This is a genomic window from Geobacter sp. FeAm09 (genome assembly GCF_008330225.1).
Classification (GTDB): Bacteria; Desulfobacterota; Desulfuromonadia; order Geobacterales; family Pseudopelobacteraceae; genus Oryzomonas.
Genome location: NZ_CP042466.1, coordinates 2350001 through 2407671 on the forward strand (window position 1 = coordinate 2350001; position 57671 = coordinate 2407671).

At 60.0% G+C, this 57671-nt stretch carries 49 protein-coding genes and 2 riboswitches (2 of these 51 running past the window's edge); of the genes, 3 read left to right on the forward strand and 46 right to left on the reverse strand.

The features are described 5' to 3' along the window. From FO488_RS10965 to FO488_RS11015, 11 genes are all read right to left on the reverse strand, one after another. Positions 1 to 497: the 5' end (the start) of a phenylacetate--CoA ligase gene (locus tag FO488_RS10965; RefSeq protein ID WP_149210596.1), read on the reverse strand. 799 nt of this gene lie to the left of the window's left edge; 497 of the gene's 1296 nt are visible here — the first part of the coding sequence; the start codon lies at positions 495 to 497; the stop codon falls past the left edge of the window. A gap of 42 nt (positions 498 to 539) precedes the next feature. Further along, on the reverse strand, positions 540 to 1061 hold the full coding sequence (locus FO488_RS10970) for an indolepyruvate oxidoreductase subunit beta (protein ID WP_149210597.1): 522 nt from the start codon (positions 1059 to 1061) through the stop codon (positions 540 to 542). Next, the gene (locus FO488_RS10975; protein ID WP_240732268.1) at positions 1058 to 2845 is read right to left on the reverse strand and encodes a thiamine pyrophosphate-dependent enzyme; all 1788 of its coding nucleotides are present in this window, start codon (positions 2843 to 2845) and stop codon (positions 1058 to 1060) included. Before FO488_RS10975 ends, FO488_RS10970 begins: the two co-directional genes overlap by 4 nt. A 180-nt stretch (positions 2846 to 3025) precedes the next feature. Continuing rightward, positions 3026 to 4474 carry a pyruvate kinase gene (pyk, locus tag FO488_RS10980; protein ID WP_149210599.1) on the reverse strand — a complete coding sequence of 483 codons (1449 nt, stop codon included), beginning with the start codon at positions 4472 to 4474 and terminating at the stop codon, positions 3026 to 3028. A 43-nt stretch (positions 4475 to 4517) separates the two neighbouring features. Continuing rightward, complete coding sequence (locus tag FO488_RS10985; protein WP_149210600.1) at positions 4518 to 6455, reverse strand: aconitate hydratase; 1938 nt, start codon at positions 6453 to 6455, stop codon at positions 4518 to 4520. A 294-nt stretch (positions 6456 to 6749) separates the two neighbouring features. Beyond that, positions 6750 to 8210 carry a dihydrolipoyl dehydrogenase gene (lpdA, locus tag FO488_RS10990; RefSeq protein ID WP_149210601.1) on the reverse strand — a complete coding sequence of 487 codons (1461 nt, stop codon included), beginning with the start codon at positions 8208 to 8210 and terminating at the stop codon, positions 6750 to 6752. Between the two features lie 216 nt (positions 8211 to 8426). Then, complete coding sequence (odhB, locus tag FO488_RS10995) at positions 8427 to 9731, reverse strand: 2-oxoglutarate dehydrogenase complex dihydrolipoyllysine-residue succinyltransferase (protein WP_149210602.1); 1305 nt, start codon at positions 9729 to 9731, stop codon at positions 8427 to 8429. A gap of 326 nt (positions 9732 to 10057) precedes the next feature. Next, the gene (locus FO488_RS11000; protein ID WP_149210603.1) at positions 10058 to 11014 is read right to left on the reverse strand and encodes a metal ABC transporter substrate-binding protein; all 957 of its coding nucleotides are present in this window, start codon (positions 11012 to 11014) and stop codon (positions 10058 to 10060) included. A 258-nt stretch (positions 11015 to 11272) separates the two neighbouring features. Continuing rightward, a complete protein-coding gene (gene nifS, locus FO488_RS11005; RefSeq protein ID WP_149210604.1) occupies positions 11273 to 12445 on the reverse strand; it encodes a cysteine desulfurase NifS in 1173 nt (390 codons plus the stop codon). After that, complete coding sequence (nifU, locus tag FO488_RS11010; RefSeq protein ID WP_149210605.1) at positions 12442 to 13317, reverse strand: Fe-S cluster assembly protein NifU; 876 nt, start codon at positions 13315 to 13317, stop codon at positions 12442 to 12444. Before nifU ends, nifS begins: the two co-directional genes overlap by 4 nt. A 130-nt stretch (positions 13318 to 13447) precedes the next feature. Next, complete coding sequence (locus FO488_RS11015) at positions 13448 to 14866, reverse strand: phosphoglucomutase/phosphomannomutase family protein (protein ID WP_149212160.1); 1419 nt, start codon at positions 14864 to 14866, stop codon at positions 13448 to 13450. Positions 14867 to 15032: 166 nt separating this feature from the next. Here FO488_RS11015 and FO488_RS11020 point away from each other — a divergent pair, with 166 nt between their 5' ends. Both FO488_RS11020 and FO488_RS11025 read left to right on the forward strand, forming a co-directional pair. Next, positions 15033 to 15323 carry a PxxKW family cysteine-rich protein gene (locus tag FO488_RS11020; protein ID WP_149210606.1) on the forward strand — a complete coding sequence of 97 codons (291 nt, stop codon included), beginning with the start codon at positions 15033 to 15035 and terminating at the stop codon, positions 15321 to 15323. Positions 15324 to 15433: 110 nt separating this feature from the next. Beyond that, positions 15434 to 15883, forward strand: coding sequence for an NUDIX hydrolase (locus FO488_RS11025; protein ID WP_149210607.1), 450 nt, complete (start codon positions 15434 to 15436; stop codon positions 15881 to 15883). Between the two features lie 88 nt (positions 15884 to 15971). Here FO488_RS11025 and FO488_RS11030 read toward each other — a convergent pair whose 3' ends face one another. The 19 genes from FO488_RS11030 to FO488_RS11120 all read right to left on the reverse strand — a co-directional run bounded on the left by FO488_RS11030 (position 15972) and on the right by FO488_RS11120 (position 36157). Next, positions 15972 to 16793, reverse strand: a complete 822-nt coding sequence (locus tag FO488_RS11030; RefSeq protein ID WP_370514276.1) for a menaquinone biosynthetic enzyme MqnA/MqnD family protein — start codon at positions 16791 to 16793, stop codon at positions 15972 to 15974. After that, entirely contained in the window at positions 16793 to 18292 is a 1500-nt protein-coding gene (locus tag FO488_RS11035; RefSeq protein WP_240731861.1) for a TolC family protein, read from the reverse strand. The genes FO488_RS11030 and FO488_RS11035 overlap by 1 nt, the downstream gene beginning before the upstream one ends. A gap of 75 nt (positions 18293 to 18367) precedes the next feature. After that, positions 18368 to 18754, reverse strand: coding sequence for a glycine cleavage system protein GcvH (gcvH, locus tag FO488_RS11040; protein ID WP_149210608.1), 387 nt, complete (start codon positions 18752 to 18754; stop codon positions 18368 to 18370). A gap of 4 nt (positions 18755 to 18758) precedes the next feature. After that, complete coding sequence (accC, locus tag FO488_RS11045) at positions 18759 to 20099, reverse strand: acetyl-CoA carboxylase biotin carboxylase subunit (protein WP_149210609.1); 1341 nt, start codon at positions 20097 to 20099, stop codon at positions 18759 to 18761. Between the two features lie 30 nt (positions 20100 to 20129). Further along, positions 20130 to 20603, reverse strand: a complete 474-nt coding sequence (accB, locus tag FO488_RS11050) for an acetyl-CoA carboxylase biotin carboxyl carrier protein (protein WP_149210610.1) — start codon at positions 20601 to 20603, stop codon at positions 20130 to 20132. Between the two features lie 66 nt (positions 20604 to 20669). Next, positions 20670 to 21737, reverse strand: a complete 1068-nt coding sequence (locus FO488_RS11055; RefSeq protein WP_149210611.1) for a Xaa-Pro peptidase family protein — start codon at positions 21735 to 21737, stop codon at positions 20670 to 20672. Positions 21738 to 21821: 84 nt separating this feature from the next. Beyond that, positions 21822 to 22259, reverse strand: a complete 438-nt coding sequence (gene aroQ / locus FO488_RS11060) for a type II 3-dehydroquinate dehydratase (protein WP_149210612.1) — start codon at positions 22257 to 22259, stop codon at positions 21822 to 21824. A gap of 2 nt (positions 22260 to 22261) precedes the next feature. Further along, on the reverse strand, positions 22262 to 22624 hold the full coding sequence (locus tag FO488_RS11065; RefSeq protein WP_149210613.1) for a roadblock/LC7 domain-containing protein: 363 nt from the start codon (positions 22622 to 22624) through the stop codon (positions 22262 to 22264). Next, positions 22615 to 23592, reverse strand: coding sequence for a lipopolysaccharide assembly protein LapB (locus FO488_RS11070; RefSeq protein WP_149210614.1), 978 nt, complete (start codon positions 23590 to 23592; stop codon positions 22615 to 22617). The genes FO488_RS11065 and FO488_RS11070 overlap by 10 nt, the downstream gene beginning before the upstream one ends. 2 nt (positions 23593 to 23594) lie before the next feature. Continuing rightward, entirely contained in the window at positions 23595 to 24674 is a 1080-nt protein-coding gene (aroB, locus tag FO488_RS11075) for a 3-dehydroquinate synthase (RefSeq protein ID WP_149210615.1), read from the reverse strand. Then, the gene (locus tag FO488_RS11080) at positions 24671 to 25189 is read right to left on the reverse strand and encodes a shikimate kinase (RefSeq protein WP_240731863.1); all 519 of its coding nucleotides are present in this window, start codon (positions 25187 to 25189) and stop codon (positions 24671 to 24673) included. Before FO488_RS11080 ends, aroB begins: the two co-directional genes overlap by 4 nt. Further along, positions 25182 to 26363 carry a chorismate synthase gene (aroC, locus tag FO488_RS11085; RefSeq protein WP_149212163.1) on the reverse strand — a complete coding sequence of 394 codons (1182 nt, stop codon included), beginning with the start codon at positions 26361 to 26363 and terminating at the stop codon, positions 25182 to 25184. The genes FO488_RS11080 and aroC overlap by 8 nt, the downstream gene beginning before the upstream one ends. A 269-nt stretch (positions 26364 to 26632) precedes the next feature. Beyond that, positions 26633 to 27328 carry a CAAX prenyl protease-related protein gene (locus FO488_RS11090; RefSeq protein WP_240731865.1) on the reverse strand — a complete coding sequence of 232 codons (696 nt, stop codon included), beginning with the start codon at positions 27326 to 27328 and terminating at the stop codon, positions 26633 to 26635. Then, complete coding sequence (gene prsR / locus FO488_RS11095; RefSeq protein ID WP_149210617.1) at positions 27325 to 28728, reverse strand: PEP-CTERM-box response regulator transcription factor; 1404 nt, start codon at positions 28726 to 28728, stop codon at positions 27325 to 27327. The genes FO488_RS11090 and prsR overlap by 4 nt, the downstream gene beginning before the upstream one ends. Before the next feature lie 13 nt (positions 28729 to 28741). Beyond that, positions 28742 to 30784 carry an XrtA/PEP-CTERM system histidine kinase PrsK gene (prsK, locus tag FO488_RS11100; RefSeq protein ID WP_205743261.1) on the reverse strand — a complete coding sequence of 681 codons (2043 nt, stop codon included), beginning with the start codon at positions 30782 to 30784 and terminating at the stop codon, positions 28742 to 28744. A 284-nt stretch (positions 30785 to 31068) separates the two neighbouring features. Beyond that, a complete protein-coding gene (locus FO488_RS11105) occupies positions 31069 to 31764 on the reverse strand; it encodes a PEP-CTERM sorting domain-containing protein (protein WP_149210619.1) in 696 nt (231 codons plus the stop codon). Between the two features lie 496 nt (positions 31765 to 32260). After that, a complete protein-coding gene (locus tag FO488_RS11110) occupies positions 32261 to 33547 on the reverse strand; it encodes a nucleotide sugar dehydrogenase (protein ID WP_149210620.1) in 1287 nt (428 codons plus the stop codon). Between the two features lie 37 nt (positions 33548 to 33584). Then, on the reverse strand, positions 33585 to 35114 hold the full coding sequence (xrtA, locus tag FO488_RS20000) for an exosortase A (protein WP_240731867.1): 1530 nt from the start codon (positions 35112 to 35114) through the stop codon (positions 33585 to 33587). A gap of 59 nt (positions 35115 to 35173) precedes the next feature. Then, entirely contained in the window at positions 35174 to 36157 is a 984-nt protein-coding gene (locus FO488_RS11120; protein WP_168205988.1) for an endonuclease/exonuclease/phosphatase family protein, read from the reverse strand. A 379-nt stretch (positions 36158 to 36536) separates the two neighbouring features. On the opposite strand from FO488_RS11120, the gene FO488_RS11125 reads away from it, so the two are divergent. Beyond that, the gene (locus FO488_RS11125; protein ID WP_149210622.1) at positions 36537 to 37247 is read left to right on the forward strand and encodes a Crp/Fnr family transcriptional regulator; all 711 of its coding nucleotides are present in this window, start codon (positions 36537 to 36539) and stop codon (positions 37245 to 37247) included. A 603-nt stretch (positions 37248 to 37850) separates the two neighbouring features. Here the strand turns inward: FO488_RS11125 and FO488_RS11130 are convergent. The 16 genes from FO488_RS11130 to FO488_RS11200 form a co-directional block, all read right to left on the reverse strand. Continuing rightward, positions 37851 to 41231, reverse strand: coding sequence for an Ig-like domain-containing protein (locus tag FO488_RS11130; RefSeq protein WP_149210623.1), 3381 nt, complete (start codon positions 41229 to 41231; stop codon positions 37851 to 37853). Positions 41232 to 41291: 60 nt separating this feature from the next. After that, a riboswitch (cyclic di-GMP riboswitch) is annotated at positions 41292 to 41372 on the reverse strand. Between the two features lie 65 nt (positions 41373 to 41437). Further along, positions 41438 to 41521: riboswitch (cyclic di-GMP riboswitch) on the reverse strand. A gap of 84 nt (positions 41522 to 41605) precedes the next feature. After that, positions 41606 to 42961: a phenylacetate--CoA ligase family protein gene (locus tag FO488_RS11135; protein ID WP_149210624.1), complete on the reverse strand. Its 1356-nt coding sequence runs from the start codon at positions 42959 to 42961 to the stop codon at positions 41606 to 41608. A 35-nt stretch (positions 42962 to 42996) separates the two neighbouring features. After that, positions 42997 to 45024, reverse strand: a complete 2028-nt coding sequence (locus tag FO488_RS11140) for a hypothetical protein (RefSeq protein WP_149210625.1) — start codon at positions 45022 to 45024, stop codon at positions 42997 to 42999. A gap of 42 nt (positions 45025 to 45066) precedes the next feature. Next, positions 45067 to 46587, reverse strand: coding sequence for a lipopolysaccharide biosynthesis protein (locus tag FO488_RS11145; protein ID WP_149210626.1), 1521 nt, complete (start codon positions 46585 to 46587; stop codon positions 45067 to 45069). Between the two features lie 25 nt (positions 46588 to 46612). Beyond that, the gene (locus FO488_RS11150) at positions 46613 to 47734 is read right to left on the reverse strand and encodes a glycosyltransferase family 4 protein (protein WP_168205989.1); all 1122 of its coding nucleotides are present in this window, start codon (positions 47732 to 47734) and stop codon (positions 46613 to 46615) included. After that, positions 47734 to 48639 (reverse strand): glycosyltransferase, encoded by a 906-nt coding sequence (locus FO488_RS11155; protein ID WP_149210628.1) that lies wholly within the window; start codon positions 48637 to 48639, stop codon positions 47734 to 47736. The genes FO488_RS11150 and FO488_RS11155 overlap by 1 nt, the downstream gene beginning before the upstream one ends. 21 nt (positions 48640 to 48660) lie before the next feature. Continuing rightward, on the reverse strand, positions 48661 to 49947 hold the full coding sequence (locus FO488_RS11160) for an O-antigen ligase (protein WP_149210629.1): 1287 nt from the start codon (positions 49945 to 49947) through the stop codon (positions 48661 to 48663). 91 nt (positions 49948 to 50038) lie between these two features. Then, entirely contained in the window at positions 50039 to 51277 is a 1239-nt protein-coding gene (locus FO488_RS11165) for a DUF6716 putative glycosyltransferase (protein ID WP_149210630.1), read from the reverse strand. A 17-nt stretch (positions 51278 to 51294) separates the two neighbouring features. Continuing rightward, the gene (locus FO488_RS19425; protein ID WP_205743262.1) at positions 51295 to 51918 is read right to left on the reverse strand and encodes a GNAT family N-acetyltransferase; all 624 of its coding nucleotides are present in this window, start codon (positions 51916 to 51918) and stop codon (positions 51295 to 51297) included. A gap of 2 nt (positions 51919 to 51920) precedes the next feature. After that, complete coding sequence (locus FO488_RS19430) at positions 51921 to 52466, reverse strand: hypothetical protein (protein WP_168205991.1); 546 nt, start codon at positions 52464 to 52466, stop codon at positions 51921 to 51923. A gap of 62 nt (positions 52467 to 52528) precedes the next feature. Beyond that, positions 52529 to 53083 (reverse strand): serine O-acetyltransferase, encoded by a 555-nt coding sequence (locus FO488_RS11175; RefSeq protein WP_149210632.1) that lies wholly within the window; start codon positions 53081 to 53083, stop codon positions 52529 to 52531. After that, complete coding sequence (gene pelF / locus FO488_RS11180) at positions 53083 to 54201, reverse strand: GT4 family glycosyltransferase PelF (protein ID WP_168205992.1); 1119 nt, start codon at positions 54199 to 54201, stop codon at positions 53083 to 53085. Before pelF ends, FO488_RS11175 begins: the two co-directional genes overlap by 1 nt. A gap of 65 nt (positions 54202 to 54266) precedes the next feature. Beyond that, positions 54267 to 55325: a glycosyltransferase family 2 protein gene (locus tag FO488_RS11185; RefSeq protein ID WP_149210634.1), complete on the reverse strand. Its 1059-nt coding sequence runs from the start codon at positions 55323 to 55325 to the stop codon at positions 54267 to 54269. Further along, the gene (locus FO488_RS11190) at positions 55319 to 56458 is read right to left on the reverse strand and encodes a glycosyltransferase (RefSeq protein ID WP_149210635.1); all 1140 of its coding nucleotides are present in this window, start codon (positions 56456 to 56458) and stop codon (positions 55319 to 55321) included. Before FO488_RS11190 ends, FO488_RS11185 begins: the two co-directional genes overlap by 7 nt. Further along, the gene (locus FO488_RS11195; protein WP_149210636.1) at positions 56430 to 57620 is read right to left on the reverse strand and encodes a glycosyltransferase; all 1191 of its coding nucleotides are present in this window, start codon (positions 57618 to 57620) and stop codon (positions 56430 to 56432) included. The genes FO488_RS11190 and FO488_RS11195 overlap by 29 nt, the downstream gene beginning before the upstream one ends. Continuing rightward, on the reverse strand, positions 57617 to 57671 hold the 3' end of the coding sequence (locus tag FO488_RS11200; RefSeq protein ID WP_149210637.1) for an XrtA system polysaccharide deacetylase. The gene runs 833 nt beyond the window's last position; 55 of the gene's 888 nt are visible here — the last part of the coding sequence; its start codon lies off the right edge, out of view; the stop codon is at positions 57617 to 57619. The genes FO488_RS11195 and FO488_RS11200 overlap by 4 nt, the downstream gene beginning before the upstream one ends.

A 57671-nucleotide genomic window follows, 5' to 3' on the forward strand; every position in this document is an offset into this window, starting at 1 on the left:
TGCAGTTCCAGGTTGCCGGGGCCCACCGGCACCGCCAGGGCACCGAAACGTTCGCAGGCCTGCTGAAAACCGATACCGGCGGTCCAGAGGCCGTAGCCCACCGCAATCTGCACCCGGTCCTGACGCGTTAGGCCGGCCAGTTCGTAGCAGCGGGCAAACATGGTCTGCCAGTCTTCCACATCCTTGCGGGTATAGCAGAGAACCTTACGTTTGCCGGTGGTGCCGGACGAGGCGTGGATGCGCACCAGGTCGCTGAAATCGGCGGCGCGCAGGGCAAAGGGATAGCCGGCGGCCAGGTCGTCCGCCGTGGTGAAGGGGAGACGGCGCAGGTCGTCCAGGCTGGTGATGCCGTCCGGCCCGATCCCGGCGGCCGAGAGACGTTCATGGTAGAAGGCGGAATGTTCGAAGGCGTGCCGCACCGTCCATTGCAGGCCGCGCAGTTGGTGGGCAGGGAGTTCTTCGCCGGTGGCGATCTTCGGGGGAAAATGAATCAACATGGCAGGTATCGACTCCGAGAATAGTCTATGACACGCTTGGTATCAGGCTGCGCCGCTTCCGGCGCCAAGGGCCGCCAGGGCCCCCTCCAGCACGGCGGGTTTTGCGTGCAACTTCCGCCGAATGGCTCTATCCAACTCATCAATCGTACAAAAAAGACGCCCGGTGGCCAGGGCGCGGCCGAGAACGATCAGGTTGACCGCCTGGGGATTGCCCAACCGCAAGGCAATGGCATCGGCATCGATGGTCGCAGCTTCGGCCAGGGAGTCAGAAGCTCCGGCGTTGGCCGCAATCCAGCCGTCCGGCCGCAGAAACGGGCGATGGAGCGGCACATTCCCCGGCTTGAGGGCGATCAGGCCGTCGGCCTGCCCCGGACGCACCAGGGGACTGGAGAAATCGCCCACCTTGAGATGGGAGATGACGATGCCGCCCCGCTGGGCCATGCCGTGGGTCTCGGAGGTCAACACCGGCAGCCCCATGGCAATGGCCGTCTCCGCCAGAAGCCGGGTGATGAAGAGAATCCCCTGCCCCCCCACCCCGGAGATGATCAGTTGTTGTGAGATCATGGCCGTCCCCCTTCCCTGCGGATCGCTTTCACCGGGCAGACCGCCAGGCACACCCCGCAGCCGCTGCAGATCATGACGTCAACCACCACCTTGCGGCTGGCCTCATCGTAGACCAGGGCCGGGCACTCGAACTGGGCGGTGCAGTACCGGCATCCGGTGCAGGCGGCATCGACAACCGCCTGGGGACGCTTGGCGTGCCGCGCGCTTTTGTCCACCAGGCACGGGCTCTTGGCGATCACCACCGCCACCCCCCGATCACGGGAAAAGACCAGCGCCTCCTTGACCAGGGCGGTGAAGGCCGGCAGATCCAGCGGGTCGGCGCTGCGGCAGAATTCCACGCCGCAGCCGGCCACAATCGCGGCGATGTCCACCGCTTGGCCTGCGGGGGTGCCGTGGGCCGGGGTCGGCTGGTTGCCGGTCATGGCAGTGGTGCTGTTGTCCAGGATCACCAGGACGAAGCGGGCGCCCTGCACCACGGCGTCGATCAGGGGGGGGATGCCGGCATGGAAAAAGGTGGAGTCGCCGATGGTGGCCACGATGTCGCGCGGTTGACCGGTCACCCGGTAGGAGTGATAGAATCCGGCAGCCTGGCCGATGGCGGCCCCCATGCACAGGACCGTGTCCACGCCGCCCAGATTGACCCCCAGGGTATAACAGCCGATGTCACTGGGGTAGATCCCCGTGGGGGCGGCTTCCTTGATGGCATAAAAGCTGGCCCGGTGCGGACACCCGGGGCAGAGGGTCGGGCGTTTGCCCGCCGCCGGAACCGCTTCGGGCAGCTCCGGCAGCGGCCTGCCGGCAAACCGGCTCAGAAGCCGTTCGATCATCTCGGGCAGCAGCTCTCCCGCCTCGGGAACGAAACCGGAGAGCTTGCCCTGCACCTGCCGGTAGTCGCGAAGCTGCATCTCCATCACCCCGGCGGTTTCCTCCAGCACCAGCACCTCGTTGTAGGCGGTGCGAATCTCCTCCACAAAGGCACTGTGCAACGGATAGGGCTGAACCACCTGGTAGAAGGCGAATGAATCCCAGAGGCCGGAAGCAGTGGCCACCTCCCGCGCATGGGCGGCCGATACGCCGGAAGCGACTACGGCGCGACGGGTTCCGGTGGGGCGATTCAGGCAACGGGGCGCGGTCGCCCCATGGGCGGCGAGCCGTGACAGGGTTTCGTTGAGCTTGACGTGCAACTCGTAACGGAATTTGGGAGTGGCTGCCCAGCGCTTGGGGTCTTTGCGGAAATCGGCCTTCCGCTGCAGATCCTGAACGGGGCGGGGAGCGATGTCCTGGCAGGCGTGGCAGACCCGGGTGGTGGGGCGCAGCATGACCGGCACCCCGAACTCCTCGGACAGTTGGAAGGCCAGGCCGGCCAACTCCCGGGCCTCGGCCGGGGAAGAGGGGTCCAGGACCGGGACCTTGGCCTGCATGGCCATGAGGCGGGAGTCCTGCTCGGTCTGGGAGGAATGGGGACCGGGGTCGTCGGCGCTGATCACCACGAAACCGCCCACCGTACCCAGGTAGGCAGCGCTCATCAACGGATCGGAGGCGACGTTCAGCCCCACCTGCTTCATGGCGGTGGCGGCGCGCAGCCCGCTCTGGCTGGCGGCATAGGCGATCTCGAAGGCCACCTTTTCGTTGACCGCCCACTCCACGTGCATGTTCGCCCCCTCGGCCCGGCGCCAGGTGTCGATGGCGGAAAGGATCTCGGAGGCGGGCGTTCCCGGGTAGGAAGCCGCCACCACGCAGCCGCTCTCCACCAGGCCGCGGGCCATGGCCTCGTTTCCCTGCATCAATATCGGTTCTTGTTCCTGCAATGGCCTCTCCTCTGCTTCCATAACGTGCAAAGTGCCTATTCTGGTAACCCGGCACCGCTTTGTCAACACAAAAGCGGAACGGTCAAACGCAAACGGCGGCCTTTGGGGCCGCCGTTTCGATCTGCTCTTTTATAGTAGATATGCACTAAGTAGATGTCAGTAAATCTCGAAGAACTCGCCAGTCCCCAGCTTGTGCACCTTCATCAGGTTGGTGGAACCACGCGCCTCCACCGGCAGCCCCATGATGATGACGATAATGTCCCCCTTGCGGTAACCGGCCGCCAACATGCTGCGTTCCACCGCCATGATCTGCTGGTGCATGTCCGCCATGCTGCCGATGCCGGTGGCGCTGACCCCCCAGTAGATGGAGAGCCGCCGCTGGATCTCCGGCGATGCGGTATAGGCGATGATCGGGATATGGGGGCGAAAATGGGAGATAAGCGCCGCCGTGCTGCCCGACTGGGTAAAGACGGCGATGGTCTTGGCACCCAGGCTCGTGGCCGCCCGGCAGGCGGATTCGGCCACCGCCTGGGCGATGCTGGGCGTTGACAGGCTTCGGTCCACGGTGCTCCAGAAATCGGCGCTCTCCACATCCTGCGCAATGCGGACCATGGTTTCCACCGCCTCGACCGGGTAATCGCCGGAGGCGGTTTCGGCGGAAAGCATGACCGCGTCGGTTCCGTCCACAATGGCGTTGGCCACGTCGGAGGTCTCGGCCCTGGTGGGGCGGGGGTTGCGGATCATGGATTCCAGCATCTGGGTGGCGGTGATGACCGGTTTGCCCGCCTCGTTGCAGGCATGAATGATCTTTTTCTGGAAGACCGGCACCTTTTCGGCCTCGATCTCCACCCCCAGATCGCCGCGGGCCACCATGACGGCATCCGTGGCCTGGAGGATCTTCTTGAAATTCTGCAACGCCTCGGGCTTTTCTATCTTGGCCACCACCGGCGTATTTTTCCCCTTCTGGTAGATGATACGCTTGATCTGCTCCACATCCTCGGCGGTGCGCACGAAGGAGAGCGCCACGAAATCCACCTCGGCGTCGAGGGCGAAGTCCAGGTCGGCCAGGTCCTTCTCGGTCAGGGAGGGGGCGGAGACATTCACACCCGGCAGGTTGATGCCCTTGTTGTTCTTCAGCACGCCGCCGGTTACCACCGTGCAGCGGACCCGCTCCCCATCGACGGCCACCACCTTCAGTTCCATCAGGCCGTCGTCCAGGAGGATGCGCGATCCGGGATGAACGTCCGAGGGAAGGGAACGGTAGATCGTGGGTATGAGGCCGTCCCGGCCGAGGATATCCTCGGTGGTGATGACCACCTCCTGCCCCTTAGTCAGGGTCATGGCGTCGTTCGCCATCTTGCCGGTCCTGATCTTGGGCCCCTGCAGGTCGGCCAGAATGCCGATCTGGCGCCCCGCCGTCCCGGAAGCCTGCCTGATGGTGTGGATCAACTCCAGCTTCTGGGCGTTGTCGCCGTGGGAAAAATTGAGGCGAAAGATATCCACCCCGGCCGACATGAGCCGGGCCACCATGTCGGGTGACGAACTGGCCGGACCGAGGGTGGCTACGATCTTGGTTTTGTGTGCTGCAACAACGGTTCTTGGCATTCATGCTCCTTCTGTGGAGCGCCCGGTTCCGGGCGCCGTGATACTAGCTATGGTTTGTGTGTCTCACGTGGTTCAAGGTTCCTCCGGCCAGCAACTCCCTGCGCTGCCGCTCGGAGATGTTCAACCGCATCGTGATCCGTTTGTCTCCCACCTGGACCGGCACCTCCTCGGCGCCGCTCTCCACCAGGCGGCGCAGGTCCGAAAAGGAGATCCGGTCCCCCTGCTTCACCAGGTCGTAATCGGCCGGGTTCTTGAAGGTCAGCGGCAGGATGCCGAAGTTGACCAGGTTGGCCTTGTGGATGCGGGCAAAGCTCTTGGCCAGTTTGGCGCGGATTCCCAGGTAGCGCGGCGCAAGGGCCGCATGCTCCCGGGACGACCCCTGGCCGTAGTTCTCTCCCGCCACGACCACCCCGTTGCCGGCCGCTTTTGCCCGGGCCGGAAACTCCGCATCGACCTGTTCGAAGACGTGTTCTGCTATGGCCGGGATATTGCTGCGCAGCGGCAGCACCTTGTTGCCCGCCGGCATGATGTGGTCGGTGCTGACATTATCCTCCAGCTTGATGATCACCTCTGCCTGCAGCGTATCCGGCAGCGCCTCGAATTCCGGGAACGGCACGATGTTCGGCCCGGTCTTGATCTCCACGGCGGCGGTATCCTCCAGGGGGAAGATGATGCCGGAATCGTCCAGCAGGTACGTTGCGGGATTCTGCACCGCCGGGTAGGCCTTGATGGCCCCCAGCTTGCGCGGGTCGGTGATCACGCCGTAAATGCCGGCTGCGGCGGCGGTCTCCGGGGAGCAGAGGTAGACCTTGTCCCCCTTGGTGCCGCTCCTGCCCGGGAAGTTGCGCGGGAAGGTGCGCAGCGAAACCTGGTCGGTGCCCGGTGCCTGCCCCATGCCGATACACCCCAGACAGCCGGACTGGTGGATGTTCGCCCCGGCCATGAGCAACGTCACCACCCCCCCCTGGTCAGCCACGTTTTCCAGCACCTGACGGCTTCCCGGGTTGATGTGGAACGACACCTGGGGCGCGATGCGCTGCCCCTCCAGAATGCGGCAGACGGTCATCAGGTCGCGGAACGAGGAGTTGACCGAACTCCCCACCAACACCTGATCGACCTTGACCCCCTCCACCTCCCGCACCGCCACCACGTTGTCCGGCGAGGACGGGCAGGCGATGAGCGGTTCCAGTGCCGACAGGTCGATCTCGTCGTATTCGTCGTAGGCCGCTCCCTCGTCCGCCGCCAGGGGTTGCCAGCCGTCCCCCCTCCCCTGAGAGGCCAGGAACTCCCGCGTCCGTTCGTCCGAGGGGAAGATGGAGGAGGTGGCGCCCAGTTCCGCCCCCATGTTGCCGATGGTGGCGCGATCGGTGGCCGAAAGCGTGGCCACGCCGGGGCCGTAGTATTCGATGATCTTGCCCACCCCGCCCTTGACCGTATGGCGGCGCAGCATCTCCAGGATGACGTCCTTGCCGGAGACCCAGTCGGGCAGACGCCCCACCAGCTTGATCCCCATCACCTTGGGGCAGGGAAGATAAAAGGGATGGCCGGCCATGGCCAGGGCCACGTCCAGACCGCCGGCCCCGATGGCCAGCACCGAGATGCCGGCACCCGTGGGGGAGTGGGAATCGGCCCCCAGGAGCGTGATGCCCGGCACGCCGAAGCGCTCCAGATGTACTTGGTGGGAAACGCCGTTGCCCGGCTTGGACAGGTGTACGCCGTATTTCATGGCCGCGCTGGTCAGAAAGGCGTGGTCGTCGGCGTTTTTATAATCGGTTTGCAGCAGGTTGTGATCGATGTACTGGGCGGCCAGCCCGACCTTGACCCGCGGCAGTCCCATGGCGATGAATTCCAGCATGGCCATGGTGCCGGTGGCGTCCTGCAGAAGCGTATGGTCGATACGGATGGCAATCTCCCGGCCGGGGACCAGTTCCCCCTCCACCAGATGACGTTCGAGTATTTTGGTTGTAAGGTTCTTTGCCATGGTCATCATCCCCTTCCTTGATAGCTCATGCTGTCATTATTATACCCTGAATCCGTGATGCCGGAATGCCGCAGTGTCCGGAAGAGCCGGGGCCTGCCCGCCACCCATGCCGTAACACGTCACTCACCTTGTCGGTCCTCTGGCGGGTTATTGCCATCTTCTTAAAGGCAAAGGCTGAGGCCTTCCGGACAAACGGAGGCATGGAGGCATCGCGGATTCAGGTATATGCCAAACCACATCGGAGGTTGCGTGCCGTTTACATTGCCCTATCCCTGTGGGATAATCAGCTTTCACTCAGGCGTGGATCGCTTCCTTGTGCACATCCAGGGCAGCCTCCCGCACGGCCTCGGGCAGGGTCGGGTGGGCGTGGCAGATCAGGGCGATATCCCGGGCCGTGCCGCCGAAACTCATGATGGCGGCCGCCTCGGCAATCAGGTCCGAGGCCCGCGGGCCGACGATGTGTACCCCCAGAACCCGGTCCGTATCCTCATGGGCCAGGATCTTGACGAACCCTTCCGTTTCGTCCATGCAGCGCGCCCGGCCAAGGGCGGCAAAGTTGAACCGGCCGCTCCGGTAGGGGGTGCCGGCCTCCTTGAGCTGCTCCTCGGTCTTGCCCACCGTCGCCCCTTCGGGCCAGGTATAGACTACGCCGGGGATATACTCGTACTCCACCACCGCGACCTTGCCCGCCATGCGTTCCACGCAGGCCACCCCCTCTTCCGAGGCCTTGTGGGCCAGCATGGGGCCCGGTACCAGGTCGCCGATGGCATAGACGCCCGGCACGGAGGTCTGGTAATCCCCGTCCACCGCCACCCTCCCCTTCTCGTCAAGCCGCACCCCCACCCCTTCCAGGTTGAGGCCGGCCGTCAGGGGGCGGCGGCCCACGGCCACCAGCAGGCGGTCGCAATCGATCTCTTCGCTGCCGGTACCGGCGTTGTACTGGACAATGGCCTTGCTGCCGATGCGGCGCACCCCGGTGATACGCGTCCCCAGCTTGAACTGGATCCCCTGTTTGCGCAGGGAGCGGTAGAGGGTATCCCCCGCCTGGCGGTCCATGACCGGCACGATCTGGGGCATCATCTCAATCACCGTCACCTGCGCCCCCAGGCGGCGCCACACCGACCCAAGCTCCAGGCCGATGAAGCTCCCGCCGGCCACCACCAGGTGCTGGGGAAGTTCGTCGAAACAGAGCGCCTCCCGGGCAGTGACCACCACCTGCCCGTCATAGGGGATGCCGGGGAGCATGGCGGCCTCGCTGCCGGTTGCCAGCAGTACCCGGGGCGCCTGGAGTTTCACGCTCGTCGCCCCGTCCGGCAGCAGGCTCTGCTGACCGGCGGGCGCCGGCGCCTCGGCAAGCGCCACCTCCACCTCGTGGCGGCCAAGGGAGTTGCGCCCCGCCAGCCTGCCCGCGCCGTGAATCCACTCGATCTCGTTCTTCTTGAAGAGATAGGCGATACCGTCGGTGTTCTTTTTGACCACGTCGTCCTTACGGCGCATCATGGCTTCCAGATTGAGCTGGGGCGGGGCGATATCGATGCCGTGCACGGCAAAGCGATCCCGCGCCACGGCGAAAAACTCGCTGGAGTCCAAAAGAGCCTTGCTGGGGATGCACCCCTCGTTCAGACAGACGCCGCCCAAGGCGTCGCGCTTTTCGACGACGGCGACCTTCATCCCCAGTTGCGCGGCGCGGATGGCGGCCACATAGCCGCCCGGTCCGGCGCCGATAACGATAAGATCGAACAGATGATCGGACATTGCAGATTCCTCCCAATGGACTATCAACAGGCTGTTGAAAAACTCAGGTTGTTCAAAAATAGTCAGATCGTCGCACCCGGAGAAGGCTCTGCGGAGGCGTAGCAGGCCTACTCCGCCGAAGCCGCTTTGGCTGCGAAGGCCGGGCGCTACGCCGCACGAAAGGGCGTTCGAGGACGAAGGCCTGATGGCTGTTTTTCAACAACCTCCTAAGGCGCCCTACCCTTCCAGCAACAACTCCTCCGGGTCCTCGATATACTCCTTGACCTTTTTCAGGAATCCCACCGCCTCTCGCCCGTCGATGATGCGATGATCGTAGGAGAGCGCCAGGTACATCATGGGGCGGATCACGACCTGGCCGTCCCTCGCCACCGGGCGCTCCTGGATGGCGTGCATGCCGAGCACGCCGCTCTGGGGCGGATTGAGTATGGGGGTGGAGAGCATGGAACCGTACACGCCGCCGTTGGAGATGGTAAAGGTCCCCCCCTCCAGGTCGGAGATGGCCAGGCGATTGGTCTTGATCTTCTCGCTGAAACCGCTGATCGCCTGCTCCACCTCATGGAAATGAAGCCGCTCGGCGTTGCGCAGGATCGGGACCACCAGCCCTTTCTCGCCCCCCACGGCGATGCCGATATCGTAGTAATGGTGGTACACCAGGTCGTCGCCGTCGATGCTGGCGTTAACGGACGGGAATTCCCGCAGCGCCTCGACGCACGCCTTGACGAAAAACGGCATGAAGCCGAGCTTGACGCCGTGGCGTTTCTGGAAGTGGTCCTTGTAGGTCTCCCGCAACGCCATGATGTGGCTCATATCGGCCTCGTTGAAGGTGGTGAGCATGGCGGTTTCCCGCCGCACCGCCACGAGGCGCTCGGCAATGCGCTTGCGGATGGGGGACATGGCCCGGCGTTCTTCCCTGTCGGCGCCGTAAGGGGGGGCCTCCTCAGAACGGACCGCGGCGCCGGTCGCGGCCGGTGCGGCGGCAGGCACAGGCGGGACGGAAGCGGCCCCGATGCCTTTTTGGGGGGCTGAAACAGCGGGAACATCCGGGGCGGCCGCCCCCTGTTGGGATTTTTCCGCAATGCCGCTGAACAGGTCGTCCAGGGTGATGCGCCCCCCCTTGCCGGTCCCCACGACCGAGGCAGGGTCGATCCCCTGTTCGCGCATTTCCCGGCGGGCGGCCGGCGACGACGGCGCAGCGGCGGGATCAGCGGTCGACGGCTGCACCGGGGATGCCGGTACCGATGCCGGTGCGGGTGCCGCCGCCGGGGCAGACGCAGCCACGGCAGCGGTGGCCTGTTGCTCGTCGATGGAGCCGATGACCGTGCCGACCGGTATGGTCGTGCCCTCGGCCACCGCGATGGAGAGCACGCCGGCCGCATCGGCGTTGATGTCCAGCGTGATCTTGTCGGTTTCGATCTCGCACAGCGCTTCGTCCTTCTTTACGCCCTCGCCGTCCCTTTTGAACCACTTGGCCAGCAGCGCTTCCCGGACCGATTCGCCCACCTCGGGCACCCGTATTTCCATGAGCAAAACTCCTTAGAAAAGGTTTCATCACCGTTTCATGAGAACGGACAGTGTTTCATTCTAGCGCATTTTTCCCGATACGCCAGCAAAAACAAAGGGCGGCCATGCTGCGGCCGCCCCTTCGAAACCGGGTATTCCAGAAAAAACATTTGTCACGGAGCAACAGGGATACGGGGGCTTTGAGGCAGCAAAATCAGCACATTGCCTCATCAGGGAGTTTCATGGTGATTCTCCGTTTCGGCGAATGTTCCAGGCAAAAAAAACTCCGGGTTTTTCTTCGTGGCTCTATTGTCCGACTGCCGATTTCCGGGTTGCTGCGCTCAGGACTACCTGCATTCCAGGCCGGTCCTGAGGTTTGCCAGATTGCTCCTCATGAGGGCGAGAAAGGTCACGCCATGTTCGAAATCGCTTTTGCTGATGTTGTGGGCGCCGTGCAGCAGCAGGACCGAAACGCCGTTCTCCCGGGCGATCACCTCGGACACGCGCGGCGAGAGCAACTCCTCGCTGAAGACGTACTTCAGCCCCGTGGCCCTGACCTGCTTGACCAGCGCCATCAGCCGGGCCGGGGTCGGTTCGGCATCGGCGTTGACGGCGGACGCGGATTCGTACCGGAGGCCGTAGCGGTTGGCGAGATAACCGAAGGCATAGTGGCCGCCATGGAGAAAGGCCTTCTTGCCGCAGGAGGACAACCCGGCCCGGTAGTCGGCGTCGAGTTTTTTCAGCTCCGCCGTGTAGGCGCCGGCATTGGCCCGGTAATACCCTGCGTTGGCCGGGTCCTTGGCCACCATGCCGGCCGCGATGTTGGCCACCATGATCCGGGCGTTGCCGAAGTCGAGCCAGATATGGGGATCCATGCCGCCGGCGTGGTGGTCCCCTTCGTGGCCATGCTCCTCCTGCTCCGCGTCAAGACCGGCCTTGAGGAACGTGACCCCGGTACTGGCATCCACCAGGGTAACGGTACCGCTATCGAGCCCCTTGACGAAGCTTACCGCCCACGGTTCCATGTACGGATTGGTGAAGACGAACAGATCCGCCTTTGCCGTGCGCAGCGCATCCTCGGGCTTCGGCTCGAAGCTGTGGGCCTCCACGCCGGGCGGCAGGAGCAGCCTGACATCGACCTTATCGCCGCCGATGGCCCGGACGAAGTCGTAGAGCGGGAACAGGGTGGTCACGACCACCAGCTTCCTGGGGCCGGCTGCGGGCGTTGGGGCATTCCGTTTCTGACAGGCCCCGGCAAATATCAGGCACGCCAGCAGTGAAGCTGCGATGAGTACAGGTTTCATGTCGATCTCCTCGGGGACAAGTCGGATATACCGGTTCTGTACAGTACGCCGTGCGGAACCGTATAAATAGAAATTATTTTCACTTGGTTGTCAAGCAGACTCTTGGGCCGGGGGCATTTAAGGGGCTGGCTGGGGGATGCGGGCGAGAGCTGGGCTGAAGCGGTTCCGGCAATAAATGGGCCGGGCGTTCCGTTGGGAACACCCGGCCCATTTATCGATAGTACCCATGACATTTACGGGAAAAACCGTTGCGACTCGTCACTGTTCTTTGAGGAACTCCCTGCCGAAGGGGGACATCTTGCGCAGATTGGCGATGACGGGCGGCAGTTCGCGGATGACCGTGTCGATCTCCGCTTCCGTGGTGTAGCGCGACAGGGAGAAACGGATCGAACCGTGGGCGCAGGTGAAGGGCACCCCCATGGCCCGCAGCACGTGGGACGGTTCCAGGGAGCCGGAGGTGCAGGCGCTGCCGGACGAGGCACAGATCCCCAGCTCGTTGAGCAGCAGCAGGATCGCTTCCCCCTCCACGAACTCAAAGGCGATGTTCAGGGTATTGGGCAGGCGCTCGGCCGCGCCGCCGTTGATGCGGGCATGGGGGATGCGGGCCATGAGTTCGCTCTGCAGGCGGTCGCGCAGGGCCTTGACCTGGGTATTCTCGATTGCCATGTTCTCGCCGGCCAGTTCGCAGGCCTTGCCCAGGGCGATGATGGCGGCGGCGTTCTCCGTGCCGGCGCGGCGGCTCTTCTCCTGGTGTCCCCCCACCATGAAGGGGCGGAACGGGGTGCCGCGGCGCAGGTAGAGCACGCCGATCCCCTTGGGTGCATGCAGCTTGTGGCCGGAAAGCGACAGCATGTCGATCTTCGAGGCCGCCAGGTTGATCGGCACCTTGCCCACGGCCTGGACGGCGTCCGTGTGGAAGAGCGCCCCCTTCGCCTTGGCAATGGCCGCAGCCTCCTCGATGGGGAAAATCACGCCGGTCTCGTTGTTGGCGTACATCAGGGACACGATGGCGGTGTCGGCGTCCACGGCGGCCTTCAACTCCGCCATATCCAGTTGCCCCTCGCTGTCCACGCCGATCTCGGTCACCCGGTACCCCTTCTGGGTCAGGTTGCGGCACTGGGTCAGCACGGCCGGATGCTCCACCCGGGAGGTAATCACGTGGCGTTTTTCCGGAAATACCTCCAGGGCCGAGCGAATGGCGGCGTTGTCGCTCTCGGTGCCGCAGGCGGTGAAGATGATCTCGTCCGGCGAGGCACCCAAAAGGGCCGCTACACGCTTACGGGCCTCATCCACCTTCTGCTGCACCTGGCCGCCGAAGAAATGCATGGAACTGGGGTTGCCGTACAATTCGCAGAAATAGGGGCGCATCTCCTCGAAGACCGCTTCGTCCACTTTGGTGGTGGCGTTGTTGTCCAGGTAGATCTCTTTCATGCCGCGACCTCCTCGACCACGATGTCCTCCGCCACCAGGTCGCGCAGTTTCTGCTCGACCACGCGGGAAGTGTAGCCGGAGGAGGCGCAGCCTGCACACGCCTTGCGGAAGGCCACCTGCACCTTGGGACCGTCGATGTCGATCAGTTCCAGGTCGCCGCCGTCGGCCCACAACAGGGGCCGGATATCCCGCTCCAACACCTCCTGGATCATCTGCATCTTCTTCAGGTTGGAGAGTTTTTCCGGGCGCTTGCGCGGCTCTCCCGACTCCTGCTTGCCCATCACCTCGGCGATCAGCTCCTTGATCCGGGGGATGCAGCCGCCGCAGCCGCCGCCGGCCTTGGTAAAGTGGGTCACCTGTTCGGCGGTGGTCAGCTTGTTGGTCTCGATCACCTTTTTCAGGAACACGTCGGTGATGCCGAAACATTTGCAGACGATGGTCCCCTCCTGGTCCGGGTAGGCCGGGCCGTGATCATGGTCGTGGTCGTGGGGCGCGACCTCGTGGCCGCGGTACTTGGCTATGGCGACCTCCAGCGCTTCCTGTCCCATCACCGAGCAGTGCATCTTCTCCTCCGGCAGTCCGCCCAGAAACTCGGCGATGTCCTGGTTGCTGATGGCCAGGGCCTCGTCCAGGGTCTTGCCCTTGACCATCTCGGTCAGGGCCGACGAGGAGGCGATGGCGCTGGCGCAGCCAAAGGTTTGGAACTTGGCGTCAACGATCTTGTCCTTGTTGTCGTCCAGCTTGAGATACAGCTTCAGGGCGTCGCCGCAGGCCAGGCTGCCCACTTCGCCGACGGCGTCCGCATCGGGTATGTCCCCCACGTTGCGGGGGTTCAGGAAGTGCTCTTTTACGGTTGGTGTATAGTCCCACATGGTGTTGATCTCCTTGCCTTTAGTGAATGAATCGAATTGCACAACCTATGAACAGGGATGGGCAGCATGAAACGGTTCTCATCCATCATGGCCGATACCGTTGCATCCTGTCAACTGCCATCCCGAGCGTCTACCCCAGAATAAATTGCCGCCCGGCGGCCATTACCTCTTCCAACCGCGCTTCCGTGGCCGCCTCGCCGTAGAGGCGCACCACCGGTTCGGTGCCCGACTTGCGGAACAGCATCCAACTGCCATCCTCCAGCAGCAGCTTGGTCCCGTCGATCCTGATCACCTCCTTGACCTTAACCCCGGCGACTTCTTCGGGAAGGGCCGTAATCTTGTCGGCATACTCCTCTTCAAGGCGCGGCGAAAGTTTGAGATTGTCGCGGCGGGTGATGAACCTCCCGACCTCGGCATACAGATCCTCCAGCAGTTCGCGGATGCTCTTGCCCTCGCGGGCCACCATCTCGGCCACCAGGAAGCACGCCAGGATGCCGTCCTTTTCCGGCACATGCCCCTTGATGGTGAGCCCGGCGCTCTCCTCGCCGCCGATGATGATCTTGTCCTGGCTGATCAGCTCGCCGATATACTTGAAGCCGACCGGTGTTTCAAAGACCGGGACGCCGTGTTTGCGGGCAACGGCATCGACCAGGTGGGAGGTGGCCACGCTGCGGGCCACCCCACCAGACAATCTACGCACTCGGATCAGGTAATTCAAGAGCAGGGCGATAATATAATTGGGCTCGATGAAAGAACCATCGCTGTCGAGAATGCCGAAACGGTCGGCGTCGCCGTCGGTGGCCAGCCCCAGGCGGATGGCCGGGTCGTTTCTGACCAGGGCGATGAAGTCGGGAATATGGCTTTCGGACGGCTCGGGCGGCTGGCCGCCGAAGCAGGGATCCAGGTGGTCATTCAGCATGACGTAGGGAATGCCGCGCCGTTTCAGCGGTTCGTCCAGGTATCCCCGGCCGGTGCCGTACAGGGGGTCGAGCGCCACCTTCCCGAGATGGGCAATGGCGTCGAAATCCACCTTTTCCTCCAGGGCCTGCAGATACGCCGGCCGCGGATCGATGCGTTCCAGAAGCCCCCGGTCTGAGGCTTCCTCCAGGGAGAGCGTCGCACCGCAGGGTGCGCCCGCCATCCGGTTGGCCCGCTGCTCGATGTCCTTTGTGGTTTCGGGGAGGGCGGGCCCGCCCCACGACGGCGAGAACTTGACGCCGTTATATTCGGGTGGATTGTGGCTGGCCGTGAAGTTGACGGCGCCGGCGGCATGGCGCCGCAGTATCTCGAACGCAATGACCGGCGTGGGGGCATCCCGTTCGCACAGGCAGGCCTTGACGCCCGCACCCGCCAGCACCCGTGCGGCCTCACAGGCGAAGCGCTGCCCCATGAACCGGGTATCGCAGCCGACGATTACGCCCTTGTGCCCTTCCCCGGAAGCGATCAGATGGTCGGCTATGGCCCGGACAACCACCCTGACGTTGTCCATAATGAAGTCTTCGCAGAGGATGCCGCGCCACCCGGACGTTCCGAAAACGATTCCCATGATGTGTTCCCCCCTCAAAACAAGACATCTTTTGTCGTTTTAAGGTAATACACCAAAGCCCGTCCGTCAAGTCAAAGAGGGCATAATTCCAAGGATTTTTCCTGTTGACTTTTTTCAGCCATACTTGCTACAGTTATATTTCAATTCAGAACATTTAGGAGGAAGAAGCATGCAGTGTCAAACTGTACTTCCCGGTACCGAGTGTACCTTTTGGGGCAAACAGGGTTGCGTTTTCCCGGACGGCTCCTGCCAGGTTATCGTTGAAAATTGTGAAGGATGCGAGCGCATCGTGACCGGCTCCATTGGCCAGGTTTGCAGCGCCTATCCGGCTCCGGCCAAGAAATGGGCCAACGGCCTCTGCAACTTCGCCAGCCACGTCAAGGTGGAAATCAAGGTGGAGGAAACCAGGGTCAACCCGCTCAAGGCATCCAAAAAGGCATCCGGCGGCAAGAAGAAGTAAACGCCGCATCTTTTCCTTTTCGTACCAGTACGGGAAAGGGGGAACCATGTTCCCCCTTTTTTTGTGTTCCGACATGCGTTTGCACTCGCTGCAACCATGGGAGGCCTGCCATGCCCTTCGATACCCTGACCTGCCCGTCGTGTGGTGCCCCGGTCAAACAGTACCGCAATCCCTTCCCCACGGTGGATATCATCATCGAGATCCATGACCGCATCGTGCTGATCGAACGCAAAAACCCGCCCCATGGCTGGGCATTGCCGGGTGGATTCGTGGATTACGGGGAATCGCTGGAGGATGCGGCGCGACGAGAGGCGCGGGAAGAAACGACGCTGGAGATCGGAGACCTGCGGTTATTGGGATGCTACTCGGACCCGTCGCGGGATGCGCGCATGCATACCATCTCGACGGTGTTCATGGCCCGGGGGAGCGGGACTCCCCGCGCCGCCGACGATGCTGCCGACCTGGCCCTGTTCACCCTTGAACAATTGCCCGCCCGGCTCTGTTTCGACCACGCCAGGATTCTGGCCGACTACGCCGCCGCTCTCCGCGCCGAGCGTTGAGCGACATCGAACCGCCTCCCGGCGGCCCCCGGCAGAGCGATCATCGGGCAGTCCTTACAAGCCATCAACCATGAAAGCCGTTGCCGGTTTACTCGAAAAAATGCAGCTCGGGAGCCACCGGGATCAGTCCCAGCTCCGCTGCGTACCGGTAGAACAGCCGTAACCCTTCCTGCTGTGCCTCCCCCATCTCATAGGAAATATTCTCCCGCCAGTAGGCAATGAGCCCCTCCCGCCCCATCCAGGAGGCTTCGGGCGAGATGGCGGCAATATGCTCCCGCTCCCGGTCGGCATAGGCCTTGGCCTGAACGAGCCGGTCGGCCAGCAGCCGCACCTCCCCATGGCGTGACTGTGCCGCGGAGCGGGTGCAGAACCAGAGGGCAAAAACGAACGGCAGCCCGGTCCATTCATACCAGAGCGACCCCAGATCGTAGATACGCAACCCGGTTTCGGCCAGGGACGAGCGCAAGGCGGCATCGCCGATGAGCAGCATGGCCGACGCCGTGCGGAGCGCTTCGGCCAGCGGCATGGAGGAGACGGTGTACCGACAGGTGTGGCCGAAACGCTTGCCCATGAGAATCCTGAGCAGGTTGACCGATGTGGCCGACTCCGCGCTCAGCAGGATTTCCTGCCCCTCCAGTTCCTCGATGGGAACGCGGGAGAAGAGAAGTACGCTGGCAACCGGGCCGGCACTGCTGATGGAGAGGTCGGGCAGGATGAGGTAGCGCTCGGAATGGATGGCGTACTCGATGGAGGACGAGGGACAGACGTCGATCTTCTCCGCGGCAAGCAGGGCATTCAGATTGGCCGGGACGCCGCCGGTGAACCGGTAGCCATCGCACGGGAAATGCTCCTGCAAGGCATGGAACAGGGGGGTGACGTTTGCGTAGTCGATACGGCCAATGGAGAGCATCAGCGGGTCCCCCTGTAGAGTTTGTCCGCGTCGTCCTCCACAACGCGGATGCCCTGCCGCTCGAGCAGTTCCCCGGTCACCTGCCACAGGTGGGTAATGGCGTTGTCGTAGTTCACCACCGCCGTGATCTGGTTGTTCTTGGCCGCCACAAGGTCGTTTTCCACATCCAGCACGTCCTTGTTGGTGGCCAGGCCGACCTCTTTCTTGCGCAGGTAGGCCCGCAACCGTTCCTCGGCGTAGGCCCTGCCCCGTTCGGCCACGGCGATCTGCTTGTAGCTGCTGCTGATGCCGCGGATGGCGCTTTTGACATCGTTGACGGCACCTTCCTCAAGGCTGCGGATCTGCACCGCGGTCTGTTCGGTCTTGAGACGGCTCTTGCGGTAATCGTTCTCGGCCGCGTTGTTGCCCAAGGGATAGGTAAAGGTCAGGCCGAGGCTCCAGGCCGGGTTGTCGGCGGCGGAGAGCGTCTCCAGGTTGCGGGGATAGGTGTGGTTGAGCCCGACCAGGGAACCGGAAGCGGAAAGGGAGAGGTCGGGCTTGACCTTGTTGCTGTAGACGCGGGTCTGGAGTTCGGCGATCTCCAGATTGCGCCGTTGCTCCTTGATGTCGGGACGGCTCAGGGCCAGCTTGAGCGCCGCATCCTCGTTCACCTCGTAGGGATCATGCCGGGGCGGGTCCACCGTGAGGATATCGCCGGCATCCTTTATCTGCAGCAGGAGCCTCAGGACGTCAACCTCGTCGCTGACCGATTTTTCAACATCAATCAGTTCCTTTTCCCGGGAGTAGACGCCGAATTCGGCGTTGGTGATCTCCATGGCGGGCAGGACGCCGGCAGCGACCTGGGCCTTGGTGTCGCTCAGGATCTTGCGCGCCAGTTCGAGCGAGGTCCTGGCGACCTGCAACTGCTCCCGCAGGCTGTAGAGCTTGAAGTATTCGTTCCGGACCTGGGTGACCGTGGTCAACAGGCGGGTATTGAAATGTTCGATGGAGGCGAACTTGGAGAGCCGCGAGACCGTGATGGCCACATCCGTGGTCTCCCGCCCGAAGTTCTTCAACAACGGCTGGGAGAGGCTGATCCCCAGGTTCGACTCCCAGTAGTTGCTCCGGGAGCCACTGGCATTGGTGCTGTTGAAGGCGTTCGTGAAGCCGGCCGTCACGGTTGCGCCGGTCCAGAAGAGCTGGCTCAGGGAGGCGTCGGCCTGAAAGGTGCGGCCATAACTGGAGCCGGAACTGCTGCCCGTGGCCGAGATCGTGGTCGAGGGGACGGTCGAATCGCTGTAGCCGGTCTGAAGGGTCAAAAGCGGATCGTAGATCGCCCTGTTGCGGTTGATATCCGCCTCGTACTGGGCCGGATTGTACAGTTCGGCCCGCACATCCAGGTTCTTCTCCACCGCCATGCGGATCGCCTCGCCAAGGGTCAGCGAAACCGTGGTATCGGCGGCCGCGGCGAGAGACGGCAGACAGATCAGCGCACATGCCAGCAAATGAGGTAAACGCACAGTCCGGTTCCTTTCAAAACGAGAGGGCGAGATAGCAATCTATCCCGCCCTATGTAACACATGTTCGACGAAAAATTAATCCTTGTTTTCCGCGTAGTCGGCGTAATCGTCGGCCGACATGAGCCCCTTCAACTCGTCGTGGTCGCCGATGACAACCTCCAGCAGCCAACCGCCGTCATAGGGATCATCGTTCAGCAGGGCCGGGTTGTCCACGGCCTCATGGTTGACGTTGCGCACCGTTCCGCTGAAGGGGGCATAGATATCGGCCACGGTCTTGCGCGCCTCGATGGACCCGACGGAATCGTCCTGTTCCACGTCATCGCCCTCCTCCGGCAGTTCGACTCCGGAGATCGGTCCCAACTCTTCCTGGGCAAAATCGGTTATGCCGATTACGGCCGAATTGCCCTCGATCCTGACCCAGATATGTTCCTTTGAATACTTCAGTTCGTCAGGGTAGTCCATAGTGTCACTCCAGCACAATCCTTTCGAGGAAAGAGGTATCGATGTTTCCCTCGATGAAATCCTTGTTCGCCATAATCCGCTTGTGGAAGAAGATGGTGGTCTTGATTCCTTCGATGATATATTCGTCAAGGGCCCGCGACATGCGCCGGATGGCGTCTTCGCGCGTTTCGGCGTGGACGATCAGCTTGGCGATCATGGAGTCGTAGTACGGCACCACGGAGTATTGGTCATAGACGAAGGAATCCACCCGCACCCCCAGCCCTCCCGGCGGATGGTAGGCCGTGATCTTGCCGGGACAGGGTGTGAATTTGAGCGGGTCCTCGGCGTTGATGCGGCACTCGATGGCATGACCGCTGATCTTGATATCCTCCTGTTTGTACCGAAGGGGCACGCCGGCGGCGGAGAGGATCTGCTCCCGGACGATATCGACGCCGGTCACCATCTCGGTCACCGGGTGTTCGACCTGTACGCGGGTATTCATTTCCATGAAATAGAAATTGTTTTGCTTATCGACCAGGAACTCCACCGTCCCGACGCTGTTGTAGCCGACGGCGGCGGCGGCCTTGACGGCGGCGGTCCCCATGGCTTCGCGAATCTCGGGAGTGAGTACCGTCGAGGGCGCTTCCTCGATCAGCTTCTGATGGCGGCGCTGAATGGAGCAGTCACGCTCTCCCAAATGGATGACGTGACCGTGTTTGTCGGCCAGGATCTGAATCTCCACATGGCGCGGCCGTTCGCAGTATTTTTCGATGTACACCTCGGGATTGCCGAAACCGGCCTGGGCCTCGGCGCGAGCCGTGGCAAAGGCGTTGGACAGGGCTGCCTGGGAATGGACGATCTTCATCCCCCTCCCCCCGCCGCCGGCGGTTGCCTTGATGATCACCGGAAAACCGATCTTCTTGGCGATCTTGACCGCATCATCGACCGTTTTCACCCCTTCCTTGGTACCGGGCAGGATCGGCACGCCGTGCTTGATAACCGCCTGGCGGGCACTGATCTTGTCGCCCATGATCCGCATGCTTTCGGGGCTGGGGCCGATGAACGTGATGCCGCATTTCTCGCAGACTTCGGCAAAATTGGCGTTTTCGGAGAGAAATCCGTAGCCGGGATGGATCGCTTCGGCATCGGTCAGTTCTGCGGCGCTGATGATGGCGTTGATATTGAGGTAGCTCTGCGCGCTGGACGCCGGGCCGATGCAGACGCTTTCGTCCGCCAGCTTCACATGGAGCGAGTTGCTGTCGGCCTGGGAATAGACCGCAACGGTCTTGATGCCCAGCTCTTTGCAGGCCCGGATCACGCGGATGGCGATCTCGCCACGATTGGCGATGAGAACTTTATGGAACATGGAGGTTAACCCCTTGAGCTGAAATAAGATTTAGATTTTCTCGACGACAAACAACGCATCCCCGAATTCCACCGGCTGGGCGTTCTCTTTGCATATCTTGACAATCTTGCAGCGGTACTCAGCCTCGATCTCGTTCATCAGCTTCATGGCTTCGACGATGCACAGGACCTGCCCCTTTTCAACGACCTGCCCAACCTCTGCGTAGGGAGCGGCATCAGGTGCGGGCGCCCGGTAGAAGGTCCCCACAATGGGTGAGTTGACGGTTTCCCCGGCTTCGGCAGGTGCGGCGGCAGGCGCAGCAGCAACGGGTGCGGCGGCAGCGGCAACGGGAGCCTGCTGCTGCGGGGCTGCATACGCCTGGGGAGCGGGTGCCGCGACGGTGACGTATTCGGTCTTGGGACCGCGGCGGATGACGACCTTTTCATCGGAGTTGTCCATCTCGAACTCGGTAATATCCGTCTCGGTAATCATCTTTATCAGTACTTTCAGGTCTTTGATGTCCATCACGCTTCTCCTTTGAATACAGTTTCATGGTGCCGGGGAAATACGCCCCCCGGTAATATGGTGATACTACAAAAGGTACAGATCCTTTGGCGTTCCGGTCAGCACCCGGCAACCGCCGGCAGTGACGGCGACCGTGTCCTCGATCCTGACGCCGCCGAAACCGGGGATATAAATCCCCGGCTCGATGGTGAAGACCATCCCCTCGGCTGCGACGGCCTCGCTGCGGGGGGAGAGCACCGGCTTTTCATGGATCTCCAGGCCGACGCCATGCCCCAGCCCATGCCCGAAGTAGTCGCCGTAGCCGCATTCCCGTATGTACTCCCGCGCCACGGCATCCAGCTCCTTGCAGGGGATGCCGGGTTTGACCGCGGCTATGGCCATGTCGTGGGCGGTCCTGACGATTTCGTGGATGGCCCGTTGCCGCTCGTCCAGATCGCCTATGGCCACGGTGACCGTCTCGTCGGAATAATAGCCGTCCTTGACGGCGCCGAAGTCGATCGTTACCAACTCGCCGGCCTGGAGCGCCTTTCCGGAAGCGATACCATGGGGCATGGCGCCACGCACTCCCGAGGCGACGATAAAGTCGAAGGCCCTGCCGTCCGCACCGCGGCGGCGCATCTCCATTTCCAGCTCCAGGGCGACCTCGGCCTCTTTGACGCCCGGTTTCAGGAGCGGCCTGATCGCCATGAGGGCAGCGGACGAAAGGGCCGCCACCTCGGAAAGCCGCTGCAGTTCATCGGCATCCTTGCAGCAACGGATATCATCCAACTCGCCGCCGAGGGCCACCAGTTCGTGGCCGGCCAGGGCCGTGGACAACGATTTGAAAAACGCCACCGTGGTGTGGGCGGCCTCGAAGCCCATTCGCGAAAAACCGTGCTCTTTCACCAGGGCGGCGATGGTCTCCAGCTTGGCGGTGAATTCCCGGACCTCCGCGTCCCACACCTCGCCGGATGCCTGGGTGGTGTAGCGCGAATCGCAAAGAAACCACCCCCGGTCCCGCGTCAGCAGCAGAGCACCTTCCGTCCCCGTGAAGCCGCACAGGTAACGGATGTTGTGCAGATTCGTGAACAGGATGCAATCCAGCGAATGATCTTCAAAGAGCCGAGCCAGATGCGAGCGCCTGTTTTTTAGCATAAATGAAACCACCATCACAAACAGTTTTTGAATAATCGGCAGCAGCTTTTGTCGATAGGGGGACGAGGCGAAGAACCGGGCGGACTAGGAGTTTTTACCATAACTAAACAGGGCGCGCAAGCCGAGCAGATAACTGTCGCGGCCAAAGCCGCAAATCTGCCCCACCGCCAGTGCGGCGGTCAGGCTCCGCTGGCGGAACTCTTCGCGGCGATGGATGTTGGAAAGATGGACTTCCACAAAGGGAAGTCCCACCGCCGCCAGCGCGTCGCGAATGGCGACGCTGGTGTGGGTGTAGGCCGCCGGGTTGATGACGATGCCGTCGTAGCGCCCCGCGCACTCCTGAATGGCGTCGATCAGCGCCCCTTCCGAGTTCGACTGCATGAAGGCCACGGTGCACCCCAGTTCGGCGGCCAGGTGTTCAAGGGAAGCGTTTATCTCGTCCAGGGTCGTGGACCCATAGACCGCCGGCTCGCGGCGACCGAGCAGGTTGAGATTGGGACCATGCAGAACAAGGATTTTCATGGCTAGGCCAACTCCCGGGCCAGGTCGTAGGCCTTGAGGCGCAGCAGGTAGCGCCCCTTGCCGAAGTTGCCGTCCTTGGCCATGATCAGGACCGCAAACAGATCCTCGTTCAGGACGCGAAACGCCACCCGCGTCTGGTTGGTGGTGATGGCAACCTCCTCCATGGCGCCGGCCTTGACGAGTTCGGCGGCCCGCTTGATTTCCTTGAGAACCGTCGCATACTCCACCGCCAGGGATTGGAGATCGAATTCGGACTGGGGAACCATGATCTCGTCGATGGAGATGCCGTCGTAGGCCATGATCACCGCCGCCAGAGCGCCTTCGACGTTCCCGACGATATCTCGCAAGGTATCCCTTATCGACATGCTTTGATCCTCCTGATGTTCTCAAGCCACCCCTCAAGGGTTTCAAGGGCATTGTCGGCCTCTCCCCGTGGCTTGAGGCCCGTATCGGCAACCGCAGCCGCCGCTGGAGGCGCATCGAAGCGCACCTCGTCGGAATCGCCGTACTCTGGGGACTCGACGTCGTCGGAAACCGCCGGGGCGTCACCTCCCCACGGCTCGGCCCCGCCCGCCCCGGCGGCCGAAAGTTCGGCGACCCGCGCCAGTGCGGCGCGATTCGCAGGGTCGTCGGCAAGGATGGTCTGATAGATGGCGAGCGCCTTTGCCACAAACCCCTGCTGAACGTAAAGCTCGGCAAGGGTCGTCGTGGAAAGCGGATCGTGGTGCGCGGCCGCGGCCGGTTCCGGCTCCGTTTCGCCGCCGGCGGGCAGCTCTTCTATCAGGTTGCTTTCATCCAACTCCAGGACTTCCAGGTCCTCGATGATCTCCTCTTCGGCGTCAAAGGGGACGAATGCGGAATCAGGATGCTCGGGCTGGGCAGCCGGGCTCGCGGCGGCTGGCGCGAATCCGCCGACGGCACGGCCGATGGCCTCCAGTTCGATGCGGCATTCTTCGTCGTCGGGGTTCAGGTCCAGCACGGTGCTCAAGGCCCTGATGGCGGCGGGTTCGTTTCCCGAGCCGGCGTAAAGCCGCCCCAGCAGCTTCAGGGAATCCCTGTCCTCCGGCACCGCCGCAACGACCAGCTCCAACGCCGAACGGCACTCGTCCGTCAACCCCTTGTCATGGCAGGCCAGGGCCAGGGCGCGCTGGCCGGCGACATGCCCCGGATGCTTCGCCACCCCTTTCCGGGCGACATGGAGCGCATCGTCCGTCAGGCCGACCTTGAGGTAGATCTCCGCCAGTCGGGCAAAGCAGAAAGAATCGGGGTTTGCCGCAAGGCGCTCCTCGTATGCCTTGATCTCCGTCCAGAATGACCCGCTGTCCTGCTGCATGATCACACCCCCAGCCCGCTTAACGCAAGTAATTCTTCCGGTGAAAGTTGTGCAACGGTATACTTGCCGATCCCCTGATTGCAGATGAAGTTGATGGCCCCCGCCCGGCTCTTTTTGTCTTTGTGCAAGGCATCCAGCAGCCGCGCCCGCTCGACCGCCGGCGGCGTGACGGATAATCCGAGGCTGCCGAGAAGCGCCGTTATCCTGGCCACATCGCCATCGCCGCATTCCCCCCGCAGGGCGCAGATACGCGCCGCCAGCACCATGCCGATCGCCACCGCTTCGCCATGCACCAGGCTGCGGTAGCCGGCCTGGGTTTCCAGGGCATGCCCCAGCGTATGGCCGTAATTGAGCGCCTCGCGCAGGCCGGCCTCTTTTTCGTCAAGCTCGACCACCTGGGCCTTCAATTCGCAACAGCGGCGGATAATCGCCATGAGACACGCACGCTCCATCGCCAAAAGCGCGTCCACGTGGTGCTCCAGATATTCGAAAAAAGGCCCGTCGATGGCGACGCCGTACTTGACGACCTCGGCAAGGCCGGCGCGATATTCACGTTGCGGCAGCGTCGTCAGGGTGTCCACGTCGATGAGCACCAACCGGGGCTGGTAAAAGGCGCCGATCAGGTTCTTGCCCTGGGGGTGGTCGATGGCGGTCTTGCCGCCGACGCTGCTGTCCACCTGGGCCAAGAGGGTCGTCGGCACCTGGACGAACGGTATGCCGCGCATGAACGTCGCCGCGGCGAAACCGGCCAGGTCGCCCACCACGCCGCCGCCGAGGGCGACTATGAACGATTTCCGGTCCATGCCCGCCGCGATCAGGGCGTCGTAGACACTACCCAGCGTGGCGGCATTCTTGAACTCTTCGCCATCGGGCATTTCGATCAGCGTGACCGGATAGCCGGCATCGGCCAGTGAGCGGCGTACCGTATCGCCGTACAGGGCATTCACCGTCGGATTCGTGATGATCGCCGCCCGGCCGGTCAGCCCCTGGGAGGAGCAGCTTTGCCCAAGCGTCGGCAGCGAGCCGCTTCCGATCCGGATGTCGTACCTGCTTTCCCCCAGGCTGACGGTCACTACGCTCACGCTGCCAAACCCCTTAAATACCCCAGAATCACTGCCGCCACATCTTCCACGGATTTCCCATCCGTGTCAATTCTAATATCGGCGTCGCCATAAAATTGTTCCCGCTGCTCCATGAGCAGCTTTGCGCGTTTTGCCGGGTCGTCGCCGGCATACAGCGGCCGGTCCCGGGCGCCGGAAAGACGCTCCATGATCAGCTCAAACGGGGCGGTCAGATTGACCACCACCCCGGATGCCCGCATCAGGGCACGGTTTGCCTCGGCAATGACCGCACCGCCGCCGGTGGCGATCACCGCCTTTCCCCGGCGCAGGGCTTGCTCCAGGCACGCACTCTCCAGGACGCGGAAGGCCGCCTCCCCGTCCTTGGCAAAGATTTCGTTGATGGAGCGGCCCGCCAGGGCGACAACCTCGGCATCCAGATCGATGAAGGGGCACGCGAGCCTGGCGGCCAGCAGCCGCCCGACACTGCTTTTGCCCGCCCCCATGAAGCCGGTGAGGATGAGCGGCCGGTCAAGCATTGCGTATCTGCACCCGATACCCCTCATAGTTGCGCCGGACCTCGGTGATGGAATCGCCGCCGAATTTTTCCAGGAAAGCATTGGCGATCTCGATGGCCACGACCGCCTCGGCCACCACCAGGGCCGCCGGCACGGCACAGGTGTCGGAGCGTTCCACCGCCGCCTCGTAGGGCTCATAGGTCTGCATATCCACGGAGCGGAGCGGTTTGTAGAGAGTCGGAATCGGCTTCATGGCCGCCCTGAGCACGATGGTTTCACCGTTGGACATGCCCCCCTCGATGCCGCCGGCGTTGTTGGTCGGGCGATAATAGGCGGTGGCGGCTCCCTGGCCGGGACGCTCCCCGTCCCGGAACAGTTCGTCGTGCACGCGGGACCCCGGACGGCGGGCGGCGTCGAAACCGATGCCCACCTCGACCCCCTTGATGGCCTGGATACTCATGAGCGCCATGGCCAGGCGGGCATCCAGCTTGCGATCCCACTGGACATGGCTGCCAAGGCCGGGAGGCACGCCGATGACCTGCACCTCCACCACCCCTCCCAGGGTATCGCCATCGGCCTTGGTGAAGTCGATCAGGCGCTTCATTTCCACCTCCGCTTCGCGGTCGCAGCAGAAGAGCTCCGACTGCGCGGCCACACCCCACAATTCCTCCAGCGGCCGGTCGGGCTGCTGCGCCGCGATCCCCCCCACCTCGGTCACGAATCCGCCGACCGTAATGCCGAACTCGCGCAGCAAGGCCTTCGCCACGGCGCCCACGGCAACGCGCACGGCCGTTTCGCGGGCGCTGGAGCGCTCCAGGATATTGCGCACATCATCGTGTCCGTACTTCAGCGCCCCGGTCAGGTCGGCATGTCCGGGCCGGGGACGGGTCACCGCACCGCCCTCCTCCCGATGCTCCGCCAAGGGCGACATCTTCTCCTGCCAGTTTTCCCAGTCGCGGTTGCGCACCACCAGCGTCACCGGGGACCCTAGGGTTTCACCCCAGCGTACGCCCGACAGAATGGCAGCCGTATCCGTTTCGATCTTCATCCGGTCGCCGCGGCCGTAACCTTGCTGGCGACGCGCCAAGTCCCGGTTGATGCCGTCGGCGGCAAGCCGGGCCCCGGCCGGAAGACCTTCGATAATGGCCGTCAGTTGCGGCCCATGGGATTCTCCCGCGGTCAGGTAGCGGAACACACTCACAAAAAGCCTCCCGTGATTCTTTGAGAAATTGCGCCTAAATTAGCATTTAACCCCGGCAGACGGCAAGGCAAAACGCAATGCGCTCCCCATGGCGGCAGCGCTCTTGTGCCGAAAAAACACCGTTCACGTGAGGCGTGACCATCGGGGGGCCGGTGAAGGTCGTGGTGCGGGGCATTCTGGAGATAGACAGGGGATCGGGAAATGGGTGTAAAACTTTTCGACAAGCCCTCTCGTCATGCGGCTGGCGCAGACGAAAGCCGCTTTCACCAGAAATACCACGTGCCGCTGTAGATGACATAGATGGCAAGGGCAAGGTTGGTGACCGCATGGGAGAGGATGCACTGGGCCAGGCTTCGGGTCCGGTAGAGAAGGACATTGTAGATGGCCCCCGCCATCATCCCGGCAAAGACGAAATGGTGCTCGAAACCAAACAGCAGGACCGTCGCCAGGAAGGAGCCCCAGGTAAAGCGGCCGAGGGGGACATCTGCGAAGTGCGTATCGATGATGTAGCGGATGAGGAACGAACGCCAGAAAAGTTCCTCCATGATCGGAACGACCAGGACGGCGCCGCCAACCCTGAAGGCCGTCATGGCAAGCTGGAGCCCCCTGCCCGGCAGCAGACCGGGGTCGAACCCCTTTGGCGCTCCGGAAGCGCCCAGCGCCCAGTCCATGCGAATCCACAATGCGAACACCAAGAGCCCCACGCCACAGGCGGCAAGGGTAACGGGTACGTTCGCCAGATCCTTGAGCGAAATTTCCGTGTATTCTTTCCGGTACCGGTAGAGCAGAACGGCCACGGTCAGGGCCTTTACCGGATAGAGATAGTAGAGGGAGGTTTCGGCGAGATGCACGACGCCTTTGTCTGCGCCCAGGCGCAGGAGTTCATCGAGGCCGATGAACGCCATGAATACGGCAAAAGGCAGGTAGCGGACAAAGGCCGCGGTGCGCGGTAGGGTCACTGTTCGCCGAGCCCCGCTTCCCCTTTTCGGCCGCTGTCGATAAAATTATGTTTCTTCAACAGGTCATACAGGGTCGGCCTGCTGACCTCCAACTCCTCGGCGGCCTTCAGGATATTGCCGTGCTGGCGCTCGATGGCCGCCGAGATGACCTCCCGCTCCGCCCTGTCCCGGGCGTCCCTGAGAGACGTGACATCCCGGGGCGGTTCAGACTGGGCCGGCACACTGCTGTTGCAGCCGAGATCGGCCGGTTCGATGGCCGAGGAGTCGCTCATGATGACCGCCCTTTGAACCCGGTTCCTCAGTTCGCGTACATTTCCCGGCCATTCATAGCCCTTGAGAAAATTTATGGCTGCCGCGCCAAAACGGCGGACCCTCTTCTTGTGTTCATCATTAAACAGCCGCAGGTAATAGTGGGCCAGCAGGAGGATATCGTCTCCCCGTTCCCGGAGCGGAGGCAGGGCAATCGTGATGACGCCGATCCGGTAATAAAGGTCTTCCCTGAACTTTCCCTCGTTGATCGCTTTGGCAATATCCACGTTGGTGGCGCAAATCGTCCGGGCATCCACCTGGATATCCTCCCTGCCCCCGACCCGCTGTATGGTGCCTTCCTGAAGAAAGCGCAGCAGTTTGACCTGGAGGTTGACCGGGAGCTCGCCGATTTCATCCAGAAAAAGTGTCCCCTTATGGGCGTATTGGAGCTTCCCCTGGACCGTCGTGTGCGCGCCGGTGAAGGCCCCCTTTTCATGTCCGAAGAACTCGGACTCCAGCAGGTTTTCCGGGATCGCCCCGCAGTTGATCGGGATGAACGGGCCGCCCTTGCGGAGGCTCGCCTCCTGAATCGCGCGCGCAACCAACTCTTTTCCCGTACCGCTCTCCCCCGTTATCAGGACGGGCACATCGGACGACGCAACCTTTTTGATCGTGGTGTACACCATCTGCATTTCCGCGCATTGGCCGATGATGCCGCCGGCAACCGTTGATTTCTGCTCCAGGGAACGCTGCAGGGTGCGATTCTGCTCTTCGATGTTGGCCAGGTGCAGGGCGCGGCCGATGATCACCTTGAGTTCGCTGAGCACCGGCGGTTTGGGGTAGAAATCGTAGGCTCCCATCTGAATGGCCTGCAAGGCGTTTTCCCGCTCGCTGTTGCCGGTCAGCATGATTATTTTGGCGTTCGGGTTGTGATCCAGCATCTCCGCGAGGCAACGAAATCCCTCTACGGAGGAATCCTCGTGGGGCGGGAGCCCCAGGTCGAGAATCACCACGCCCGGCTGATGCTTCTTGAAGGCGGCAAGCCCCTGAGAGCCGTCACCGGCCAGCAGGATCTCGTACTCCTCGCCCAATCCCCACTTGAGCTGCTGGCGGATATCCGGGTTATCATCGACGATCAAGATATTTTCCATAGGCTGTTCCTTTTCACACGGAATCGACACGCCCCTCCGGCCTCATTTCTGTAGCCGCGGGAAACCACACCGTAAAAACCGAGCCGCTTCCTTCCAGACTGCTGACCTCGATCCTTCCACCGTGGCTCTCAACTATTTTGCGGCATTGATACAGGCCAATGCCAAGCCCCTGCTTCTTGGTTGTTTTAAAAGGCTTGAACAGTTTGGTGCGCAGGTAATGATCCGACATGCCGCACCCCTGATCGGAAATCCGTATGTAGGGCATTCCCTCCTTGTCGTCGATCTCGGCGTGTATCGGCTGTTCCCGATCCGACGCTTCCACGGCGTTGATCAGCAGGTTCATCACGACCTTCTGAATCTCTCCGCCATCCGCGATGACCTTTTCGTTATTGCCCGACACCGTGATTCTGCCACCCGCCACCAGGTGCGCGGTCCTGTCCACCAGTTCCAAAAGATCGACAGGATGCAGGTTCAACAGATTCTTGTCCCCCAAATTCTTCAACCTGCCGATCAAAACCCGCATCTTTTCCGCGGTATTGCCCAGCGATGTCAACATATCCTTCTGAAAATCAGGGTTTTGCATATACTTTGCGGCATTGTCGACGATGAGGGAAAGGGTTGCCACAAGGTTTTTCAGATCATGCACCACGAATGTGGCAACATTGCCGATAGCCTCCATTTCGCGCGCTTGTGCGATCTCGTCCGAAAGCCGTTGATGCAGTATGGCCTGGGAAGCCTGGCGGGCAATGGTTTTCATCAAATCGTAATCTTCGTAGATATAGACCTCATCCTGCTTGATCACCCGCCCCAAGGTGATGAACCCTTCGATACGTTCGCCGTCGAAGAGGGGGACAATGAAGGAGATATTGTTTTCGACGAAAAAACGCCCGTTCTCGTCAACGATTTCCGGGGCGGCATCCTTCACGTTAACAACCCAGGCCCGCTCCCCCATGAATCCGACCAGCGGGTTATCCGGGGTGATCGTGACAGGCATCGGGTCCATTTCATAGTATGCCCGGGCACAGTACCCACCCTGTTCCTCTTCGTAAAGAAACAGGGTGGCTCCCTCGATCCCGAAGATGTCGCAGTAGGCCGCAAGTATCCGCTGAAGAAGTTCCTCGCCCGACCGGGAGGTGGAAAGTTGTTCGGTAAAGCGGAGCCACTGGGTCCGATAGTCGTGTTTGTTCTGATAGAAATTTTTATGCAGTACGACCTTGACCTCCCGCTTGACCCGCTCGGAGAGGAGCAGGATCAGCAGGGCGATGCCGGCCAGGAATGCGAGCGTGATGGTCATCGTGCGGGGGAAAGCGCCCCCGAGGTATTTCATCCCTTCGCCCAAAAGGCCGAGGGCGACCAGATAGACCCCCACGGCAAACAGGACAACCGATTTGAAGGCGACCTGGCGGGAAACCTGGATGCGCACGTTGCCGCGACGGCACACGAGCGAATAGGCCATGAGTGCAGCCGCGACCAGATACATGAAGGAGCGCAGCGGCAGGTAGTTCATATTCAGCGACCGGTAGAGCAAAGCCTGGCTGTAATAGAATATCTGCACCGCCAGTATGGTACCGAGGCCGATCAGTTCAAATTTGATCTTCCAGAGCGCCTCGGGGGAGGCGTTGGTAAGTGTAGCTTCAAAATTGACAAGTGCAACCACCAGACAGGCCATAACCCCGATATAAAAGAAAAAACCGGCATTGCCAAGAAAGAGCAGCCGTTCGCCCGGGAAATCGGGGGCGTAAAAAAAGGCATTAAGAGGGAGCACCTGGGGCAGTACGGAAAACAGAAAGGTGGAAGCGATGGCCACCTTGAGCATCAGGCCGACCTTCCAGGGACCCGACCGGCGGGCAAAGGTGAGACTGCAGAGAATCCAGAACGGGGGGAGGAGTGATTCCGCTGTCAGTGCATATTTTTTCCAGAAAAAAGCATCTGCGGGCAGGGCAAGCGACAGCAGGTCGAACAGGTCCAGCAGGGCGGTGACGGTCAGGGCGGCAAAAAGAGACAGGCCGGCACGGGAGCGGTTATTATAAAGAACATACCCTCCGCCGGTCAGCAAGGTAATAATTGCTGCTGTTGAAACGATTACATTACCCATATGAACCATATCAGTCGCACATCCATGTCAACGTACTCACCGTGTTTTCATGCCGCCTCGCATCCGTTCTTCTGCCTCAGACTTTACACAGTGATGTAGCACAAACAGGCCAAAATACCAACTCCCTTATACCACCGGCTACGCCGTTTCATCGCTGAAGATGGCAGTGCAAACCTTACCGACAAAAAAGGCGATGCCTAGTATGAGCATCGCCTTTTTCTCAGGCTGGTGGATTGGGAAACAACTTATGCCGATTTGCCCATCCGGCGCTTGCCGTAAACCACCAGGCAGAGTATGCCGGCACCGAAAAGAGCCATCGTGCCCGGTTCGGGAACGGGAACTTCCTGGTAAATGACGTCGTTGCCGCAGGTCACTTCGTAACCGATGATGTAGTTGGAGGTCAGCAGCAACAGGTCGGACAGGCTACTGAAATCAAACGAGATTGCCGTCGTACCCGCCGAATAGGTGACATAGCCCAGCAGCGAAGCCAGACTCGGCGTGGTCGCCAGCCCCACCGGAACGCCGGCGCGGTAGTAAGTGGCAGGCAAGCCGCCATCGGATGACATGGTATAGGCGGTCGTATCGTGCAGGGCGACGTTGATCGCATAAAGCCCAAGGGAGTAAGTGCCGTTCAAACTTGTGCCCAGCGCCCTGACGACGTAGTCCCAGGTTCCGTCGGCGCCGGCATCGATGAAGAGGTCGCCGGAAGCAATGTTGAAGTTGTAGCTGTTCAAATTGAAGGTAATGTTCAACAGCTTGCTGGTATCCATGGTCACGGTGGTGGACGCGATATCCGGGCTGCCATACGGATCCGCGCTATTATTGGAAGTTGCGGTCCACGTATCCCAGTTCAAACTTGTGTCGGTATATGTTGCTGCATGTGCGGCCTGGCCAATAGCCAACGATGCGATAAGAGCTAGAACGAGGGCGATCCGTTTCATGTCTGTTCTCCTTTTTATGAAGATGTCACTCTTAATATCTGCCTGAATTTTCAAATTGCTGAAGAAAATACAGATTTCATGCCAACACAACAAAATGCTGTTTTTACTACATTATATTTTTCGAACATCTATCGAAACAGGCGTTTGTAAAGAAGATCGACAGAAAGGGAGAAGTGCACATTCCCTCGGGGGGAAATCATGGCTCCATGGTGTGATTGCCGGAAAGGTCTCTGTGGCGAGGCGCCGTTGCAAGGCGGGGGAATGGCACGGGGACAGGTGCCGGTGAAACGATTGGCGGTGCGGATGACGCCCCCGTGGGGGTATTCATCGTAGTCGGGGGGATTGGTGACCTTGGATGATTATGGAGCCCACGGCGGATTTCCGGTTCTCAGCCACCGCGCAGACCGGCCGACATTGACAGCCGTCACCACGGCACAATCGTGAGGTGCGGCTGATCCCCGGAGAGCGGGAGGCCACCAGGGCCTCCCCAACGCTCCTAGAGTCTCCAGACCCGGACTCCTGCTGCTGCCAGCGCCCGGTGATCGTACATCCCCTTTACGTCGATGAGCACCGGGTTCCTGCCCATGAGCCGGCACATATCCCCTGGCGTCCATTGCCGGTACTCCTGGTGGGCCACCGCGGCCACAACGGCGACTGCCGGCTTGAGGTCGTCCGGGGCAGTCAGTTGGAGGCCGTACTCATGGGCCGCTTCACCGGCATCGGCAAGGGGGTCGCAGATCTGGACGCAGATTCCGTAATCCTGCAGTTCCCTGATGATGTCGATCACCTTGGAGTTGCGCAGATCCGGACAGTCCTCCTTGAAGGTGAGCCCCAAGACCGTCACCACGCTCCCCAGAACGCTGTGGCCGGCGCGGATCATCTCCTTCACCGTCCGCTGGGCGATGAACTTTCCCATGCCGTCGTTGATCCTGCGCCCCGACAGGATTACCTGGGGAATATAGCCGATCTTTTCCGCCTTATGGGTCAGGTAGTACGGATCGACGCCGATGCAGTGCCCGCCGACCAGCCCCGGCCTGAACTTCAGAAAGTTCCACTTGGTGCCTGCCGCCTCCAGCACGTCGTTGGTGTCGATCCCCATGCGGTCGAAGATGAGTGCCAATTCGTTCATCAGGGCGATATTGAGATCGCGCTGGGTGTTTTCGATGACCTTGGCCGCTTCCGCCACCTTGATGGAGGCGGCCCGGTGGACCCCTGCCGTCACCACCGAACCGTAAACATTTGCGACAGTCTCAAGGGTAGCGGCATCCTGTCCGGAAACGATCTTCTTGATCCGGGTGAACGTGTGTTCCTTGTCTCCGGGGTTGATACGCTCGGGACTGTAGCCCACCGTGAAATCGGCCCCGCAGCGGAGCCCGGAAGCCCGCTCCAGGACCGGCACGCACTCCTCCTCGGTCACCCCGGGATACACCGTCGATTCATACACGACGATGTCGCCGCGCTTCAGCGCCTTGCCGACCGTTTCCGAAGCCCTGTAGAGCAGCGTGAGATCCGGCTGGTTGGCGTCATCCACCGGCGTCGGCACGGCAACGATATGAAAATCCGCCGAGGCAAGCTCGCCAATGGCGTCGGTAAAAAGAATATCCGCCGCCGCCAACTCGTCGCGCGAAACTTCGCCGGTTCTGTCATGCCCCTGCCGGAGTTCCCGTATGCGGGCCGGATTGATATCAAAGCCAACCGTCTTCCGTACCTTGCCGAAGGCCACCGCCACCGGCAGCCCAACGTAACCGAGCCCCACAACGGAAATGATGCGATCGCGTGTCATGATTTTTCAACTTCCTTTCCTGGATTGGCGGAATGAGTTACCGGGGAAGAAACTCCTGGATCGTCGGTCCAATGTCGCGCACAAACTGTTCCCCGCGGGAAATCGCCGCTGCCTCATCATTTTCGAACGGCACGGAGACCCGGATGAACGAGGTGTCACGGCGCCGGTACAGCAATGAACCGGCCATTTCAGCCAGCTTGAGGGAAAATTCGTCATTCATCGAATGGCCCCGGGCCTGGAACCAATAGAGAAACAGTTCCTTGTTTTCGCCTTTCTGGTAGATGCTCCGCACCAGCTTGATGCTCCCTCCGGCAGGAATATCCAGGGTGCCGCGCTTTGTGGATACTTCATACCAGCCGCTTCCCGGCAGGCAATTCCGGGGAGAGTGTATCCCCCCGCTCTCCTTGCCGCCGCCATGAAAGCCGATGTAAAGCCCCACGACCCTGCCGTCGGCATCCGCGTACTGGCGGTAGGTATAATCCGTCGGCTTAAGCACGCTGAGAACGTCGGCGCTGAACTCGGCCTGCCCCGCCATCCGCCAGGCCTTCACCTGCGTCGGAAACTCGCTCAAGGGGCGGATTGGGGGCACCGAGACATCGCTATGAACGTTTATATAAAGCGCCACGCCCACCAGCAGGAGGAACACGGCATAATAGCTTCGAAGACGAGGAGCGGGCGCCGGTTCGGCGACGGCGGCCGGGCCGGGCGGCCGACCGGCCGGTCCCTCGCCATTTTCCGGCCGCCCCTTTACCAGAGCCCCCACCGCCACCAGGAGCACAATCGCCAGCAGGAAGACCACCATTCCGGCGAATTCGTGGAAAAAACCTTCCGCCGCCTTTGCCCCCCACCATTGGGCCAGAATACCGGTAACGATGACCCGCAGAGCGTTTGTGGCAATGGCGACCGGCACCGCTGCGACGATGATGATCCACCGCCGGACATTCGACGTCTGCACGAAAAAGGCGTAGGCGACCGCCAGCGCGAGCAGGGACATGAGCGAACGGATCCCGCTGCACGCGTCGGCCACCTCGAGGGTTGTGGTCGGAAACATGATGATGTTCCCTTCCCGCAATACGGTGACGCCGACAAGGCGCAGGAATTCGACCGAAACCTTCGTGACGAAAAGCTTCAGCGGGAACGCCAGCATATCGTAGATAATGTAGGGGATCGGCACCATGAAGATCAGGTACCCCAGAGGCAAAGCCAGCCATTTCAGGATGTCCCGGCCAAACCAGAAAAGCACGAGCCCCGCCACGATGATTATCAGGGAGGAGCGCATGGTAAAGTATTCCGTCGCCAGCCAGGCCACCAGCAGTTGCGCCCCCCCCAGGGCGAGCACCCCCAAGCCCCAGACATTCGGGCTGACGTGCCGATCTTTGAAGCCGGGCCACCGTTGCCAGAGAAAATATCCGGCGATGAACGGGACGAGGAACCCGTGGGAATAGTTGTCGTCCCTGGCCCAGTCCCTGACCATGTCGGGCACGACCGAGTAATAGAGCCCCACAAGCAAAGGGAGGACGATCAGGAAATGCACCTTGTACTGTTTGCACGCTTCGGTAAATGTCATACCGCTGGTCTCCGATTATCGGCAGAAGCGCCCCCCTGCCAATCAGCACTGCTTTCAGGTCACCTGTGCCCGCCGATGTCCGCGATCAACGGGAGATGGTCCGATCCCACATCGGGACCGGTTTCACAGACACGTATGCCCAGGCCGTTGCCGGCCAGTATGTGGTCGATACGGACGCCGACCTTTATGCCGCGCATCGACGCAAACTCCGTCCTGCCGTATCCGGTCCCTTTTTCAGAGAAGGCATTGGCATAGCGCCCCCACACGTCGCGGTAGATCGTGCTGTCGGCAGGCATGTTGAAATCACCGGCGACGATGACGGGCAGCGGCGACTGGGCAACGGCCCGTTGCGCCTCCCGGGCAACGCGCTTCCGGTGCGCGGTTTCCTCGATGAGGAGCCCCTTACGGGATAGACTGAAAAGCGTGGTCCGGTCAAGTATTGTTTGCAGGCCGTAGCGTGGGCTGGGCAGATGGACCGTATTGAAGGCGACCTTGCCCCATGGGACCGTTATGACGCATTGGAGAAGACAGGTGCGCGGCCACTGGTGAGGAGGATGGAGAGCCTGCAGTGATCCGCTTTTTTGCAAAGGGTATCGCGCGAGGACAACCAGCTCCCCGTCCTGAACGCTCTGCCACTCCCGGGGCAAGGCGATCCTGAACTCGGGGGGGCACTCCTGCAAGGCAACGATATCCGCCCCGCTGTCCCTGATAAGTGCGGAAAGCGCCGCAGCGTTGAAATCACCGGTCTGAACATTGCACGTGAGTACCCGGAGGACCGGTCCCGGCACGCTTTTGGCCTGTGGCAGCGGCAGGCACAACCCCATCAGGGGGCCAAAGATAATGACAGCCGCCGCAAACAGCGGCATGAGACTACGCCTGTTCGCCCAGGCAGCCAACGGCACCATGACCATGAGCGGGAGGGAAACAAACCACCGCGGGCTGAACAGGAATACCGTAGCCGGCCACCACCGGTCGCCGCCGAGAAAGACGGCAAGCCATGTCGCCATGACGAACACGAGGTACCCCCAGGCAAGGCACGGCACCAGGCGACTGCGTGCAGCAACAGGCTTTATCCCTTGCATGAAAGGCTGACGGGTATTGATTTTCCGTTTACCGGCCCCATTTATCCTCGCCCAGACGGTTGCACATTAAAATCGCAATTTTTCTGTATAATACAGAAGTCTTAGATTATTACAACAGATAGGATTCACGGAACAGTTGCCAAACGATGGAAAAATGATATTATTAGAGCGTCGTATTTTAGATTAGCTTAATTAAGTAGTAAATGCATTTGCACATTTCCTCCCCCTTCCGGGGAGGAGAAGAACGTGCAAAAGCACGCGCCGACGAGAACGGCAAAAGCCCAAGGCCCCCGACATGCAAGCGAATGGTGATCCCCGAGACCATAGGCGAGGTTCCCAAATGATCTGGAAAACAAACCAACGGCAGAAGCCTGACGGCAACATAATCAAGAACATACCTTTTTTCTCGGGCCTTTCCCCGGAAGAGATAAACCTGATCGAAAGTCTTATCGTCAAAAAGCACTATGCAAAAAACCAGATCGTGCTTTTCGAAGAAGACACCGCCAAGTACATGTATATCGTCTACTCCGGCAAGGTGCGGGTCGTCAAGATCAATGAAGAAGGCAAGGAACAGATCATCAGCATCCACAAGAAGAACGACTTCTTCGGCGAGATGGCCCTGCTCGACGGCAAGACATCTCCGGCCACCGTCATTGCCTACGAGGATGCCATCATCGGGCTCCTGTCCAAGGAGGATTTCGAACGCTTCGTCCTCAATAACGACGCCACCCGCCACAAGATAATCGGCCTATTGTGCGACCGGCTCCGCGATTCCTGGGCAATGATCAAGATATTGAGCTTCGACAATGCCGAACACCGAGTGCTGGCGGTACTTGACAGGTTGCAGGACTTGTATGGGGTTATGGACGACCGGGGCACCATCATCAATGCGAAACTGACGCACCAGCAGATCGCCAGCTATGCGTCAGTCGCACGGGAAACGGTAACGAGGATTTTGAACAAGCTGGAAAGGGATGCCATGATTCAGGCCCTGGACAACAAGTCGATTCTGTTGACCAAGGCATTCTATTTGCGGCCCAGAAGCGCCTGAACGGCAAGCGGCTACCTGAACGTTGCCCTTGCATACACACCATCCAGCCCCCCCCGCGGGCGGAAAAGAAATGTGCGCTGTAGTTGACGAAGCTGCTATTGGGCACATACCCCACCGGTACATCGCACTTGATCGTCAGGAACTCCCCCAACCCGTAACTGGATATGCTCGGATAACTGATGGTCAGTTTATGGGATGCGCTTGAGTACCTGACGCCGTTTTCATAATCCAGCGTCGAACCGGAAAATTGGCCGGACAGGTAGACAGCCGTGGAAAGCGGCACTTCCGGGTCACTGGCCGTTGTCTTGATGCTCGCCTCCTGCGGCAGGTATACCGTCAGATCAAAACCGGCAATCTGGGCATTGGCGCTATAGGATGAGAAAACAAGCGTCGCTGTTTTCGTCGTGCTCCCGCCATCGCCGCTTCCCCCACTCCCGCCGCCACCACAGCCCGCCAGAAACATCATCTGAATACCGATCACGATGGAAGATATTATGTTGAGCGATTTCACGGTCCCTCCCGTAAAGTCCATAGAGAAGAGGGCGACTTTTGCAAAGCCGCCCTCTTCATAACATCTGCCAATCTATTACATGCGTGTCTGATTTACAAGATCGTCTTTCCAACTATCTTCGACATGATCACGATAACGTCTCCCGTGTTGATCGTACCATCCGGAACCGACTGGCCGTTGACCACGGGGGCGACATCCAGACTCGACAGTTGGGCTGACGTCGGGGTGACCTTGCCGCTGGCAATCCGCAGCGCCAGCAAGGCATCGCTGACCGTGTAGCTGGTGGTGGTCGTCGTCGCCAGGGTGATGGTTACGCTGCCGCTCCTGGCGGCCGAGACGTTGCCCGCGGCATCCTTGGCCCAGGCGTAGGCGGTCTTGCTGCCGGCGGCCGAGAAGGTGAACGAGGTCGGAACCGTGCTGCTCCACCCGGTGGCACTGGCCGACGGGGCGGTGGCGCTCTCGGTTACCAGGTAGCCGGTCACGGCCACGTTATCGGTGGCGGCGAAGGAAGAGACGGCGACCGTCAGCGAGGTGGCAGTCGCCGGGATGCTGAAGGCCGAAACCGTCGGGGCGGTCGTATCCGCCAGGGTGATGGTTACGCTGCCGCTCTTGGCGGCCGAGACGTTGCCCGCGGCGTCCTTGGCCCAGGCGTAGGCGGTCTTGCTGCCGGCGGCCGAGAAGGTGAACGAGGCAGGGGCCTTGCTGCTCCACCCGGTGGCGCTGGCCGACGGGGCGGTGGCGCTCTCGGTCACCAGGTAGCCGGTCACGGCCACGTTGTCGGTGGCGGTGAAGGAAGAGACGGCGACCGTCAGCGAGGTGGCCGTCGCCGGGATACTGAAGGCCGAAACCGTCGGGGCGGTCGTGTCGGCCACGACGTTGTTCACTGTTACGGTTATGGTCGATGTGGCGGCGCTGTTGCCGGCGGCATCGTAGGCTTTTGCATACAGGGAGTACGAGCCGTTCGCGTCTGCCGTCGTGTTCCAGCTGAAGCTGTAGGGCGAGCTGTTCACCGAAGCGCGCAAGGTACCGTTGACGTAGAAATCGACTCTGCTGACGCCGACATTGTCGGAAGCAGTGGCGGTCACGGTGACGGTGCCACTGACCGTAGCATTGCTGGTGGGTGCCGTTAAAGCGGCAGTGGGAACGGTGGTGTCGGCGACCGCGTTGCTCACCGTTACGGCAACGCTTGTGGAGGTTCCCACATTGCCGGCCGCGTCATAGGCCTTGGCGGACAGCGTAGAGGAGCCGTTGCTTACGGAGGCGGTATTCCAGGTATAGCTGTAAGGTGAACTGGTCGTTGTCGTCAGGAGGGTGCCGTTTACATAGTATTCGACTTTGGCTACGCCGACATTGTCGGACGTGTTTACCGTCACCGAGACATTACCGCTGACGGTGGCGCCGGCGGCAGGCGCCGTTATGGCAATCGCCGGAGCAGTCGTATCCGTTGTAGTGGTTCCCGTCCCCGATGCGGCCGAAATCGTAATCGACCCGCCGGTTCCCACAAGAGTATAGGTTCCGCTGCTGGTCACGGCATCCCACGAGCTTGCTGAGGTGTCAGGCGTTGTCGTGAACATATCCTGGCTCGTCGCCAGATTGTAAAGATCGTTGGTATGGGGCCGGTAGGTCACGGTTGTCGGCGTCGCCTTTCCCGTGGTGCCGCCGGCATTGTTCAATTCATAGTCATAAACATAGAGCGGAGCGGCGCCGGTGGCATCGGTGACCGTGGCGAGTTGCACGCCGAAACTGGAAGTTGTGCCGGTATAAACGGTGGTGCGGATGTTGGGCAGCAGGTTGCTTCCGGTATCCTTGACCGTGCCAGACATCAGGCGGCCGAAGATGACGGCTTTGCCCCGGTATGCATTGCCGTTCGACAGGCTGTCGAAATTGAAGCCCAGATCGCTTTCCGCTGCGCCGTTCTGGTAGACGTTGGACAGGAGGAGGCCGGTGCTGATTTCGTAGTAGGTCCCATATCCGACGCCTATGGTGTGGTAGCGGCTGTAGCTGCCGGACTTGATGAACGTATTCCGGTACACCAGGGGGAAACCGTCGGACGGGCCATAATCATCACCCAGCGCGAGGTTCAAAATGTTGCTTGTCACCGTGTTGCCATAAACGGCCAGGTTGGGATGAAAATCCGACCTGCGGGGTTGGCTGGGATCGGTGTAAAAATATCTGTTGTCGATGTTGGCGCAGATGGAGATGCCGATGGCCGAACCGGTTCCGTCGTTGTCCAAAGCGGTGACCGTATTGTTGTAAATGCTGGCGCTATGCCCGCTCCACCTGAGCCCGAGCATTATCCCCTTGGCCATGGACCCCATGGTGACCGCCTGGCCGGTAGGCGACCACGTGCCCTGAAAGTTGTAATTGCCGGTAGCGGTAATGGTATTGTCATGCACGGACAGATTGACAATGCCGGTGGTGCTGCGAATACCAACCGCCCATACGCCTGAATCCGACCACGTTGAAGCGCCCGGGTAAACGCCGCCGCTATATTCCACGCCGAGCCTTGTCACCTGGACATCGATAGTGTTGCCGTACACCTCGATATCGTGGTTGTAGCCATTGGGGTTGTTCACATCCTGGGGGACGTATGTTGCGTCAATCTCCGCGGGGTCGGTCACAAACCCTTTTGGCGTGGAGCTGCCGAGGGCGATCCCGACGGGCATCTCGCCTCTGCCGACGATAGTGTTATTGTAAATCTTGGAATTGGAGCTGATGCCGATGCCGACCGAATTGGTGCATATGCTGAGGATACTGATAGTGTTGCCGTAGACATTGCTCGTGTAACCGGCTTCGACACCCTTGTCACGCGTATTGATGATGGTGTTGTTTCTCACGGTCCCATACCATCCCCACAAATGGATGGCCGAGATGCCGGAATGACGGTCCGTCACCGTACCATAATTGTAGACATCCTCAACGGTGGAGTTTTCAACCGTCACGTAATCGCCGCCCAGTTGGAAGCCCCCCACGTCCTGGCCGCCGTATTTTGCGTAAATGCCTGCTATTTGTGTTCTGTCAGCGCCTTTGTACTTGGTCGATATGGGGTTGTTGCCGAGCCCGTAGCTTCCCCCTGCCGACAGTGCCGTGCCCTGGATGATCTGGCCGTACGTGACGGCGATGTCATGGAGGTTGTACGCCGTCGTCTCGATGCCGTTGCCGGTGGACACCTGGTTGTAGGTGATCGTATGGCCATTCAGATTGATGACCACGTAGGGGGCCGTAATCTGGATTGCGGCACTGTCCGCGCTGATATCGCTGTCCAGGATGTATTCGGTATTGGCGGTGCCGGCGATATAGGGGGTGGTGAAATGCCCGCCGGTGATATGCACGGTATTGGTCACGTACTGGCGGGCAGTTATGGTGGCGGTGTTGTTGCCGGTAGCGGCGAAGGATACGGAAACCAGCGAGAAGGCCAGAACAAGTGCCGGGAATAAAGAGTTGCGTACTTTCGAAACCAGTGTGTTGCTCATTGCCCACCTCCCAGTGGCTTGCTAAAACAGGCCACCCCAATCGGAGGTGCGCACTGTTTCGTTGGCAGCCCGGCTATCCTTCATTCCCAAGGACCCGTGGCTTTGTGTCCCATGGTTACCCATGGTTTACCGTTTCTAAAACAGCTCTTTCTGCTTCCCTTCACTCCAAAAAAAAACAGGCCACCATTTCTGGTAGAGCCTGTTTTTTCGCCAACCCGGCCATCCTCATGCAGCAACAAGGACCCGTGGCTTTGTGTCCCCAGGTTACCCTGGGTTTACCTGTTCGAAAACAGTCTAGCTATCTTTTGATATAACCCTAGACCATTTGCGCCGGATGTGTTGTGATTTACGTCACAGGAAGTGACGATTCGGATTCAGGAGAATGGATTTGGCAATTTGGAAATGCAGAAGCGATACTTTCCGGAACGCTCCGACTGAATGGAATCGACATACTCGATCTCGTACGCCATGCGGCTTCCGAAACGCTCTGCCGCCAGCCTGTCGATGTCCGCAACGGTCCGTTCGGAGAAGAGAGCGCCCCTGACGATACGAAACACCAGGAAATCGATTTTCTCCTGCACAATCTGCATCTGTTTGACGCCCGGCAGGTGCATGGCGAAATTTTCCGTGAGGGAGATGCCGGAGATGTAGTTGCCGTCAGGGGTGACGACATAGTCGGCCACCCGGCCCTCCAACGACTCCATCACCGGGTAGGTACAGCCGCACGCGCATGTCGTCCCGTCGGACGGGATGCCGACATCGCCGACCTTGTAGCGGATGAACGGCATGCCGTAGTTGGTAAGATCGGTGACCACGATCGCCCCGGCTTCTCCCGGCTTCGCGGGCTTGCCGTCGCGTATGAACTCGACGATCAGGGTATCGCCGTTCAGGTGCATGTTCCCTTCCGGGCACTCGCAGGCGATGAGGCTGACCTCCTCGCAGCCGTAGCGGTTGGTCACCCGGCAACCGAAGACCTTCTCTATGGTGGCGCGCTCGAAGTCGTGCAGTACCATGCAGGTGCTGATAATGCCGCGGGGGGTGATGGCGGGAAGCCCTTTCTGCTGGATAAACCGTGCGAACAGAAAAAGCGAGTGGGCATGGCCGAAGAGAATGACCGGGGGCTTTCTCCGCAAAATGCGGTGATAGCGGAGCATCTCCCTTTCATCCATTTTCAGCGTGTCGAGATATTCATAGCGCGTCAGCAGCACGTTCCGCAGGTACATGCGCCAGTTCGCCCGATTGTCCGGATTGCCCCAGATGGCGCCGACCCGCTCGCCCAGATCCCACCCGGCCCAACGGTCATAGGTGATGGTAACGGCCCGTTTCCATTGCGCGCTGTCCTCGTCGATGAAAAGATCGAGGGAAACCCCGGTGGAGCCGGATGTTTTGACCGGAATCAAGCGGTCAGGCGGAACAGTGCGGGCAACCATCCGCTCCTTGTTCGACCTGATGTCATCCTTGGTCAAGAGGGGAATCTGCGCGAATTGCTCCCAGGTCGCCGTTTCCGGCCGTTCCATGACAGAGGAAAGCCGTTCGCGGTAAAAATCCGTATGTGCGGCTGCATGGACGAGAAGCCTTCTCAACCGTTGCAACTGCTCGGCCTGTACCTCTTCCACGGGGCGTTGTTTGCTCCCCTCCAATGCCTTCAGATGCCTGAGATACGGAGTCCCCTCCTTGATTGCCCAGAGCGGAGCGATAACTTTTCTGACAAACAACCCGGACAAGCTCATATGAAAACTCCATTAATGACAAATTAATTACACGGCTAGTTCGCTATCGTCACCGATCCGCCCGCACCAGTCAAAACGAATGTCCCGCTGCTACTTACATGATCCCACGCGGCAGGCGAAGGATCAGCATTGGTCGTAAACATGCTCCGCTTTGCCGCCGCATCGTAAAGGCTGACGGTATGGGGCCGGTATACCACTTTTACCGGCGCTGCCTTGCCACTGGTACCACCGGCATTATTCAGTTCATAGTCATACACGTAAAGGGGAGCGGCACCGGCAGAATCGCTGACCGATGTAAGCTGGACGCCAAAACTCGAAACAGCACCGGGATATACGGTTGTGCGGATATTGGGCAGCGGCCTGTTCCCGGCATCCTTAACCGTGCCTGCCATCAGGCGGCCGAAGATGATGGCCCTGCCCCTATAGGAGTTGCGGTCGGACAGGGCATCGAAATTGAAGTTGAAATTGTTCTCCGCGGAGCCGTTCCGATAGCTGTTCGAAAGAAGAATCCCCGTGGCGTGATCGTAGCAGCCGTAGCCGGTACCGGATGTGACGTATGAGGCGAATTCGCCTGATTTGATGAAGGTATTCCGGTAAATCAGCGGAAAACCGTCGGCGGGGCCATACTCGTCGCACAGGGAAAGATTCATGCCGTTACTGGTGACCGTATTGCCATAGATTCTCAGGTCAGGGTGAAAATCGGGGCGCCGGGCAGCGCTGCGATCCGCATACCAGTACCGGTTGTCTATGTTGGCATCGACGGCTATTCCCACGGCATACCCCGTGCCGTCTTTATCGTTTGCCACAATCGTGTTGTTGCTGAAGGTGGCGCTGTGGTCATTCCACCGAAGCCCCAGCATGAGGCCCCTGGCGCCGGCGCCCATTGTCACCGGCTCTCCGGTAGGCGACCATGTGCCGATAAAGTTCGCGTCACTATGAACCGTAATGGTGTTGTCATGGGCGTTGAGATTGACTATGCCCGTCGTACTCCTTATGCCGACGGCATTGTCGCCCCGCACCCAGGTTGCCGGGCCAGGATATGCTCCGCCGGCATATTCGGTGCCCAGCCCCGTGACCCTGACATCGATGGTGTTGCCGTATATTTCCACATCGTGGACATAGCCATCCAGGTGCGCGGCATCCATCGGCACATAGGTTGGATCGACCTCGGCAGGATCATTCGAGAAGCCCTTGGGCGTTGAGCTGCCGACTTCGATGCCTATCGGATGCTCGCCAACGCCTGTTATGGCGTTGTTTCTAATTGTGGAATTCGCTCCCACGCTTATACCGATGGAATTGGTACATATGCTCCTGATGCCAATAACATTGCCTTCAGCCAACGTGCTGTAGTTCGAGGCTATGCCTTGTTGGCGTGTCGTGATGATGGTATTGTTTCTGATTGTGCTGAAACTTCCCCAGCATTTTATTGCGGCATTTCCCACATGGCGATCAATAACGGTCCCATAGCGGTACGTATCTTCGACGGTGCATTTTTCCACCGTCACATAGTCACCGCCCAAATGGAAACCGGCAACGTCTTTGCCGCCGTACTGCGCAGAGATGTCGGCGACCTGCAGCCTGGTCACGCCGCAGTACTTTGTCTGAATGGGGTTGTTGCCCAGTCCGTAGGCCGCACCGGAGGACTGTGCCCTCCCCTGAATTATCCGGCCATTGATTATCCCAACGTCGTGAAAATTATAATTGACGGTGCGTATGCCATCGCCCGGGGACACTTGGTTGTACCTGATGGTGTGCCCGTTCAGGTTGATGATGACATAGGAAGCGCCGATTACGATCGCGGTGCTGTCGGCGCTTATGTCAGCGTCCAGGATGTATTCGCAGTTTGGGGTGTTGGCAACATAGGGAGCGGTGAGGTGCCCGCCGGCAATATGCACCGTTCTGGTTACATATTGGCGGGCGGCAATCGTGGCTGCGTTGCTGCCGTAGGGGCTTGCACCGGCTCCGCCGTATCCCCCGCCACTGGCAAGTACCCCCTGCGAGGCCCTTCCGCCCGCGCACCCGCACATGCCTGCAAGCAGTGCCACAAGAATTATTTGCTTCATACGGCCCCTTTCCCCGATGGCTATCGACCGCGTCACCTGCGGCTACACCCCTTGCGGCATTATGCTTCTGATGCGTTCCAACAGCTTTGCCTTCATGCCGTCATCCAGCGTAAAGCACCAGATGGCCGTGACGTAGATGCATCCTGCCAACAGAACCTGCGCCAGGAGGTTGGGGTAACTTTTCACCGGGTACAACAGGGTAAACGCCTGCATTACAATGAACAGCAGCAACAGGGGCAGTACCAGGTGCATCAATGTCTCTTTGAAATAGATCTGCAATGATATCTTCATGGCAGAGCAGGCAAGCAGAACCGTAACGATGTTGCCGACCACCATGACCATGGTCGTCCCCATGACGACCCCCGTAACCCCCCATGCCGACGCCCCGCCAATCCCCACGGGGATGCTCAGTATCGACAGCACGAGCCAAATGACGGCATTTTTGCCATGTATCCCCTGGGCGACCAGTATCCGGCTGGCGTTGATGGCAAGCGAATCTGCCAGCAAACCAAGCAAGAGAAAATGCATGACCCCGCGGCCGGCGCTGGCATATTCCTGTCCGATCCAAATGGCCAGGAAAGACTCTCCGTAAAAGAAGATGGCCACAGGCATGGCCAGCGATACCACCTGCAGTGCCAAGGTAGTGCTGAACCATGACTTCAGCAGCTCATCACGATCGTTTCTCCCGATGGAGGCTCCGAAATACGGGATCAACGGCAGTCCAAGCGCCTGTGAAACCCCCTTCGCATAGTCGATGAGACGGTTCGGCATTACGAAATAGACAATCTGCCCCAAGCCTATCACATTGCCGATTATCAGGGGAACACTCTGGTTTTGCAGGCGTGATGCGACCAGCATGGTGGCACTTTTGGCGCCAAACGTGAAAAGCTCGTGCAGCTTGCGCCAGGTAACTGCTCGGAAGGTCATCCTCGGAATACTGTTGTCGCACACAATTGCTGCAGAGAAAAACGCAAATTGTATCAGGCAAAAGATCGGCTCCAGCAGGGCAAGCACTATCAGCCCGTTACCCGCGTAGCGCTGCAAAAGATAGAACGTCAACAACGCGCGCACTATAGTCAGTATTCCCCTGGCACTGTTGATCAGATAATGTCGCTGCAGGCCCATCAAAGTGGCGGTGAAAACCTGCAAAGGAAACATTATGCTTGCATCCAGGCCAAAGAGCAGAAAGACCGTGCTGAGATTTGCAATATCCTTTGTATCGTTGCCGGTGATGATTCGGGGGTAGTAGCCCAGCGCAGCAAACAACACCAGTGCCAGACCGCCGGCCACGATGAAAAAGGCAAATGCCGTGCTTATGGTTTGTTGCAGGTCGCTGCGATCCTGTTTGCCGTCGGCGACAGAGACGAATCGAATCAATGCGGGACCGATGCCCAGGTCCAGCAGTCCCATATAGCCGATAACGCTCATAACCAGTTCCCACAAACCGTAATCGCGGTTGCCCAGTGCCCTGATGAGAACGGGGCTCATGATGAACGCAACGACAACGTTAATCAGGTAGAGCGTTGTTCCAGAAAACGAGTTGAGTATAAGTTTTTTTCTCACGGCTCCCTCAAAAAGGCTCATTTGGCTAACGTATGCTGTCCAAGAGTTGAGCCAGCTGCTGTGCCGAAGCGCGGACATCGTACCGGGAACGGGCCAACGGGACGAAACGCTGGAACTCGTCCGTTCTTGGCTCATCAATACTTTTCCGGAGGGCATCGGCAAGAGCACCCACGTTTTCGGAAGCAAATACCATCGCCGGTGTATCATGGACCGTTTCCCGGAGCCCTATGCAGTCTGCGGCGACAAGAGGCGTGCCGGTGCAGAGCGCCTCCATGGCGAGAAGGCCGCTTGCCTCCCAGCGCGAGGGCATGACGATGGCGTTGATCTGGGCATAAAGATGGCAAACTTCCGATTGAAACGGCAGGAAATGGAAGCAGGGTTCCAGGTCCAGTTCACGAATCTTTGCCCGGTACTCCTTCAGGTAGTCTCCGGAGCCGACGGCGACGACCGCAAATTTCCGGCCATACTGCTGTTTTTTCAGCATGCGGACAGCTTCAACAAGTAAATCAAACCCCTTCTGCGGCATAAACCGCCCGAAAAAACCTAGCAAGAACGTTGCGTCATCGATCCCGAACTCGGCGCGCAGGTCGATCGGGCTTGCCGGCAGATGTTCGAGTGCCCCCAATTCAATGCCGTTGGGGATGACGATCGATCTTTGACCATTATGTGCCAACTCGGGGAACTGTTCATGCAGATGGCTGAGGATGTCGTTGCTTACGGCGTACAGCACCGTAATGCGGCCGATCATTTTTCGCAAAAGAAAGTGCTTCAGCCACCCCAGGCGCCCGGTAAGATATTTGGGTTCAAGGATGCCATGTATGGTGACGATCTGGGGAACACGAAAAAACAGGTTCGCCAGGGAAACAGCCACGGCAGAGATAAACCCCTGACTGAGGATCACGTCGTAGCGGTTTGTTCTCAATTCCCGAAACGCGGCACTGACAAGGCCCTTGGTGTCGGCTTCCCGAACAATAATCAAACGGGCGCGATACTCCTCCACGTCATTCGCGAGCGCGGCATCTTCATGGGTTTGGGATGCCAGGAGCGTCAAGCGGTAATGGGCCGGCAAGTAGCGGAAGAGGTAGCGCATATACGTTCTGATCCCCCCAAGGGGCCAGCGCGCAACGATCAACACATTCTTTTCCATTATCCCTTCCTCGAGAGCAGGATACATTTTGCGGCTCTGACCGGGTCGTACCAGCAGGACCGCACGAAGTGCCATATCGCCTTGTGATAAATCTTCGCCTGCAGGCAAAAGGCACCAAGACGGTAATGAATGACCGCAAGCCTTTTTCTGCGCACCCATGCAGGATAAGGGTAGCGTTCCATGGCACTCTTTAACACAACCAGCGAGTCTTCCCACATTTTGCTACATTTTGTAATGCTTAACTGCTCAGGATGCTGCCGGTAATACGTCAATTTCTCATTCAGGTAAAAGAAATCGGAGCGTTCCTTGATCCTCACCCACATGTCCTGGTCGGGAACAATCCCCACGGTAAATGGTCCTACTGCCTGCAACAGGCTTCTTCGCACCATCACCAGTGAGGGCGTACGGATATAACAATCCAGCAGGACATTTGCCAAGCGGTTGGTTTCACGGTGGTCCTCGGCAAACAGCGGGTAGAGCGTCGTGTTATCCGGACCTATGACCTGGCCGTTCGTATAGACCAGTCCCACGTCCTGGTTCCGCTCCAATATCTCCACCTGCTTGCGCAGTTTGTCCGGGTGCCAGAGGTCATCGTTATCCAAAAAAGCGATATATTCCGACTCGGCATGCAGCAATCCCAGGTTCAAGGCCGCGGCCTGGCCGTGATTCCCGTGGTCCTCGTGACGCAGAATCCTGATTCTGCCGGCATAGGCGTCGATGATTTCCGCGGAACGGTCCGTGGAGCCGTCATCAACGGCAATGATCGCATAATCGTCGTACCGTTGCGCCAGGGCGCTTTCAATTGTCTGGGCGACATAGCGTTCCTGATTATAGACGGCAATGATTACCGTCACCTTGGGAACTTTTACGGTTTTGTCGTTGCCTTCAGGGGCAGTACTTTTCACAAGAGCCTTCCAGGTCGTTTTTTAGGACTCAACTCGGGGAAATGAGATTTTCACCAATATCCCGGACCAGGCAGCCAGCCAAAGCCAATGGGGGCGATAAAAATTATGGCCGCCGATGCCAAATATGAGCAACAACAGCAGGCAGGCGATGATTGCCCCTCCCAATAAATAGGAAAAGCCCGTATCCAAACCGGCCTCAAGCAAATGTGACCGAACCCGCGTGCAGCACCTGACTATTGAACCGAGCAAGCCAAGGAAAACGATCGCCCCGAACAGGCCCAGCTCGGACAGTACTTCGCCGTACAGAATATGGGAGGCGGTCGGAGACTCGTGTCCGGCCTTATCGATCCGGTTCACCATCCTGTAGCCGATAAAGTTTTTCTCTCCGGCCCCCACGCCGGTCAGCGGCTCCCGGGCAAACATTTTCAAACTGACTTCAAACCCCTCAAGCCGTCCTTCGGCCGATTCATGCGCATTGGCCGGACCTGCGTCCTTATCCCAGAGGGTTCTGATCCGCTCCTGCTTTTCATCCGGCATGACGGTCCACAAAACGCAGACGGCCAACGCAGCGATTGCCAGGGCGACAATTTTCCTTTTCCCCTTTTGCGCAAGGCCGAGCAGTAAAACGGTGAACAGCAGGGCGACGGAAGAGGTGCGGGACCCCGTCAGCACGACACACAGTACGGCCATGCCGAAATAGCAGTAATAGCTCCAACGATATGCCAGCTTCTTCTCGGTGCGCAGCAAGGCATAGACAAAGGGCAGCGAAAGCACCACGCTGCCGCCGAAGGAGTTCGGGTCGTTGTTCGTGCTGTCGACGCCGATCATGCGGTGGATGCCCATCCGGAAAAAATGGCGGCCGTTGTGGTACTCCCACAAAGAATGCAGGACATAGATGAACATGGCAAAAACGAAGCCCTTTACCAGCACCCGGAGCGAGTCTTCATCATCCACGGTCGCCAGCATCAGCATATAGAGGATGACCATCTTCCCATATTCGATCCCCTGGTCAACGGCATCCCCGGTCTTGAAAGCGAACGGGGACAGGATGAAGTGCAGGGCGAGAAGGCCGTAAATCCATTTATTGGTCGGCGATGCCACTATCTTGAAACGGTTGCTCAGAAACGCGACCAGTATCATGATGACGGCAAACGTGCGCTCTATGGGGAAGCCATGAAGAACCGAGATAGACTCCCAGGGCCGCTCGATATAGAGGAAGATGTAAAAACAGATCATCAACAGCACTAATGATGGCGAGGTGTCCGTATTGTTCGAATAGTTCTCGTATGTTGCTGCATCGTTTCCCATAGGTCGGTACTCTCACTCACGTTTTTTGGCCGCGCCGGCCGCGGTTCAGGCCGTCAGGCACACAACGGGGCGCGCCCCCGGCAACAGGCCCCTAGTGCAGCAACGTTTCGATATGGTTGGCAATCCGCCAGGCACTTCTGCCGTCCCTCAGGTGCAACTCATTCCGCAGCACCTGCTCTGCCCCGAGCCGCAGGCGCTGCCGCACCGGCTCATCGAAGAGCAGCGTTGCGATCGCAGGCCGCAGTTCCTGTTCCGACGGCACGGATATCACGGCCTTAAAGCGATCATAGGACAAGTACCAGTCAATGGGCAGGTAGTTGACCAGACCGACCGGAAGGCCATAATCCATTGCCTCCAAACAGGTCGTAGACGCGATCGTCATGAAGGCATCGGCGGCGGTGAAACAATCGGCCAGGGGCCGGGTTCTGGTTATCTCGACAAGCGATTGCCCCTGTCCGGGCCGCAGCAGCCCCAGCCAGTGCGACTCGGGGAGGTCCCGCGGATGGAGTTTGACGAGCAGTTTGACGTTATCCATGGCGTCAACCGCTTCGACCAGCCTGACGAACAGGCGCTCCTGGGCCTGCTGGGAACATTTCACCGGCTGGTTGCAATAAAGGAGCACCCTGTCCCTCGTGTCCCTGTCGTTGCCGCCGGAGCCCCCCGGTGCCGTTTTCCGGTCAAGGCGCGGTTGCCCGGTCACCAGAATGCGCGAATCATCAACCCCGTCCTGGAGCAAGATCTGGCGAAACATATCCCCGGCGGCAAAGACCGTCGTCCCGCGGGAATGGGCATAGCCCTTGCGGAAAAAGGCCCCGAGGGAAAGTTTGTATGCAAATTTTGCACAGAGCTGATGAAGGATTTCGTTGCCCCCCTGTTCCTTAAGCTTGAGAAGAAACGGCAGCTTCCGGATCGAGGGACGAACGCTTTCCTGGATAAGAAACGCAGGCTTGTCACAATCGCGAAAAAGCTCCATAACCATGCGATCGAACAGCGCCGCATCGTCGTTGCACGTGACCACCGCATCAGCCCCAAGAGGGGCCAGCCATCGCGAAAGTTCGGCGGCAAGCTTGCGATAGCTGCCGATAACAGGGAAGAATCGCTGGCTATCCGATTCGTAAAACGCCTCATAGCGCATGATCGGCATATGCTGCGCTGCCAAAAAAGGCTCGACCCGGTATTCTTCCTCGATAAGAGCATCCCGGGAAAGAAAGAGCGGCTTGTGGCCGCGGCATGCCAATTCCACCGCCACCGGCACCTGGGTCGCGACGTGGGAGGGATTGCTGGGAACGAAGAGTATTGTTCTCCTATTTTTACCGTTGTCTGAACCCATATCGATAATGTTGAGCCTTACTGCCTGTGCATGATGCGCTTGGCCAAGGATATGCTCCGTCCGAACGCGTTGTGGGCCGAAACCGCCAGCCTTACGAGACCGCCCGCATCGTTGCGGACCAGCAGCATGTCTGCCTGCTCCACGTGCCCCGTTGCAAAATGCCGCTTGTATTCATACTCCCCTTCCTGGAAATTCAACCGCTTCGGCGGACGATGGGTGTACAGATCTTCGAGCAGCAGGCAGAACATGGCCCTTCCGGGGGAGTACCCCGAAAAGTTCTGATCGAAACCGGTACGTGAGTAGTAGAACACATCGCCGAACTGAAAACCTCTCACAAAGGCGCATGGCCTTTCCCCGCATTTCAACAGGTAGCAGCGCAAGACCCCCTGGCCGGCGAACCGTTCATATCTCAGGCGTTCCTCGGGGCTGTTCACCATCTGCGGCCCCAGGGCGTGCTGCCACGACCGGGATGAGATCTGGGAGGCACCATCAAGGAACAGCGCCACATCTGCCGCATGTTCGACACGGACAAGGCTGAGTTCGCCATTACCGCTGGTGCCGAGCAGCTTTATCTCTCTTTTCAGGTTGTATCGTGCTTTTTTGCTGAATTTCAGGAGGTACTCATCAAATGACCGGTTCAAAGTCACGCTGTAGTGCCTGGCCCAATCCCTGTCGGGGATATAAAGACGGGCATGGCGCCGCACCTCCTCCGATTCATGCAGAATGCTCCAGCACCGGCTGTTGACGGGGACCCCCGGTATGTAAATGGCGCTACGGTCGGGGAAGGCTCGAAAAAGGGATTTGGCGAACTCCACGTAGATTTCTTCACGGGGTACGAGGAGCGGCTCCCCCCCATCAGCCTGATGACCGGGATGGTGCACTGCGCCAGCGAACGGCTTTTGAGCATGAAACGCAGTGGATAGCTGGTTGCGAACGCCCCGGACATCCCGGCCAGTCTGCCGTCGCTGTCGTTGATGTGCACCATGACGGGGCGCTCGCCAAAACGCAGCCTGAGGATATGATCCTTGAGGCTTGCATGGGCCGCATACTCCCACCATGCCGGCGATTGATAAAAGGCATAGAGATTTTCACTGGCCAGGGCCAGATCATTCCATTCCTGACGTAGTGCTGGCGTAGCGATGGCGATATCGGGCAGTTGCAGCTTGACTATCGTGGTTGTTACACCCATCGTATCTGGCCTTTGTCGCAATGATGGCAGGTGCCGGCTTCCGCTCGTGACCCCTCCCGGCCTTATTGCCGGGCATGATCCCGTATCTTGACGATCGTTGCCGGTACGCCGACGATCACGGCGTCAGGCTCTGTAAAAGACTTGTTCACAACGGAATTGGCACCGATATGAACGCCATCGGCGATCTGGATCTTGCCGAATATCTTCGCCCCGGCTTCTATGACAACATCGTTGCCAATAACGGGCACATTATCGGAACCGTTGTTTTCCCCAATGACGACGCCGACATTTATTCTGGCATTCGCCCCGATACGCGCATTGTCATGGATGACGATGGTTCCGTAATGGGGAAGCTTCAGACCGGGGCCGACCGTGTTGGGAGGGATCGTAAATCCGAGTATCAGTTGATAGAGCTTGAGTTTGAAGCGCAAACAGAGGAGATAGTAGCGGGCAACCGCGCCGGTTGAGCAATTGCGATAGTATTCGACCTTTCTGAGCAGCCGCAAGAATGCCCACAGCGGATCGAGCACAAAGAGGCAGCATCTGGAATCCCGGCGCCCCATCGCCCGGCGGTCCGCGTCAAGGTACGCCGCATAGTCATCCCGCGAGTGAATCATCAGGTGTTCCTCCCCGAATACAACATTTCAAAAGAAGCGACCATGGACTCGCGCGAGAACATGCGCCTGGCCTTTTCCCGATTGGCGCCGCGGGCCGTTTCAAGGCGCTCGTGCGTTGCCGCCAGTTCCACAACACGTTCGGCAATGGCCTGTGCGTCGGCGACCGGCACGATGTAACCATTGACCCCCTCTTCTATCATTTCCCGGCACCCGCCGACATCCGTGGAAATCACCGGCAGGCCGGAGGCGAAATATTCCACAATGGAATTGGAGAAACTTTCGGAGGTCGAAGAGAGGACCGCGGCATCGCATGCCGCCAATATCCGGGGGATATCCGTACGTTTGCCCAAAAAAAACGTTTTGTCGGCGATACCGGCCTCGGCGGCCATATTCTCGAGCTCTTTCCGCTGCTCGCCATCGCCCGCGACGACAAATTGCACATCCGCCGCCCGTGAAGCGGCGATGGCGGCGGCACGCACAAAGGTGGCGACGCTTTTGACGGGTCTCAGATTGGCGACGATGCCAACGACAAACGCATTCCGCTTCAGTCCCAGAGCATCCCGGATCTCGTTTTTCGTTTGTGCCGATACCGGCTGGAACAGGCCAAGCTCGGCACCATTGTAGATTATCTTCATGCGTTCCATCGGAATGGCTTCTATCTCCGACGCCCACTTCGCCGTGGCATGGCAATTGGCCACAAAGTAGTGAACCCACCGGTTCAGCACCTTATAGAGCATGATTTTAACAGGCGTGTGCCAATACCCCTGATCGCGCCTTGAGGAAATAATGCGGGGAACCCCCGCAAGCCGGCCTGCGATAATGCCAATGATATTCGATTCGACGAAATGAGTTTGAATGCAGTCGAACTTGTTCTTGCGCAGCGCCGCGACAAAACCGAGGAAGCGGCGATACGATGCCGGGCGGGCGAATGACTGGAAGTCGATCACCACCAACGGGCACAGATCAAACTCATGGTCAAGCCACGGGGACGAGCGCAGGACAAAAAGAGTCGGCTCAAACCGGGAACGGTCCAAATGCTTGATAAGCATCAGGAGCTGCTTTTCAGTCCCGGCGGTTGGGGATTCTATGGTATCGATGATGAAAGCGATCTTTTTCATTGAACCGCGGCCCATGGCCCTATGCCCTTTTCTTTCGGTTATGCTTTTCCACTCGCGGTTTTCACCTATGTCCCGAGAGAGTGCTTCACTTCGTCCCGCTCCCGGCTGACCGCCTGCCGCAAAAAGCCCCATCCCAGCCCAAAATGGACTGCAAAGAAAATCGGCGGCAGATACGCGAAATAGCGCCACCCGTTTCGGGCGGCAATGCGCAACGATTCCACCATGATGATCAGCAGGTAGATCCCGTAAAGGGTCCCCAGCACCGGCGTAACGGCATGGCGCCCTCCCCCGGAGAATCCCATCGTTCCCCCCGCGGCAAGCAGCAGCAACAGACCCGCCACAAAGGCTGCCGGGACAAGCTGGTTAAGGGTCACGGCCTCCGGATGTTTCCGGATGAAACGCCAGCGCCCCCTGCCATAGCGGACCATCTGGCGCAGCAACCCTTTCAGGTCTTCACGCGGATAATAGCGCACCGTCAGCTTCGGGCTGGTGTATGTCTTCAAGCCGGCTTTCTCCACCCGATAGTTGAATTCGAGATCTTCACACGCGTCAAAGTTTTCATCCACCAACCCGACCCGCGGCAAAATCGCGCGGCGGTAGGCCGCCCCGTTGCTCACGGGGCTTGCAAAACCCTCGTATTCACCATAGATGAGCGAGTCCCCCCCATGGCCGATCCTTGACCCGCGCGCGAGGGCAACAGCCTGCTGGAACGGCGCCAAACCGGGAGGGTTAAGCGGTTGCGGCCGGCCAAGGCAGTCTGCGCCGCTTTTCTCGAAACACTCCCTGACGCTGGTGAAAAGATCGGCATCCGGGATGTGGCAGTGGCCGTCCACCACAAGAAAAATATCCCCCCTGCCGTTTTTGAAGCCAATATTGCGCCCGGCACTCGACCTGCGTCCCGGGTTGTCCATAAGGCGTATTTGCGGGCAGGAGCGGGCCAACTCGCCGACAATTGCCCGGGTGCCGTCATCGGACATGCCATCGGCAACGATGATTTCATAACGGTCCGCCGGGTAGTCCTGGGCCAGCAGTTGTCCGAGCGTATCGCGGATGAAACGTGCCTCGTTGCGCACCGGCATGACTACCGTGAGAAACGGGACAGCGGCATGCGTGCCCGTCAACATGTACCGGCGATCCTGACATAGAGGTCTTCAAGCTTGCGGGCCTGGCTTGCGAAGTTAAAGGCCTCGTCGACAAGAGCCGCACCACGCCTGCCCATGTCTTTGGCCTCTTCCGGGTTGTCCAGCAGATGTTCCATTGCCTGCCGCAATGCGGCAACGTCTCCCGCCGGCACAAGCACGCCGTTATAGCCGCCGCGGACAATCTCGGGAGTCCCGCCAACGGCCGTCGCTACGACCGGCAGGCCGGCTCCCGCCCCCTCCAGCACGGCAACCGGCAGCCCCTCCGTATGGGATGAAGAGACGAAAATATCCGCATCCGCAAGCAATGCCGGGACGTTGTCGCTGAACCCAGGGAGCAGGAACCGGCCTTGCAGCCCCGCAGCGGCAACCTGCCGTTCCAACTCCCGGCGGAGAATCCCCTCGCCCAGAACAATGAAATAAACCTTTTCCCGCTGCCGCACGATTGGCGCGGCAGCCTCGATAAACCCGGCAAAATTCTTTTCGGGGCTCAGGCGGCCGGCCGAGACGACCAGCACCGCGTCTTCCGGCAGCGCAAGGAGATCCCGGATGCTTTCCTTATGCGGCCCTTTTTCAACAAAGACGGCGTTATGGACGACCGTAATGCGGTCACCGGGAATGCCCGCCGCGACAATCTGACGTTTATGCCCCTCGGAAACAGCGACGATGTTCTGGATCATCTTCATGACCTGCTTGTCGGCAAACTCGTAACAACGGATCTTTGCGCTTTCCCCGGTCCACCCATGGGAGTAGACGATCTGCGAAACGCCAAGGGCACCCGAAGACAGATACCCTATGATATTCGATTTATATCCGTGCGTTACCAGCAACTGCACGGAGTTGTCTCGAAGCAGCCGGCGTAATTGCGTAATGAGCCTGGGATGAAACGGAGAGCTGCTCCGCAGGCTCAATGTCCGGATGTTGTCGGCTTCCGCCGCCTGCAACAGACCATTGGGCCGGCCGTCGTTATCGAACGAACAGAGGATCGGCCGGAAACACTGCCGGTCAATTCTCCGCAAATGCTCCAGAATCTGTTTCTCCGGCCCGCCGACAAAATTGCTGGCCCGAAGGTGCATAACGACAATCGGATCAGGCACGCGCTCGCTCCCATACGGCATCCATTACCCCGGCAATCGCATCCCAGGTGTAGGATTCAAGAATCAGCGCCCGGCCGGCAGCGCCATATCCGGAGAAAACGGCAGAATTTTCAAGGGCCGTGCACGCCGCGTCCGCGAAATCCCGGGGGGTATCCCGCAGAAGAATATTTTTCCCCTCGGCAACGTCCAGCCCCTCTGCCCCGACTGTTGTGGAAAGAACCGTTTTTGCCATGGACATGGCTTCGAGAATTTTGAGGCGGGAACCGCCACCGACCCGCAACGGCACCACATAGAGCATGCTGCGCGCTATGTATGGCCGCACATCATCGACAGTCCCCGTAACCGTCACCCCAGGGGTCCGTTCGGCAAGGGCAAGCAGCCACTGCGGGGGCTTGCGGCCGACCACGGCAAAGGTCGCGGCGGGGATGCGGCGCCTGATCTGCGGAAAGATCTCTTCGATGAAGTACGTGACCCCGTCCTGATTTGGGCGCCAGTCCATCGAGCCGGTAAATACCATGCTTCCCGGGCATATCGCGGACTGGGCAGGAGCGAAATAGCGCTCGTCCACGCCGTTGGGGACAACGGTCACCCGGCTGCAGCCGTAACGTTCCATAAATATGTCCCGGTCCGGAGCGGAAACGACCGACACCTGGGAATAGTTCACGGCGGCACGCGCTTCGTAGCCCACCATTTTTCGCCACTGGAGGTAAATGTACAACTTTTTCAGCAGATTCGATTCAGCCTCGCAGTAGCGCTCCCATATCTGCGCCTCGACGTTATGCGCCGAAAGGACCGACGGCAGCCTGCCGAGCAGGGTGCGGATATTCTCGGTATAGGGCATCCATTCGCAGTGGACAAGATCGAATCTCCCGGAAGCGACCAGGGACAAGGCCCTCTTTTCCAATGCCGCTGAATAATGGCGGTCCACAACGTACGGTTTCGGCGACAGCATATTGGCCAGGAGCGCCCGGTAAAAGCGGAATCCTTTCTGTTCGAGCACGGTGCTCGGCAGGGTGATCAGGGTGACGTTTGGGCAATCAGGCAAACAGTCCCCCCGGTCGCCGTAACAGAGGTAGGTTACCGAATGGCGTTTCTGGAGGCGCTGCAACAGGTTGTACGTCCTGATTTTTTTCCCGGTATCAAGCGGCCAGGGGACCTCTTCGTCAACGATCAGGACATTCATGACCTGGGGGCACCGAGGCCGGCATCACGCTGCGGGCGATTGGAACTGCCG

What these genes read in the sequence shown, in the direction of transcription:
- FO488_RS10970 (WP_149210597.1), bottom strand. Translation starts at nt 1,061, where the DNA reads ATGATCTCACAACAACTGATCATCTCCGGGGTGGGGGGGCAGGGGATT.
- FO488_RS10975 (WP_240732268.1), bottom strand. Translation starts at nt 2,845, where the DNA reads ATGCAGGGAAACGAGGCCATGGCCCGCGGCCTGGTGGAGAGCGGCTGC.
- pyk (WP_149210599.1), bottom strand. Translation starts at nt 4,474, where the DNA reads ATGCCAAGAACCGTTGTTGCAGCACACAAAACCAAGATCGTAGCCACC.
- FO488_RS10985 (WP_149210600.1), bottom strand. Translation starts at nt 6,455, where the DNA reads ATGGCAAAGAACCTTACAACCAAAATACTCGAACGTCATCTGGTGGAG.
- lpdA (WP_149210601.1), bottom strand. Translation starts at nt 8,210, where the DNA reads ATGTCCGATCATCTGTTCGATCTTATCGTTATCGGCGCCGGACCGGGC.
- odhB (WP_149210602.1), bottom strand. Translation starts at nt 9,731, where the DNA reads ATGGAAATACGGGTGCCCGAGGTGGGCGAATCGGTCCGGGAAGCGCTG.
- FO488_RS11000 (WP_149210603.1), bottom strand. Translation starts at nt 11,014, where the DNA reads ATGAAACCTGTACTCATCGCAGCTTCACTGCTGGCGTGCCTGATATTT.
- nifS (WP_149210604.1), bottom strand. Translation starts at nt 12,445, where the DNA reads ATGAAAGAGATCTACCTGGACAACAACGCCACCACCAAAGTGGACGAA.
- nifU (WP_149210605.1), bottom strand. Translation starts at nt 13,317, where the DNA reads ATGTGGGACTATACACCAACCGTAAAAGAGCACTTCCTGAACCCCCGC.
- FO488_RS11020 (WP_149210606.1), top strand. Translation starts at nt 15,033, where the DNA reads ATGCAGTGTCAAACTGTACTTCCCGGTACCGAGTGTACCTTTTGGGGC.
- FO488_RS11025 (WP_149210607.1), top strand. Translation starts at nt 15,434, where the DNA reads ATGCCCTTCGATACCCTGACCTGCCCGTCGTGTGGTGCCCCGGTCAAA.
- FO488_RS11030 (WP_370514276.1), bottom strand. Translation starts at nt 16,793, where the DNA reads ATGCTCTCCATTGGCCGTATCGACTACGCAAACGTCACCCCCCTGTTC.
- gcvH (WP_149210608.1), bottom strand. Translation starts at nt 18,754, where the DNA reads ATGGACTACCCTGACGAACTGAAGTATTCAAAGGAACATATCTGGGTC.
- accC (WP_149210609.1), bottom strand. Translation starts at nt 20,099, where the DNA reads ATGTTCCATAAAGTTCTCATCGCCAATCGTGGCGAGATCGCCATCCGC.
- accB (WP_149210610.1), bottom strand. Translation starts at nt 20,603, where the DNA reads ATGGACATCAAAGACCTGAAAGTACTGATAAAGATGATTACCGAGACG.
- FO488_RS11055 (WP_149210611.1), bottom strand. Translation starts at nt 21,737, where the DNA reads ATGCTAAAAAACAGGCGCTCGCATCTGGCTCGGCTCTTTGAAGATCAT.
- aroQ (WP_149210612.1), bottom strand. Translation starts at nt 22,259, where the DNA reads ATGAAAATCCTTGTTCTGCATGGTCCCAATCTCAACCTGCTCGGTCGC.
- FO488_RS11065 (WP_149210613.1), bottom strand. Translation starts at nt 22,624, where the DNA reads ATGTCGATAAGGGATACCTTGCGAGATATCGTCGGGAACGTCGAAGGC.
- FO488_RS11070 (WP_149210614.1), bottom strand. Translation starts at nt 23,592, where the DNA reads ATGCAGCAGGACAGCGGGTCATTCTGGACGGAGATCAAGGCATACGAG.
- FO488_RS11080 (WP_240731863.1), bottom strand. Translation starts at nt 25,189, where the DNA reads ATGCTTGACCGGCCGCTCATCCTCACCGGCTTCATGGGGGCGGGCAAA.
- prsR (WP_149210617.1), bottom strand. Translation starts at nt 28,728, where the DNA reads ATGGAAAATATCTTGATCGTCGATGATAACCCGGATATCCGCCAGCAG.
- FO488_RS11105 (WP_149210619.1), bottom strand. Translation starts at nt 31,764, where the DNA reads ATGAAACGGATCGCCCTCGTTCTAGCTCTTATCGCATCGTTGGCTATT.
- FO488_RS11110 (WP_149210620.1), bottom strand. Translation starts at nt 33,547, where the DNA reads ATGACACGCGATCGCATCATTTCCGTTGTGGGGCTCGGTTACGTTGGG.
- xrtA (WP_240731867.1), bottom strand. Translation starts at nt 35,114, where the DNA reads ATGACATTTACCGAAGCGTGCAAACAGTACAAGGTGCATTTCCTGATC.
- FO488_RS11125 (WP_149210622.1), top strand. Translation starts at nt 36,537, where the DNA reads ATGATCTGGAAAACAAACCAACGGCAGAAGCCTGACGGCAACATAATC.
- FO488_RS11130 (WP_149210623.1), bottom strand. Translation starts at nt 41,231, where the DNA reads ATGAGCAACACACTGGTTTCGAAAGTACGCAACTCTTTATTCCCGGCA.
- FO488_RS11135 (WP_149210624.1), bottom strand. Translation starts at nt 42,961, where the DNA reads ATGAGCTTGTCCGGGTTGTTTGTCAGAAAAGTTATCGCTCCGCTCTGG.
- FO488_RS11140 (WP_149210625.1), bottom strand. Translation starts at nt 45,024, where the DNA reads ATGAAGCAAATAATTCTTGTGGCACTGCTTGCAGGCATGTGCGGGTGC.
- FO488_RS11150 (WP_168205989.1), bottom strand. Translation starts at nt 47,734, where the DNA reads ATGGAAAAGAATGTGTTGATCGTTGCGCGCTGGCCCCTTGGGGGGATC.
- FO488_RS11160 (WP_149210629.1), bottom strand. Translation starts at nt 49,947, where the DNA reads ATGGGAAACGATGCAGCAACATACGAGAACTATTCGAACAATACGGAC.
- FO488_RS11165 (WP_149210630.1), bottom strand. Translation starts at nt 51,277, where the DNA reads ATGGGTTCAGACAACGGTAAAAATAGGAGAACAATACTCTTCGTTCCC.
- FO488_RS19430 (WP_168205991.1), bottom strand. Translation starts at nt 52,466, where the DNA reads ATGGGTGTAACAACCACGATAGTCAAGCTGCAACTGCCCGATATCGCC.
- FO488_RS11175 (WP_149210632.1), bottom strand. Translation starts at nt 53,083, where the DNA reads ATGATTCACTCGCGGGATGACTATGCGGCGTACCTTGACGCGGACCGC.
- pelF (WP_168205992.1), bottom strand. Translation starts at nt 54,201, where the DNA reads ATGAAAAAGATCGCTTTCATCATCGATACCATAGAATCCCCAACCGCC.
- FO488_RS11185 (WP_149210634.1), bottom strand. Translation starts at nt 55,325, where the DNA reads ATGTTGACGGGCACGCATGCCGCTGTCCCGTTTCTCACGGTAGTCATG.
- FO488_RS11190 (WP_149210635.1), bottom strand. Translation starts at nt 56,458, where the DNA reads ATGCCGTATGGGAGCGAGCGCGTGCCTGATCCGATTGTCGTTATGCAC.
- FO488_RS11195 (WP_149210636.1), bottom strand. Translation starts at nt 57,620, where the DNA reads ATGAATGTCCTGATCGTTGACGAAGAGGTCCCCTGGCCGCTTGATACC.